At 75.1% G+C, this 57,671-nt stretch carries 41 protein-coding genes; 20 read left to right on the forward strand and 21 right to left on the reverse strand.

Translation table 11 applies throughout. The annotated features are described in order from the left end of the window. The 10 genes from IF43_RS0104610 to IF43_RS0104655 all read left to right on the forward strand — a co-directional run. Positions 1 to 1,281: non-ribosomal peptide synthetase (locus IF43_RS0104610; RefSeq protein ID WP_158939155.1), on the forward strand; the 1,281-nt coding region annotated here is incomplete at its 5' end. A gap of 158 nt (positions 1,282 to 1,439) precedes the next feature. After that, positions 1,440 to 8,660 carry a non-ribosomal peptide synthetase gene (locus tag IF43_RS0104615; protein ID WP_051794670.1) on the forward strand — a complete coding sequence of 2,407 codons (7,221 nt, stop codon included), beginning with the start codon at positions 1,440 to 1,442 and terminating at the stop codon, positions 8,658 to 8,660. A gap of 100 nt (positions 8,661 to 8,760) precedes the next feature. After that, positions 8,761 to 9,861 (forward strand): guanitoxin biosynthesis L-enduracididine beta-hydroxylase GntD, encoded by a 1,101-nt coding sequence (gene gntD, locus IF43_RS0104620; protein ID WP_051794673.1) that lies wholly within the window; start codon positions 8,761 to 8,763, stop codon positions 9,859 to 9,861. A gap of 5 nt (positions 9,862 to 9,866) precedes the next feature. Continuing rightward, positions 9,867 to 11,111: a capreomycidine synthase gene (gene vioD, locus IF43_RS36050; RefSeq protein ID WP_051794675.1), complete on the forward strand. Its 1,245-nt coding sequence runs from the start codon at positions 9,867 to 9,869 to the stop codon at positions 11,109 to 11,111. Positions 11,112 to 11,156: 45 nt separating this feature from the next. After that, positions 11,157 to 12,389, forward strand: coding sequence for a helix-turn-helix domain-containing protein (locus IF43_RS0104630; protein ID WP_030194174.1), 1,233 nt, complete (start codon positions 11,157 to 11,159; stop codon positions 12,387 to 12,389). A gap of 167 nt (positions 12,390 to 12,556) precedes the next feature. Further along, a complete protein-coding gene (locus IF43_RS0104635) occupies positions 12,557 to 12,763 on the forward strand; it encodes an MbtH family protein (protein ID WP_030194176.1) in 207 nt (68 codons plus the stop codon). A 54-nt stretch (positions 12,764 to 12,817) separates the two neighbouring features. After that, positions 12,818 to 13,882 (forward strand): 3,5-dihydroxyphenylacetyl-CoA synthase DpgA, encoded by a 1,065-nt coding sequence (gene dpgA / locus IF43_RS0104640; RefSeq protein WP_107048395.1) that lies wholly within the window; start codon positions 12,818 to 12,820, stop codon positions 13,880 to 13,882. A gap of 38 nt (positions 13,883 to 13,920) precedes the next feature. Further along, positions 13,921 to 14,598 carry an enoyl-CoA-hydratase DpgB gene (gene dpgB, locus IF43_RS0104645; protein ID WP_030194181.1) on the forward strand — a complete coding sequence of 226 codons (678 nt, stop codon included), beginning with the start codon at positions 13,921 to 13,923 and terminating at the stop codon, positions 14,596 to 14,598. Positions 14,599 to 14,675: 77 nt separating this feature from the next. Further along, positions 14,676 to 16,034 carry a (3,5-dihydroxyphenyl)acetyl-CoA 1,2-dioxygenase DpgC gene (dpgC, locus tag IF43_RS0104650; protein ID WP_030194183.1) on the forward strand — a complete coding sequence of 453 codons (1,359 nt, stop codon included), beginning with the start codon at positions 14,676 to 14,678 and terminating at the stop codon, positions 16,032 to 16,034. 28 nt (positions 16,035 to 16,062) lie between these two features. Next, positions 16,063 to 17,394: a PLP-dependent aminotransferase family protein gene (locus IF43_RS0104655; RefSeq protein ID WP_030194186.1), complete on the forward strand. Its 1,332-nt coding sequence runs from the start codon at positions 16,063 to 16,065 to the stop codon at positions 17,392 to 17,394. 105 nt (positions 17,395 to 17,499) lie between these two features. On the opposite strand, the gene IF43_RS0104660 is transcribed toward IF43_RS0104655, so the two are convergent. Continuing rightward, complete coding sequence (locus IF43_RS0104660; protein ID WP_030194188.1) at positions 17,500 to 18,294, reverse strand: hypothetical protein; 795 nt, start codon at positions 18,292 to 18,294, stop codon at positions 17,500 to 17,502. A 444-nt stretch (positions 18,295 to 18,738) separates the two neighbouring features. Here IF43_RS0104660 and IF43_RS0104665 point away from each other — a divergent pair, with 444 nt between their 5' ends. Both IF43_RS0104665 and IF43_RS0104670 read left to right on the forward strand, forming a co-directional pair. Further along, positions 18,739 to 21,636 (forward strand): AAA family ATPase, encoded by a 2,898-nt coding sequence (locus tag IF43_RS0104665; protein WP_051794677.1) that lies wholly within the window; start codon positions 18,739 to 18,741, stop codon positions 21,634 to 21,636. A gap of 337 nt (positions 21,637 to 21,973) precedes the next feature. Then, positions 21,974 to 23,737, forward strand: a complete 1,764-nt coding sequence (locus IF43_RS0104670) for an ABC transporter ATP-binding protein (protein WP_234331946.1) — start codon at positions 21,974 to 21,976, stop codon at positions 23,735 to 23,737. A 131-nt stretch (positions 23,738 to 23,868) separates the two neighbouring features. Here IF43_RS0104670 and IF43_RS0104675 read toward each other — a convergent pair whose 3' ends face one another. Continuing rightward, positions 23,869 to 24,786: an AAA family ATPase gene (locus tag IF43_RS0104675; protein ID WP_234331947.1), complete on the reverse strand. Its 918-nt coding sequence runs from the start codon at positions 24,784 to 24,786 to the stop codon at positions 23,869 to 23,871. Between the two features lie 5 nt (positions 24,787 to 24,791). Next, a complete protein-coding gene (locus IF43_RS0104680; RefSeq protein ID WP_030194198.1) occupies positions 24,792 to 26,009 on the reverse strand; it encodes an RNA ligase in 1,218 nt (405 codons plus the stop codon). A gap of 217 nt (positions 26,010 to 26,226) precedes the next feature. On the opposite strand from IF43_RS0104680, the gene IF43_RS0104685 reads away from it, so the two are divergent. Further along, positions 26,227 to 26,640 carry a rodlin gene (locus tag IF43_RS0104685; RefSeq protein WP_030194201.1) on the forward strand — a complete coding sequence of 138 codons (414 nt, stop codon included), beginning with the start codon at positions 26,227 to 26,229 and terminating at the stop codon, positions 26,638 to 26,640. Positions 26,641 to 26,713: 73 nt separating this feature from the next. Here IF43_RS0104685 and IF43_RS0104690 read toward each other — a convergent pair whose 3' ends face one another. Then, positions 26,714 to 27,805, reverse strand: coding sequence for a PHP domain-containing protein (locus IF43_RS0104690; protein ID WP_030194204.1), 1,092 nt, complete (start codon positions 27,803 to 27,805; stop codon positions 26,714 to 26,716). Positions 27,806 to 27,928: 123 nt separating this feature from the next. On the opposite strand from IF43_RS0104690, the gene IF43_RS0104695 reads away from it, so the two are divergent. The 5 genes from IF43_RS0104695 (at position 27,929) to IF43_RS0104720 (ending at position 35,179) form a co-directional block, all read left to right on the forward strand. Then, positions 27,929 to 28,363 (forward strand): ester cyclase, encoded by a 435-nt coding sequence (locus IF43_RS0104695; protein WP_030194207.1) that lies wholly within the window; start codon positions 27,929 to 27,931, stop codon positions 28,361 to 28,363. A gap of 98 nt (positions 28,364 to 28,461) precedes the next feature. Continuing rightward, entirely contained in the window at positions 28,462 to 29,781 is a 1,320-nt protein-coding gene (locus IF43_RS0104700) for a CapA family protein (RefSeq protein ID WP_078909916.1), read from the forward strand. A 461-nt stretch (positions 29,782 to 30,242) separates the two neighbouring features. Beyond that, positions 30,243 to 33,839, forward strand: a complete 3,597-nt coding sequence (locus IF43_RS0104710) for a WD40 repeat domain-containing protein (protein ID WP_158939159.1) — start codon at positions 30,243 to 30,245, stop codon at positions 33,837 to 33,839. A gap of 133 nt (positions 33,840 to 33,972) precedes the next feature. After that, on the forward strand, positions 33,973 to 34,539 hold the full coding sequence (locus IF43_RS0104715; RefSeq protein WP_030194216.1) for a hypothetical protein: 567 nt from the start codon (positions 33,973 to 33,975) through the stop codon (positions 34,537 to 34,539). 13 nt (positions 34,540 to 34,552) lie between these two features. Continuing rightward, positions 34,553 to 35,179 carry a hypothetical protein gene (locus tag IF43_RS0104720; protein ID WP_051794679.1) on the forward strand — a complete coding sequence of 209 codons (627 nt, stop codon included), beginning with the start codon at positions 34,553 to 34,555 and terminating at the stop codon, positions 35,177 to 35,179. A 115-nt stretch (positions 35,180 to 35,294) separates the two neighbouring features. On the opposite strand, the gene IF43_RS0104725 is transcribed toward IF43_RS0104720, so the two are convergent. From IF43_RS0104725 to IF43_RS0104765, 9 genes are all read right to left on the reverse strand, one after another. Continuing rightward, positions 35,295 to 37,670 (reverse strand): immune inhibitor A domain-containing protein, encoded by a 2,376-nt coding sequence (locus tag IF43_RS0104725; protein WP_234331948.1) that lies wholly within the window; start codon positions 37,668 to 37,670, stop codon positions 35,295 to 35,297. A gap of 198 nt (positions 37,671 to 37,868) precedes the next feature. Further along, positions 37,869 to 39,776 (reverse strand): complex I subunit 5 family protein, encoded by a 1,908-nt coding sequence (locus tag IF43_RS0104730; RefSeq protein ID WP_051794729.1) that lies wholly within the window; start codon positions 39,774 to 39,776, stop codon positions 37,869 to 37,871. Positions 39,777 to 39,820: 44 nt separating this feature from the next. Beyond that, positions 39,821 to 40,165 (reverse strand): NADH-quinone oxidoreductase subunit K, encoded by a 345-nt coding sequence (locus IF43_RS0104735; RefSeq protein ID WP_030194228.1) that lies wholly within the window; start codon positions 40,163 to 40,165, stop codon positions 39,821 to 39,823. Next, positions 40,162 to 40,890 (reverse strand): MnhB domain-containing protein, encoded by a 729-nt coding sequence (locus IF43_RS0104740; RefSeq protein WP_030194230.1) that lies wholly within the window; start codon positions 40,888 to 40,890, stop codon positions 40,162 to 40,164. The genes IF43_RS0104735 and IF43_RS0104740 overlap by 4 nt, the downstream gene beginning before the upstream one ends. Beyond that, complete coding sequence (locus tag IF43_RS0104745) at positions 40,887 to 41,180, reverse strand: DUF4040 domain-containing protein (RefSeq protein ID WP_030194231.1); 294 nt, start codon at positions 41,178 to 41,180, stop codon at positions 40,887 to 40,889. Before IF43_RS0104745 ends, IF43_RS0104740 begins: the two co-directional genes overlap by 4 nt. Beyond that, positions 41,177 to 41,485: a monovalent cation/H(+) antiporter subunit G gene (locus tag IF43_RS0104750; RefSeq protein WP_030194233.1), complete on the reverse strand. Its 309-nt coding sequence runs from the start codon at positions 41,483 to 41,485 to the stop codon at positions 41,177 to 41,179. The genes IF43_RS0104745 and IF43_RS0104750 overlap by 4 nt, the downstream gene beginning before the upstream one ends. Then, positions 41,482 to 41,913, reverse strand: a complete 432-nt coding sequence (locus IF43_RS41425; protein ID WP_051794683.1) for an MrpF/PhaF family protein — start codon at positions 41,911 to 41,913, stop codon at positions 41,482 to 41,484. Before IF43_RS41425 ends, IF43_RS0104750 begins: the two co-directional genes overlap by 4 nt. Further along, positions 41,910 to 42,371 (reverse strand): hypothetical protein, encoded by a 462-nt coding sequence (locus IF43_RS41430; protein ID WP_030194237.1) that lies wholly within the window; start codon positions 42,369 to 42,371, stop codon positions 41,910 to 41,912. The genes IF43_RS41425 and IF43_RS41430 overlap by 4 nt, the downstream gene beginning before the upstream one ends. A gap of 73 nt (positions 42,372 to 42,444) precedes the next feature. After that, positions 42,445 to 42,939: a DUF6328 family protein gene (locus IF43_RS0104765; protein ID WP_030194239.1), complete on the reverse strand. Its 495-nt coding sequence runs from the start codon at positions 42,937 to 42,939 to the stop codon at positions 42,445 to 42,447. A 241-nt stretch (positions 42,940 to 43,180) separates the two neighbouring features. Between IF43_RS0104765 and IF43_RS0104770 the strand changes: the two genes are divergently transcribed. Continuing rightward, positions 43,181 to 44,959: a glycoside hydrolase family 15 protein gene (locus tag IF43_RS0104770; RefSeq protein WP_030194241.1), complete on the forward strand. Its 1,779-nt coding sequence runs from the start codon at positions 43,181 to 43,183 to the stop codon at positions 44,957 to 44,959. 84 nt (positions 44,960 to 45,043) lie between these two features. Here IF43_RS0104770 and IF43_RS0104775 read toward each other — a convergent pair whose 3' ends face one another. The 6 genes from IF43_RS0104775 to IF43_RS0104800 all read right to left on the reverse strand — a co-directional run bounded on the left by IF43_RS0104775 (position 45,044) and on the right by IF43_RS0104800 (position 54,042). Then, positions 45,044 to 46,048, reverse strand: coding sequence for a SigB/SigF/SigG family RNA polymerase sigma factor (locus tag IF43_RS0104775; RefSeq protein ID WP_078909919.1), 1,005 nt, complete (start codon positions 46,046 to 46,048; stop codon positions 45,044 to 45,046). Between the two features lie 199 nt (positions 46,049 to 46,247). Beyond that, a complete protein-coding gene (locus IF43_RS0104780) occupies positions 46,248 to 47,951 on the reverse strand; it encodes a molybdopterin-dependent oxidoreductase (protein WP_051794685.1) in 1,704 nt (567 codons plus the stop codon). A 5-nt stretch (positions 47,952 to 47,956) separates the two neighbouring features. Continuing rightward, positions 47,957 to 50,221 (reverse strand): alpha-N-acetylglucosaminidase, encoded by a 2,265-nt coding sequence (locus IF43_RS0104785; RefSeq protein WP_037887389.1) that lies wholly within the window; start codon positions 50,219 to 50,221, stop codon positions 47,957 to 47,959. Between the two features lie 13 nt (positions 50,222 to 50,234). Then, positions 50,235 to 51,935 (reverse strand): alpha-galactosidase, encoded by a 1,701-nt coding sequence (locus tag IF43_RS0104790; protein ID WP_051794687.1) that lies wholly within the window; start codon positions 51,933 to 51,935, stop codon positions 50,235 to 50,237. A 241-nt stretch (positions 51,936 to 52,176) separates the two neighbouring features. Beyond that, entirely contained in the window at positions 52,177 to 52,710 is a 534-nt protein-coding gene (cpt, locus tag IF43_RS0104795) for a chloramphenicol phosphotransferase CPT (protein WP_030194252.1), read from the reverse strand. Positions 52,711 to 52,854: 144 nt separating this feature from the next. Further along, positions 52,855 to 54,042, reverse strand: coding sequence for an RNA polymerase subunit sigma-70 (locus IF43_RS0104800; protein ID WP_324605085.1), 1,188 nt, complete (start codon positions 54,040 to 54,042; stop codon positions 52,855 to 52,857). Here IF43_RS0104800 and IF43_RS0104805 point away from each other — a divergent pair. Next, positions 53,987 to 54,934: a threonine/serine dehydratase gene (locus tag IF43_RS0104805; RefSeq protein ID WP_030194256.1), complete on the forward strand. Its 948-nt coding sequence runs from the start codon at positions 53,987 to 53,989 to the stop codon at positions 54,932 to 54,934. The genes IF43_RS0104800 and IF43_RS0104805 overlap by 56 nt on opposite strands. Positions 54,935 to 54,956: 22 nt before the next feature. Here IF43_RS0104805 and IF43_RS0104810 read toward each other — a convergent pair whose 3' ends face one another. Both IF43_RS0104810 and IF43_RS42345 read right to left on the reverse strand, forming a co-directional pair. Next, entirely contained in the window at positions 54,957 to 55,418 is a 462-nt protein-coding gene (locus IF43_RS0104810) for a universal stress protein (RefSeq protein ID WP_030194259.1), read from the reverse strand. 72 nt (positions 55,419 to 55,490) lie between these two features. Beyond that, positions 55,491 to 56,843: an ABC transporter substrate-binding protein gene (locus IF43_RS42345; protein ID WP_078909921.1), complete on the reverse strand. Its 1,353-nt coding sequence runs from the start codon at positions 56,841 to 56,843 to the stop codon at positions 55,491 to 55,493. Between the last annotated feature and the right edge of the window lie 828 nt (positions 56,844 to 57,671).

The following is a 57,671-nucleotide window of genomic DNA, read 5'->3' on the forward strand; positions in this document are numbered from 1 at the left end:
GCCTCGACGTACGAGCTGTGGGTGCCGCTGCTCAACGGCGGCTGCATCGTGGTCGCCCCGCCGGGACGGCTCGACACCGCGACGTACGCCCGCCTCATCGGCGAGTACCGGGTGACCGGCGCCGTGATCACGACCTCGCTGTTCAACCTGCTCGCGGAGGAGATCCCGGAGGCCCTGGGCCGCCTGCAGCGGATCGTGACGGGCGGCGAGGCCGCCTCGCCCCACGCCCTGCGCCGGGCCCTGACCCACAACCCGGCGCTCAAGCTCATGAACGTGTGCGGGCCCACCGAGTGCACCGTCCTCGCCTCCTGGACCGAGGTGACCCCCGAGGCGCTGGCCGGGGCCACCGTGCCGATCGGCCGCCCCCGGGACAACACCCGGCTGCTCGTCCTGGACCCGTACCTCCAACCGGTTCCGGTCGGCGTCACCGGCGAGCTGTACGTCGCCGGCAGCGGCGTGTCCCGCGGCTACCTGAACCGGCCCGGGATGACGGCCGAGAAGTTCCCGGCGAACCCGTACGGGGCGCCGGGGGAGCGGATGTACCGGACCGGCGACCTGGTCCGCTGGACCCCGGACGGCGAACTGGACTTCGTCTCCCGGGCCGACGGCCAGGTCAAGATCCGCGGCTTCCGCATCGAACTCGGAGAGATCGACGCCGCGCTGGCCGCCGACCCGACCCTCGCCCGGGCCGCCGTCATCGCCCGCGAGGACAGACCCGGGGAGAAGCGCCTGGTCGGCTACGCCGTCCCGGCCCCCGGCGCCCGCCCCGACCCGGACGCCCTGCTCCGCCGACTGGCCGCCGCCCTGCCCGAGTACATGGTGCCCGCGGCCGTCGTCCTGCTCGACGCCCTGCCGCTCACGCCCAACGGCAAGCTCGACCGCGAGGCGCTGCCCGCCCCGGAGGCCAGGGCCGCGGGCTCCGGCGCCGACGGCCCGCGCACCCCGCAGGAGGAGATCCTGTGCGGCCTCTTCGCCGACGCCCTCGGCCTGGACGCGGTGGGCGTGCACGACAACTTCTTCCACCTCGGCGGCCACTCCCTGCTCGCCATCCGACTGGCCAACCGCGTCCGCGCCGTGTTCGGCGTGGAGCTGGCGGTCGGCGCCGTCTTCGAGGCACCGACGGTCGAGGCCGTCGCGGCCCTGCTGGCCGCCGGCCCGGACCCGGCGGCCGCCCGGGACGCCTCGGACGCGGCCGCCCCGAGACCCGTCGACGGCGCGCCGGGGACTCCCCGGCGCACCCCGAGACCGCGCCCGGTCCTGCGGCCGCGGGACCGGGGCTGAGCGGCCCCGACCCGGCCGGTGGCCGCACGCCACCGTCCCCGACCACCACCCCCATCCCACCGTCCGCGCCCACCAACCGCACCCCACCGTCCCCGTCCCCGTCCCCGTCCGCGCCCCCGACCCGCTCCCGAGGCCACCTTCCCCAGGAGACAGATCCGATGACGGTCCCGCTTTCCTACGCCCAGCAGCGGCTGTGGTTCCTCCACCGGCTCGAAGGCCCGAGCCCCACCTACAACCTGCCCCTGGCGCTGCGGCTGACCGGCGATCTGGACCGCGAGGCCCTCGAAGCCGCGCTCGACGACGTCGTCGGCCGGCACGAGGTCCTGCGCACCCTGTACCGGGAGGCGGACGACGGACCCGCCCAGGTGATCCTCGACCCCGGCGCGGCCCGACCCGCGACCCTCCGGACCGAGGTGGCCGGGGAGGCCGAGCTGGCCACCGCCCTGGCGGGGGCCGCCGGGCACTGCTTCGACCTCGCCACCGAACTCCCCTTCAAGCCCTGGCTGTTCGCGCTCGGGCCGCAGGAGCACGTCCTGCTGCTGCTCATGCACCACATCGCCGCCGACGGCTGGTCGATGGGCCCGCTGGCCCGCGACCTCGCCGGCGCGTACGCGGCCCGCCGGGAGGGCCGCGCGCCCGACTGGCAGCCGCTGCCCGTCCAGTACGCCGACTACGCGCTGTGGCAGCGCGAGCTGCTCGGCGACGAGGACGACCCCGACAGCCTCGCCACCGCCCAACTCGCCCACTGGCGCGAGGCACTGGCCGGTCTGCCCGAGGAACTGGCCCTGCCCACCGACCGGCCGCGCCCGCCGGTGTTCGGCCACCGCGGCGGGACCGTCACGTTCGAGGTGGCGGCCGAGCCCCACCGCCAGCTCCTCGCCCTCGGACGGCAGACCGGGGCCACCCTGGCCATGGCCCTCCAGGCCGTGGTGGCCGTCCTGCTGACCCGGCTCGGGGCCGGCACCGACGTCCCGCTCGGCACCGCGGTCGCCGGCCGCACCGACGAGGCCCTCGACGACCTCGTCGGCTTCTTCGCCAACACCCTCGTCATCCGGGCCGACACCGCCGGCGACCCCACCTTCCGCGGGCTGCTCGGCCAGGTCCGGGACACCGCCGTGGCGGCCCTCGACCACCAGGACCTGCCCTTCGACCGGCTGGTCGAGGCGCTCAACCCGGCCCGCTCCCTCTCCCGGCACCCGCTGTTCCAGACGATGGTCGCGGTACGCGGCGACCAGCTCGCCGACTTCGCCTTCGGGGACCTGCGCGTCGACGCCGTGGACATCCCCTCCCGCATCGCGCAGTTCGACCTGTCCGTCACCTTCGACGAGAAGTACGCCGCGGACGGCACGCCCGCCGGCCTCGCGGGGTCCCTCGAGTACAGCACCGACCTGTGGGACGAGGACTCCGCCCGGGCCGTCGCCCGGCGGCTGGCCGCCCTGTGCGCCGCGCTCGCCGCCGAGCCCGACACCGCGGTCAGCCGCGCCGACCTGCTCAGCGAGGCGGAGCGCACCGGCATCCTGCGCGACGGCCACGGACCCGCCGCCGACCACGCCCCCACGACCGTCACCGACCTGTTCCGCGCCCAGGCCCGGCGCACCCCGGACGCGGTGGCCGTGGCCTTCGGCGGCACCACCGTCGACTACCGCGAACTCGACGCGCGGGCCGAGGCCCTGGCCCGCCGCCTGCTCGCCCACGGGGTGGCGCCGGAGGCCCGCATCGCCGTCCTCCAGGAGCGCTCCGCCGACCTGGTCGTGTCCCTCCTCGCCGTGCTCAAGGCCGGCGCGGTCTACGCGCCGCTGGACGTCCGCGCCCCCGCCGGCCGGATGGCGGCCGTACTCGCCGACACCGGTGCGCCGCTGCTGCTCACCGACCGGGCCATGCGCGACCACGAGTTCGTCACCGCGCTGCCCGCCGGGTTCCCGGTCCTCGTCGTCGACGAGCCCGCCGGCCCGGACGGGTCCGCCGCGGCGGACGGCACCCCCGGCCCGTACGACGCCACCGCCGCACCGCTGCCCGAGGTCCACCCCGAGCAGCTCGCCTACGTGATGTACACCTCCGGATCCACCGGCACGCCCAAGGGCATCGGCATCACCCACCACGACGTGGCCGCCTTCGCCCTGGACCACTGCTGGCGCGGCACCGAGCACCGGATCCTCCTGCACGCCCCGGTCGCCTTCGACGCCTCCACGTACGAGCTGTGGGTGCCGCTGCTGACCGGCGGCCGCGTCGTCGTCGCCCCGCCCGGCGACCTCGACACCCACCGCCTCGCCGGCATCGTCCGCGACCAGGAGCTCACCAGCGTCCTGCTGACCGCCGGCCTCTTCCGGGTCGTCGCCGAGGAGGACCCGGAGGTGTTCGCGGGCCTGGACGAGGTGCTCACCGGCGGCGACGTGATCCCGCTCCATGCGGTGCGCCGGGTCCTCGACAGCTGCCCCGGCACTGCGGTCAGGGCCACCTACGGACCCACCGAGACCACCCTGTTCGCCACCCAGGTCGTGCTCGGGCCGCACGACGAGCTCGACCGCACCGTGCCCATGGGCCGCCCGATGGACGGCATGCGTACCTACGTCCTGGACGCCGCCCTGGAACTCGTACCGCCCGGTGTCACCGGCGAGCTGTACGTGGCGGGTGCCGGCCTGGCCCGCGGCTACCTCCGCCGCGCGGGCCTGACCTCCGCCCGGTTCGTGGCCGACCCCTACGGCCCGCCCGGCTCCCGCATGTACCGCACCGGCGACCTGGTCCGCCTCACCCGGGACGGCCTGCTGGACTTCGTCGGCCGGGCCGACGAGCAGGTCAAGATCCGCGGCTTCCGCGTCGAGCCCGGCGAGATCGAGGCGGTCCTCGCCGCCCCCGCCGACCTGGCCCAGACCGCGGTCGTGGTCCGCGAGGACACCCCCGGCGACAAGCGCCTCGTGGCGTACGTCGTCCCCGCGCCCGGCACCGCCGCCCCCGAGCCGGAGGCGCTGCGCGAGCGGGCCGCCGCCGCGCTGCCCGACTACATGGTCCCCGACGCCGTCGTCCTCCTGGAGGCACTGCCGCTCACCCCGAACGGCAAGCTCGACCGGCGCGCCCTGCCCGCGCCGGGCTCCGGCACCACCGGTACCGCGCGGGCCCCGCGGACCCCGCGCGAACGCGTCCTGTGCGAGATCTTCGAGGAGGTGCTGGGGCGTTCCCCGGTCGGCATCGACGACCGGTTCTTCGACCTCGGCGGCCACTCCCTGCTCGGCATCCGCGTGATCAGCCGGATCCGGCACGCGCTGGGCGCAGAACTCGGCATCCGCGACCTCTTCGAGGCACCCACCGTCGCCGCCCTCGCGGCCCGCAGCGAGCAGGCGTCCGCCACCGGCGCGGCCCGGCCGCTGGCGGCGCGCACCCGCCGCCCCGAGGGGCTCCCGCTCTCCCACGCCCAGCAGCGGCTGTGGTTCCTGCACCGCCTCGAAGGCCCCAGCGCCGTCTACAACCTGCCCCTCATGCTGCGGCTGACCGGCCCGCTCGACCGCCCGGCCCTGGAAGCGGCACTGGCGGACGTCGTCGGCCGCCACGAGGTCCTGCGCACCGTGCTGCGCGAGGTCGACGGCGAACCCCGCCAGATCATCCTGGAGACCGCGCACATCGGCACGGTCTTCCGCCGGGTCTCCCCGGACGCCCTGAAGGAAGAGGCGGAACGCGCCGCCGGCCGGCCCTTCGACCTCGCCGCCGACCTGCCGCTGCGCGCCTGGCTGTTCGGCCTCGGCCCCGAGGAGCACGCCCTGCTGCTGGTGCTCCACCATATCGCCGCCGACGGCTGGTCGATGGGCCCGCTGGCCCGCGACCTCGCCACCGCCTACGCCGCCCGCCGGGAGGGCCGTACGCCCGACTGGACCCCGCTGCCCGTCCAGTACGCCGACTACGCCGTCTGGCAGCGCGAGCTGCTCGGCGACGAGCGGGACCCGGACAGCGTGGCCGGCCGCCAACTCTCCTACTGGCGCGAGGCGCTCGCCGGCGCCCCCGAGGAACTCGAGCTGCCCACCGACCGCCCCCGCCCGGCCGTGCCCAGCCACCGCGGCGACTCGGTGCCGCTGGAGGTCTCCGCGGACACCCACAAGCGGCTCCTCGCCCTGGCCCGGGACAACCAGGCCACCCTCTTCATGGCGGTCCAGGCCGCCCTCGCCGCGCTGCTGACCCGGATCGGGGCCGGCACCGACATCACCATCGGCTCCGCCGTCGCCGGCCGCGGCGACGAGGCCCTCGACGACCTGGTCGGCTTCTTCGTCAACTCGGTGGTGCTGCGCACCGACACCTCGGGCGCCCCCTCCTTCCGGGAGCTGCTGCACCGGGTCCGGGACACCGACCTGGCCGCGTACGCCCACCAGGACCTGCCCTTCGACCGCCTGGTCGAGGCCCTCAACCCGGCCCGGTCGCTGTCGCGCAACCCGCTCTTCCAGACCACCCTCATCCTGCACAACCAGAACGCCGAGGCCCCCATGGCCGGGCTGGACGTGCGGCACGAGGCGGTCGGGGCGTACGTCGCCCAGTTCGACCTGCAGTTCCACCTCGACGAGCGCTACGACGCGGACGGCTCGGCCGCCGGCCTCCAGGGCGGCATCATGTACAGCACCGACCTGTTCGACCGGGAGACCGCGCGGGCGCTCGCCGACCGGCTGGTCCGCTTCCTCGACGTCGTCACCGAGGACCCCGGACTGCCCGTCACCGCGGCCGACGTGCTCTCGGACCAGGAGCGCGAGCTGGTGCTGCGGACCTGGAGCGGGCCCCGCAGGGCGGTGCCCGACCGGTCGCTCGCCCGCCTCTTCGAGGCCGTGGCGGCCGAGCACCCCGACGCGCCGGCCGTCCGTGCGGACGGCACGACCCTGACGTACGAGGAACTCGACGTCCGCGCCAACCGCCTCGCGCACCGGCTGGCGGCGCTCGGCACCGGCCCCGAGCGGACCGTGGCCACCCTGCTGGAGCGCTCGCCCGCGGTGGTGGTCGCGACCCTGGCCGTGGTCAAGGCGGGCGGCACGTACGCACCGCTGTCCGCCGGCTACCCCCTCGACCGGCTCACCTACGTCATGGCCGGCACCCGGGCCGCCGTCCTCGTGGTCGACGCCGCCACCCGCGACCACGAACTCGTCGCGCAGGCCCGCCGGGAGGGCACCCGGATCGTCGACCTGACCGACCCGTCCCTGGACGCCGAGCCGGCCACCGCCCCCGACGTCGCCGTCCACCCCGACCAACTCGCCTACGTCATCTACACCTCCGGCTCGACCGGCGCGCCCAAGGGCGTGGCCGTCACCCAGCGCAACGTCGCCGACCTCGCGGCCGACGGCTGCTGGCACGGCGGCGCTCAGCAGCGGGTGCTCATGCACGCCCCGCACGCCTTCGACGCCTCGACGTACGAGCTGTGGGTGCCGCTGCTCACCGGCGGCACGGTCGTGGTCGCGCCCGAAGGGTCCCTGGACACCCGGGAGTACGCCCGGGTCATCGCCGAACACGGCGTGACCTCCGCCCTGTTCACCCCCGTGCTGTTCAACCTCATGACCGAGGAGGAGCCCGGCGCCCTCGCGACCATGCGGCAGGTGTGGACGGGCGGCGACAACGTGCCCGTCAGCGCCGTGCAGCGGGCGGTCGACCGCTGCCCCGACACCGAGATCGTGGCCACCTACGGGCCGACCGAGACCTCGGTGATCTGCTCCTGGTTCCCCATGCGCGCCCCGCACCGCGTCGGCCGCTCCGTACCCATCGGCCGCGCCATGGACAACACCCGCCTGTACGTGCTCGACGAGCGGCTCGCCCCGGTGCCGCCGGGCGTCCCGGGCGAGCTGTACATCGGGGGACCGGGCCTGGCCCGCGGCTACCTCGGCCGGCCCGACCTGACCGCGGGTCGGTTCGTCGCCGACCCGTTCACCGACGAGCCGGGCGCCCGGATGTACCGCAGCGGCGACATCGTCAAGTGGGCCGGCGACGGCCTCCTCGACTTCGTCGGCCGGGCCGACGGCCAGGTCAAGGTCCGCGGCTTCCGCATCGAACTCGGCGAGGTCGAGGCGGCCCTGGCGAAGGACCCGGCGCTCGTCCAGGTCGCGGCCGTGGTCCGCGAGGACCGCCCCGGCGACCGGCGCCTGACCGGCTACCTCGTCCCCGCCCAGGGCACCGCGGTGGACACCGCGGCGATCCGGGAGTCCCTGGCGGCCGCGCTGCCCGAGTACATGATCCCCTCGGCGTTCGTCGTGCTCGACGCCCTGCCGCAGACCCCCAACGGCAAGCTCGACCGCAAGGCGCTGCCCGCGCCCACCGCGGCCGGCCCGGCCGCCGGCCGGGAGCCGCGCACGCCCACCGAGCGGCTGCTGTGCGGACTGTTCGCCGCCGTCCTGGGCCTCGAACGGGTCGGCGTCGACGACAACTTCTTCGACCTCGGCGGCCACTCGCTGCTCGCCACCCGGCTGGTCAACCGCATCCGGGACGCCCTCGACGCGGACCTGGCGGTCGGCACCCTGTTCGCCGCCCCCACGGTGGCCGCGCTCGCCGCCGCCGTCGGCGCGGGCACGGCGGCCGCCGCCCCCGGGAGCGAGGGGGACGGCGCGCTGGAGACCGTACTGCCGCTGCGGCCGTCCGGCGCCGGCACGCCGCTGTTCTGCATCCACCCCGGCGGGGGGATGGGCTGGTGCTACGCCGGACTCACCCGCTTCGTCGACCCCGACACCCCCGTCTACGCGTTCCAGTCCCGCGGCCTGGCCCGGCCCGTCACCCTGCCCGACAGCGTGCCGGAGATCGCCGCCGACTACCTGGCGGAGATCCGCCGCATCCAGCCGCACGGCCCGTACCGGCTGCTCGGCTGGTCCTTCGGCGGCGCGGTCGCCCACGCCATCGCCACCGACCTGCAGGACGCCGGCGAGGAGGTGGCCCTGCTGGCCCTCCTCGACGCCTATCCCGGCGGCTCCAACGGCGAGTACGAGGTGATGGACGCCCGGGACGTGCTGCGGCTCGCGTTCGACGGCGTCGACGTCCTCGAAGGCACCGCCGACGAGGACGGCACGGTGACGCCCGCCCGCGTCCTGGAGCTCCTACGTGCCCACGACAGCATCCTGTCCGGACTCGACGAACGGGCCGTGGCCGCACTGATGGAGGTCACGGTCAACAACGTCCGCCTGATGAAGGAGTTCGCCCCGCGCCGGTACGACGGCCCGGCCGTCCTCTTCCAGGCCGGACGCGAGCGCCACCTCTCCCCGGAGACGGCGGCCGCCCTGTGGACACCCTGGGTCGGCGCGCTGGAGCACCACGTCGTGGACTCCGGCCACGCCGACATGACCCGGCCCGGGGCCCTCTCGGAGATCGCCCCCGTCCTCGTGCGCCACCTCGCCGGGGCCGCCGGCGCGGACCCGGTCCCGCCCGCCGCCGGTGGGTGAGCCCGGGCCCGACCGTCCCGCCCCGCCGCCGGGCCCCGGCCCGCGCACCGCAGCCGTCCGACCACACCCGCACGCCACCAACCGACCGGAGGCACCACCCATGTCCCGCCGGGAACCCACCACCGCCCCCGACACCGGGGGCACCGACCGCGCCTCCGCCACCGACGCGCAGCCGGCCGGCCCGCCCGGGGCCCACCGGTACCGCCTGAGCCCGGCCGAGTCGGCCCAGGCGCACGCCCTCGCGAGCGCCCTGGCCGACGAGTACGGCCGGGTCGACCACCCGGCCTTCCTCGCCGACGTCTCCGTCATCGCCCACGACCTGCCCCGCGGCCTGCGCCTGGCCGTCAACCGGGCCCGCCTCGACGACCGCAAGCACGGCCTGGTGGTCTCCGGCAACCCGGTGGACCAGGACGTGCTCGGCCCGACCCCGTCCCGCTGGCAGGAGGCCGACACCGGCGCGAGCCGGGCCCACAGCTTCCTGATCATGCTGTACGGCTCGCTCCTGGGCGAGGTCATCGCCTGGGCCACCCAGCAGGACGGACGCCTGGTCACCGACGTCGTCCCCACCCCGGGGATGGAGGAGAGCCTGGTCAGCTCCAGCAGCAGCAAGGAGCTGGGCTGGCACACCGAGGACGCCTTCTCCCCGTACCGCGCCGACTACGTGGGACTGCTGTGCCTGCGCAGCCCCGAGCTGACCGCCACCACCCTGGGCCACCTCGACCCGGCGGCGATGCCCGCCGAGGTGATGGAGGTGCTGAACCAGCCCCGCTTCCACATCGTCCCGGACGCGTCCCACGACGCGCTCCTCAACTCCGCCGCGGCCGCCGACGGGCGCGCCGAAGCCTTCCGCCGCCTCGACGAGGTGCGCCGCCGGCCCCCGCTGATACCGCTGGTCACCGGCCACCCCGACGCGCCGGTGCTGCGCATCGACAGCGACTACGTGGCCCCCGGGGACGGGGACGAGGCCGCCGCGTACGCGCTGAAATGGCTGGTCGACCACCTCGACGGACACCTCTACGACTTCCCGCTGGCCCCCGGCGACATGGGCTTCATCGACAATCGGAACGTGGTCCACGGCCGCCGTCCCTTCCGCCCGCGCTACGACGGGACCGACCGCTGGCTCAAGCGGATCAACGTCGTCGTCGACTTCCGGCGCACCCGCCCGGGCCGCGCGGACACCGCCACCCGAGTGATCGGCTGAAGCCCATGACCTTCTCCGCGCCGGACCCCCGGCCCACCACCCCCGACCGGCCCACCGCCCCTGCCCTCCCGGCCCTCGGCGACATCGAGCCGGCGCTGCTGGAGGACTGGTTCCGCACCCGCTACTTCGACGCCCGCACCGACATCTCCAGCTCCGGTGCGCAGAACTACACGCTGGGCCGGCTGCGCGCCGTCCTCGGTATCGAGTCCGGCGAGCTCGACGCGCTGATGTTCCGCGACAGCCCCTCGCTCGGCTGCGACCCGCTGCGCGAGGCGGTCGCCGCCCGCTACGCCCCCGGACGGACCGAGCGGGTGATGATCACGCACGGCTCGACCGAGGCCATCTTCCTGGCGCTCTCGGCGATCGTCCGCCCGGGCGACGAGGTCGTGGTCCTGCGGCCGGTGTACCAGTCGCTGTCGTCGGTGGCCGCCGCCCTCGGCGCCACGCTCAGGGTCTGGGAGCTGCGCCCGGAGGACGGGTTCGTCCCGGACGTCTCCCGGTTGCGGGAGCTGACCGGGCCGCGCACGCGGGCCGTGGTCGTGAACTTCCCGCACAACCCGACCGGCACCATGCCGGACGAGGACGGCTACCGGGAGCTGCTGTCCCACGTGGACTCCCTGGGCTGCTACCTGCTCTGGGACGCGGCCTTCGCCGACCTCGCGTACGACCGCGACCCGCTTCCGGACCCGTCGGCCGTCCTCGACCGCTGCGTCTCCTTCGGCACGCTGTCCAAGTCCTACGGCCTGCCGGGGCTGCGCATCGGCTGGTGCCTGGCACCGCCGGAGGTGCTGACGGCGATGGTGCGGCTGCGCGACTACGTGAGCATCAGCACCTCGCCGCTCAACGAGCTGATCGCCACCCGCGTCCTGCAGCGGGCCGACCGCGTCCTGCGGCCGCTGCGCGAACAGGCCGTCCGCAACCGGGCGTTGCTCACCGCATGGGCGGCGGAGCACCCCGGGCTGGTGGACCTGCCGGTGCCGCGGGGCGGGGTCAGCGCGTTCCCGCTGTTCCCCGGCGTGCCCGACATGACGGCGGTGTGCGAGCGGCTGCTCGCCGAGGACGGCGTCCTGGTCGTCCCGGGAGCCTGCTTCGGGCACCCCGGACGGCTGCGCATCGGCTTCGGCGGGCCCACCGACGAGCTCCGGGACGGGCTCGACGCCGTCGTCCGGGCCGTGGAGAAGACCCTGGCCGAGTCGCCCGATCGGGGCACTGCGACGGGCGGGGCGGTGCCCGGAACCCCCATGACATAGGCTGTCGGCCGCGATGACAGCTGCGGCACGGAAAGCGGCGAGACGATGAACTACCTGGCGCAGCCGGCGTTCGGCCAGCTGGTGGCACGGCTTCGGCGTGAGAAGGGCCTCTCCCAGGCGGACATCGCCGGCGACGGGGTCTCCTCCAGCTACGTCTCGCGCCTGGAGTCGGGGCACCGCGCACCGACGGCCCAGGCCGTCCGGCACCTCTCGGCGCGCCTCGACGTCCCCGAGGACACCTTCCTGGCCCGCTCGCCGCAGCTGGTCCCCGTCCTGCTGGCCGAAGGGGTGGCCGCCCTGGAGGACGGCCGGACGGCGGCGGCGGTGACCGCGCTGACCGCCGCGGCCGAGGAGGCCGGGGACGTCGCCCCCGAGTCGCTGTGGCAGGTGCTGTGGCACCTGGCCCGGGCCCACGAGCGGCGGGGCGAGCAGGCCGAGCGGCAGCGGGCGCTCGACGGGCTGCTCGCCGTGGCCGAGACCCTCGACTCGCCGGCCCTGCGGCTGAAGGCGCTGGTCCAGCTGGCCGGGCGGGCGCACGAGGCCGGCGACACCGACGCGGCGCTCGGGCTCGCCGAGCGCGCGCACGCGCTCCACGGGCGCCATCCGCGGCTCCCCGGCGCCGACGGGGCCCGGGCCCTGCTGGTGCTCGCCGCGGCCGAGGCCGAGGCGGGCCGGCTCTCCGACGCCCAGCGCCACGTCGAACTGGCCCTGGAGGTACCGGCGGAGGAGCTCGGACCGCTGCGTGCCGAAGTACTGGCCGCCGCCGCCTCGGTGGCCGTCCGGCAGGGCGCCGCGGAGCGGGGGCTGGCCCTGCTCGAGGAGGCGCTGTCCGGCACGGACCGCAAGGACGGCCCGCTGCTGTGGGGCCGGCTGCGGCTCGCCGCGGTCCCGCTGGCGCTGCGCGTCCACGGGACGGCCGCGCCGCACGCCGAGGAGTGGTGCCGGGAGGCCGCCAGCGTGGTCGAGCTGCTCGGTGAGCCGCTGGACGACGTACGGCTGACGGCCGTGCGCGCGCAACTGGCCTTCCACCGGGGCGAGCCGGCGGAGGCGGCCCGGCTGGCCGCCCGGGTGCTGGCCGACCCGGGGCCGCTGCCCGCGCAGGAGCGCACGCGGACCGAGATCCTGCTGCACCAGGCGGAGATCGGGCTGGGCCGGGCCGACGAGGCCGTGACCGCGCTGCGTGCGGTCGCCGAGCGGCTGCAGGCCGCCTCGAGCATCGACCTCGCGGCCGAGGCGTGGAAGGCCCTGGCCGAGGCCCTGGTGCGCGCCCAGCACTGACCCGGCGTCGCAGCCGTACCCCCTCAGCGGACCACCCTGTCATTAATCTTGACAATATTTGTCAAGCTCTCTTGACTGTATTTGACAGGCTGCCTAGTGTGACGTTCGACGTCAGGTGTGCCGTCATCCCCCACCACTCATCCGCGAACCCCAACTGGAGGGCGGACGTGTCCAATCCGTTCGAGGACGACTCGGCCGAGTACAAGGTTCTGATCAACGGAGAGGGCCAGCATTCGCTCTGGCCGGCCTTCGCCGCGGTGCCGGCGGGCTGGACGGTGGCCCTCGACGACGCACCCCGGCAGACCTGCCTGGCGTACGTGGAGGAGCACTGGACCGACCTGCGGCCGCTCAGCCTCGTCGCCGCGATGTCCTGACCACCGTCCTGACGCCTGCTTTCCGGCAGAGAAGGCACCGAGGTGCGCAGCGTGATGAGTGAGGCACTGAATCCGCCGCCGCCCCGGCTGACGGGGCTCGGTACGGCCAATCCGGCGACCAGTTACTCGCAGGAGGACGTCCTGCGGATCTTCGGGATCACCGATCCCCGGGTCGTCTCCCTCTTCCTCAACAGTCATATAGAGCGGCGGTACCTCCACCTGCCGCCGCTCGACGCGAACGGCGTGCCGCGGATCGAGACCCAGGGCGAGCTGCTGCGCAAGCACCGCGCCGACGGGATCGAACTCGCCGCCCACGCCCTGGAGTCCTGCCTCAAGGACATGGGGGCCGACCCGGCGGACATCGGCCACCTGTGCTGTGTCACGTCCACCGGGCTGCTCACCCCCGGGTTCAGCGCCCTGCTCATCCAGGAGCTGGGCCTGCCGGTCACCTGCGGCCGGCTCGACGTGGTCGGCATGGGCTGCAACGCCGGACTGAACGGCCTCAACGTCTCGGCGGCCTGGGCCAGTCGCAACCCCGGCCGGCTCGCCGTCATGATCTGCGTGGAGGCCTGCTCCGCCGCCTACGTCTTCGACGGCACCCTGCGCACGGCCGTGGTCAACGGGCTGTTCGGCGACGGTGCCGCGGCCGTCGGACTGATGGCCGGCGGCCCCGCCCAGGGCCCGGAGGTCCTCAGGTTCACCAGCCGGATCATCCCGGAGGCGATCGAGGCCATGCGCTACGACTGGGACGAGGACCACGGCAAGTTCAGCTTCTACATCGACCGGGACGTGCCCTACGTCGTCGGCGCCCACGCCGAGGAGGCGGTCGGGAACCTGCTGCGGGGCACGGGGCTGCGGCGCAGCGACATCTCCCAGTGGATCGTGCACTCCGGCGGCAAGAAGGTCATCGACGCCGTCAAGATCAACCTGGGCCTCGCCGCCCACGACCTGCGGCACACCTCCTCGGTGCTCAGGGACTACGGAAACCTCTCCAGCGGTTCGTTCCTCTTCTCCCTCCAGCGGCTCACCGCCGAGGACGTCACCCGGCCCGGCGACCACGGCGTACTGATGACCATGGGGCCGGGGTCCACCATCGAGACGGCGCTCCTCAAGTGGTAGCTCCTTCCCTCCCAGCGTCAGGACGGGCGAGACAACTGATGGACATAGACCCGGACACCGACTTCACGGTCGGGTTCCACAGCGCCGAGCCGCTCGACTCCGCCGCGGTCCGGAAGCTGACCGAGATCTGCGACCGCGTGGAGGACGCCGGCACCGGCGACGTCCTCCTCGTCCGCCTGCACGGCGGACCGCCGGCCGACGGGGCCCGGACCGGGCCCCGGGTGCCCGACGTCCACCTCGTCAACAAGTGGGAGCGGGCCGTGCGCCGGATGGAGCGGCTGCCGGTGGCCACGGTGGCGCTGGCCACCGGCGAGTGCGCCGGACTCGCCGCCGAGGTCCTGCTGGCGACGGACCACCGGGTGGCCGGCCCGGACCTCGTGCTCCGGCTGCCCACCTCCGACGGGGTCACCTGGCCGGGCATGGCGCTGTTCCGGCTGGCGCACCAGGTCGGCGTCCACCGGGCCCGCGCGGCGGCCCTGTTCGGCGCGCCGACCACGGCCGCGAAGGCGCTCGCCCTCGGGCTCGTCGACGAGGTCGCCGACGACCCGGACCAGGCCCTGGCCGCGGCCGTGAAGGCGTTCCAGGGCGCGCGGGCGGCGGACGTCGCCGTCCGCCGGCGGTTGCTCATGGACGCGGCCACCACCAGCTTCGAGGACGCGCTCGGCTCGCACCTGGCCGCGTGCGACCGCGCCCTGCGCCCCGCCGGACAGGGCTGAACCGTCCGGCCGGGCGGCGCCCGACCGCCCGGCCGCGCGGAGCCACCCCACCCACCGCGACCGGACAGGGACCCCGCATGCCACGAACCACCGCGCCCGAGCCCTCCGACCTCCCCGCCCCGCCCGACACCACCGGCGACTTCACCGCTGACGCGGCCCGGGTCGGCGCGTACCTCCGGGAGGCGGGCGAGCGCACGGCCGGACTGCCGCCCCGCCGGGAGCGCTCCCCCGAGCAGCAGGAGCGGGTGGAGGGGGTCCGCAGCGCCGCCCGCACCGCCCGGCTGGCCTTCGTCCGCGAGCACGGCGGGCGGCTCCACGACGCCCTCACCGACGGCGGGCGCACCCCCCTCGGGCTGCGCGAACTCGCCTTCGGCGCTGCCGACTTCCTCCCGGGACTGGTCCCGACCGCCGAGACCGTGGCGGCGGAGCGGCGGTGCACCCAGCCCGAGAAGGAGGGCCACGAGGTCGACCAGGGCATCCTCTTCTGGGGCCTGCTGCGCGCCCCGGAGGCCGGCCGGCGGATCCTGGACGCCATGCGCCGCCCCATGCCCCGGTCGCTGGGCGCGCTCGCGGAGTTCCGCCGCACCGGCACCGCCGCCCTCGGCACCGTCACCGTCGAACGCCGCGACGGGATCGGCCACGTCACCGTGCACAACCTCGACTGCCTCAACGCCGAGGACGACGCCCTCGCCGACGACTTCGAAACCGCCGTCGACCTCGTCCTGCTCGACGACGGGGTCCGGGCGGGCGTGGTCCGCGGGGCCCCCATGACCCACACCCGCTACGCCGGCCGGCGGGTCTTCAGCTCCGGCATCAACCTGACCCGGCTGTACAACGGCCAGATCTCCTTCGTCGACTTCCTGCTCCGCCGCGAGGTCGGCTACATCCACAAGATCCTGCGCGGCCTGAGCGGCGTACCCGGCGAGCCCGCCGGACCCTTCGCCGGCGGCGGCTGGGAGAAGCCCTGGCTCGCCGCCGTCGACACCTTCGCCATCGGCGGCGGCATGCAACTGCTGCTGGTCTTCGACCAGGTCGTCGCCGAGAACGACGCCTACTTCAGCCTGCCCGCCGTCCAGGAGGGCATCGTCCCGGGGGCCGCGAACTTCCGGCTCGGCCGCGTCCTCGGCCACCGCCGCGCCCGCCAGGTGATCCTCGGCGGGAGGAAGATCCGCGCGGCCGACCCCGACGGGCTGCTCCTCGCCGACGACGTGGTCGAGCCCGAGCAGATGGACAAGGCCGTACGGTCCGCCGCCGAGGCCCTGGACAACCCCTCGGTCACCGCCAACCGCAGGATGCTCAACCTCGCGGACGAGCCGGAGGACGGCTTCCGCCGGTACATGGCCGAGTTCTCCCTGGAGCAGTCCCGGCGGCTGTACAGCGCCGACGTGATGGACAACCTGGAGCGGACCTGGATCAGCCGCTCCCGCCGCAGCTGATCCCGCGACAGACGTGGAGGGTGGAGGAATGGCCGATCGACCGGCGCTGCTCGCCGAACCGGTACGGGAGCTCGACCGCCGCGAGCTCCACGCATCCGTCAGCGATCCCGTGATGGAATCGGTGACGCTGCTGACCGACGTGATGTCCCAGTACCCCGACGCGGTCTCGTTCGCGCCGGGGGCCCCGCACGAGAGCTTCTTCGAGGGCGTGGACGTCGCCCGGCACATCGAGAGCTACGTCGCCTACCTGTGCCGGGAGCGCGGGATGTCCCCGGCCCGGGCCCGGCGCCGGATCCTCCAGTACGGATCCACCCCCGGCCTGATCAACGAACTGGTCGCGGGCGTCCTGCGGACCGACGAGGGCATCGACGTGCCGCCCGAGGCCGTGGTGGTGACCGTCGGCTGCCAGGAGGCCATCTTCATCGCCCTGCGGGCCCTGCACGCCACCCCCGACGACGTCCTGCTGGTCGCCGACCCCTGCTACGTCGGTGCGGTCGGCGCCGCCCGCCTGCTCGGCCTCGACATCCGGCCGGTGGAGCAGCGGCCGGACGGCTCCGTGCTGCCCGACCTCGTCCGCGTCTGCCGGGAGGTGCGCGCCGAGGGCAGGCGGCCCCGGGCCCTGTACCTCGTACCGGACTTCTCCAACCCCTCCGGCAGCCGGATGGCCCTGCCCGACCGGCACGCGCTGCTCGCCGCCGCGGCCGAGGAGGACCTGCTCGTCCTGGAGGACAACCCGTACGGGTTCACCGCGGCCCCGGAGACCAAGCTGCCCACCCTCAAGGCGCTGGACCGCGGGGGCCGGGTGGTCCACCTCGGCACGTTCGCCAAGGTCTGCATCCCCGGGGTCCGCGTCGGGTACGCGGTCGCCGACCAGACCGTACGCGGCCCCGACGGACGCACCCGGCTGCTCGCCGCCGAGCTGGCGGCCGTCAAGAGCATGGTCACCGTGAACACCTCGCCGGTCGGCCAGGCCGTGATCGGCGGCATGCTGGTCGAGGCCGGCGGGACGCTGCGGGCGATGGTCGAGGAGAAGTCGGCCTTCTACCGGCGCAACCTGCGGCTGCTCCTCGACGCCCTCGACAGCGCCTTCCCCGAGGACCTCAGGGCCCGGACGGGGATCCGCTGGGACGCCCCCGAGGGGGGCTTCTTCCTCGTCATGACGCTGCCCTTCGAGGTGGACGACGCCGTACTGGAGGAGTCCGCACGGGACTTCGGCGTCCTGTGGACCCCCATGAGCCACTTCTTCGTCGGGGGCAAGGGCGGTGCGCGGCAGATCCGGCTGTCCCTCAGCTACCTGGACGACGACGAGATCGAGGAGGGCGTCCGCCGCCTCGCCGCCTTCGTCGCCGCCCGGACGTAGGCCGCCTCCTGCGGATCTCGCCGGTGGCCCGGGACCGGGCCGGGCGCCCGGGCGGAACCCTCCGCCCGGGCGCCTCGCCGTGGCGCCCGTTCCCGCCGGGCGGGTTCAGAGCAGGGCGAGCGGTTCCCGTTCGGCCACGCCGGCCCCCCGGCCCACCGGGGTCCCACCGTCCAGCGGCGCCCCCTCGTCCAGCAGGGCCGCCTCGTCCACCGGTGACGCGCCGTCGGCTCTCCTGCGCCCCGTCAGCACGCCTCCCGGCCGTACGCCCGGGCGCAGCACCGGCTCCCCGGCGCGCAGCGCGCTGCTGATCCGGTGCTCGTCCACCTCGCGCCCGTCGAGCAGGGCCGGCAGCACGAGGGCCGCCAGCCCGCTGTCCGGGACGTCGACCGGGCAACTGGTGCGCCCCGGATCGGCGGCGATCACGGCCTCCGGACGGCTGCCGAAGACCATCGTGAACCCCCCTGTGTTGACGACGAGTTGGGCCTGCGTACGGCCCCCGACGACCAGCCGGCCGGCGTCGTCGCCGTGGTGGCCCTGGACCCGCCCCGAGACCGCCAGGTCGCCGGCCACGACGAACCGGGGACGTCCGGAGAGCAGCAGGTTGCGGGCCCGCAGGTCGCCCGTGACCAGGAAGAGGCCGCTGCCGGCCTCGTCCCACCAGTCGACGTCCCCCTCGACGGTGAGGTCACCGTCGACCACGACGTCGTAGGGCAGCGCGGCGGACGCGGGATCGGGTGCCAGGTCCCCCAGGACGGATAAGTTCCCCCGATGGAGCCGGACTTGGCGTCCCCTGGTGAAGCCGGGGTGGGGCGTCCCGAGGGTGGCCGACGGGCCGTGCCGCTCCAGGGCCTCCTCCACCGGCACCACGTCCCACGTGGAGGTCAGGCGCTCGAAAGACATGTTCCCTCACCTTCTGAGTTCCGGACCGTCCGGGTGCGGTCGGACCGACCGCCGGGGCCGGGCGGGTGGTTGATGCGCGTAGACGGACCGCAGGCACATGCGTTCACGCTGGGAAGGGGACCCTTTCGGACGGGGCGGGGCGCACCGCCGGCCAGGCGCGGCAGGGGCCGACGGGCCGTTGGCCGGGAACGTGCGTCCGGGGGACATGCGGTGAAGCAGGGGTGTCGAAGCCGTGGACTCGGTGTCAGTGTCGACTCCGTTCGCGTAATGGCACATCAGCTGCCCCGAACTCGAACTACCCTGCAACACGAGCCCGTTCCGGACATCGGTAGAACTACGTAATCACGTCGATGGCCAGGGCCGGGCCGTAGCATGTGCAGCGTTGGTGGCCGACCGCGGGCAACGGGGGCGAGCGTCTGCCGCTGCGACCGGGGGGAGCGTCTTGTGTTCGCCGTTCAGTTACCGGAGTCCTGCTGCCCGCTCGCGGGCAGAGAGGCCGAATCCGAGCGCTTCGCCGAGGCGTTGGACGCCCTCCCGCGCGGGCGCGGCACCGTCGTGGAGATCGCCGGGGATCCGGGCATCGGCAAGTCCCTTCTGCTGACCCTGCTGGCGCGGCTCTCCGAGGACCGCGGGGTCCAGGTGGCCCGGGCGTCCGGCACGCGCTGGCCCACCACCCCGTACCAGGTGTTCGAGGAGGCCCTCGGGGACCGGCCGGAGGCGTGGCCCTTCCCGACCCACCGTTCCCCCGGCGCGCCCCTCCTGCGGGCCATCCGCCGACAGCTCGCCGACTGGGTCGCCGCCAAGGGCCCCTGCGCCCTGCTGCTGGACGACGTACAGCTGCTGGACGAGGAGTCGCTGGCCCTCGTCGTGCACCTCGTACGCACCCCCGTGCCCGGCCCGTTCGTCCTCGCCGTCGCCCACCGCCCCCGCCAGACCCCCGCGGTACTGCGGGACGCCCTCGACAGCGGCGTCCGGGCCGGCACCGTCACCCGACTCAGACCCGAGCCGCTGGACCGCGCCGCCGTGGCCGCGCTCCTCGGCCACTGGCACCCGGATACCGGCGCCACGGCCTGCCCCGCCGCCCCCTCCCCGCTCGCCCCCCGCCGCGACGACCCCGCCGAGCACGCCGACGCCCTCCACCAGGCCAGTGCCGGCAACCCCCGCGGCGCCCGGATCCTCCTGGCGGCCGGCTGGCAGCCCGACGCGTGGCCCGACCAGATCGGCCCGGACCGGGACGGACTCCTGCGCGAGGGCGCCGCCCTCATCACCGAACTCGACGCCCTCACGCCCGACGCGGCCCTGGCCGCGGCCGGAGCCGCCGTCCTCGGCGACCGGTTCAGCCCCGAAGAGGTCGCCGAGGTCTCCGGCCTCGGCACCCCCCGCACCCTGCACGCCCTCGACGAGCTCAGCCGCGCCGACCTGGTCCGCCCCCTCGGCCGCGGCGGCCGGTTCGCCTTCCGCTCCCGCGTCCTCGGCCACGTCGCCCACGAGCACGCCGACCCCTCCTTCCGGCTCCTCGCCCACCGGCGCGCCCTCGACCTGCTCACCACCCGCGACGCCTGCGCCGCCGCCCGCGCCCGGCACGCGGAGCACCTCGTGGGCACGGACAGCCCCACCGCGGTTTCCGTCCTCGCCGAGGGCGCGGCCGAGGTGGTCGGCGAGGCCCCGGCCACCGCCGCCCGCTGGCTCGGCCTCGCGCTGCAGTACCTGCCCGGCTCCGACCTCGTCCAGCCGGCCCGGGCCACCCTCGGCATCGCCCACTGCAAGGCCCTCACCGCCGCCGGCCGCCCCGACGAGGCCCACGGCCTCGCCCACCGGCTGCTCGCCGCGGCCCCCCACCTGCCCACGGACCTCAGACTGCGCGCGCACGCGGCCTGCGCCGACGTCGAGCGCCAGCTCGGGCGCTACGACGAGGCGGAGGCGGTCGCCCGCGCCGCCCTCGACCCGCTGACCCGCCCGCTGCCCCCCGGCGCGGTCGAACTCGCCTTCCAGTACGGCCTCGTGCACCTGCTGCGCGGCGGCTACGGGCAGGTGCGCGACCTGGTGCGGGAGGCGCTGCGGAACGCCGCCGGCGCCGACGAGGCCACCGGCCGCCGGATCCGCTTCCTCGCCGGATGCGGCGACGCCCACCTCGGCCTCGTCTCCTCGGCCCTGGCCGACGCCGCCGAATGCTCCCGGCAGGTCGACGCCCTGCCCGACGCCGTGGCCGCCGGCTCCCCGGAACTGCTCACGCTCCTCGGCTGCGCCGAACTGTGCGTGGAGCGCTTCGCCGACGCCCGCCGTCACCTGCACCGGGGCCTGGCCGTCACGGTCGGGGGCGCCCGGCGGTTCGTCGTACCGCGCCACCAGCTGTGGCTGTCGGTCCTCGACCAGTGGACCGGCCGGCTCTCCCGCGCCGAGCACTGGGCCCGCGAGGCCGAGCGGTACGCCAGGTCCCGGGGATCCGAGAAGCTCGCCGGGCTCGCCGCCATCACCCGGGCCGGCGCCCTGATGTGGGCCCGGGGCCGGCGCGACGCCGCCGAGGCCGTCGCCCTCGCCGAGCACGGCGCCTGCGCCGTCGAGACCCGCGCCGGCCGCCGGGACGGCCTCGTGGCAGGAATGCTCGCCCAGGTACGGCTGCTGAACGGAGACGCCCCCGGCTGCCAGCGCACCCTCCTGGAGGGCGGCGGCGGCGAACAGCTGCCCCTGTTCCTACCGCCGCTTCGCCCCTGGCTGCTCGCCATGCTGGCGGTCGCAGCCCTGTACTGCCGCGACACCGGCGGAGCCCGCCGCTTCGCCACGGACGCCGAACTGGCCGCGGACCTCATGGGGTTACCCGCCCAGCGCGCCTACGCCCACCGGGCCCGCGGCATCCTGCACGCCTCGGACGGAGCGCACGACCTCGCGCTCCCGCTGTTCAAGAGCTCGGCGGACGCCTTCCGGGAGGCCGGGATGCCCGTCCAGCACGCCTGGACCCTGGTGACCGGCGCCCGCTCCGCCGCCGAGACCATCGGCCCGGCCACCGCACTGGAGTGGCTCGGGGCCGCCGCGGCCGTGTCCCGGGGCTGCGGGGCGCTGCGGGTGCGCGACGAGGCCGTCCGGGTCCAGAAGGAGCTCGCCTCGCTGGGAGCGGTCACCGGCAGCCCGGACGGCCGCGAGGTGATGATGCTGCTCACCGAACGCGAGCGCGAGATCGCCCGGCTGGCCGCCGCCGGGAAGCGGTCCCGGGAGATCGCGATGGAACTCTTCCTCAGCACCCGGACGGTCGACGCCCACCTGTCCCGGATCTACCGCAAGCTGGACATCTCCTCCCGCGCCGCCCTGGCCAGCTGCTTCCTGCAGGCGGGCCCCAACCACTTCTGACCCGTCCGACCGCGGCCGGGGGACCGACGCCGGGGCGGCCACGGGACCGACGCCAGTGCGGCCCGGGACGGACGCGGTGCGGCCACGGGACCGCCGCCCGCCGGGAAAACGCTTGGACGGCCCGGACGGGCGTGCGCGACACTGCGCTGTTCCGGATTTCGGGTCCAATGACAGGGTTGGAATGGAATCGCCTGAAACACCTGACTCGCCTGCTTCAACCGAATCACCTCACTCACCCGCACCGCGCGACGGGGGGCCGGGCAAGGGCCCCGTCCTCCTCGCGCTGCGCCACTACGGACGACAACTGGTCCGGCTGCGCCGGCTGACCGTACCCGCCATGCTGCTCCCGGCACTGGGCAACATCGGCATCAACTACCTCGCACCGCTCATCGTCGCCAAGCTCGTCGGCCGGATCTCCGGGGGCACCCCTCCCGGCGTCGGCCCCCTGCTCCCGTACGTCCTCGGCTTCGCCGGCGTCCTGCTGCTCGCGGAGGCGCTGTGGCGGGCCGGGCTGCACTGCCTGAACCGCCTCGACGCCCTCGGCATCGAGAACCTGTACGTGATCGGCATGGACGAACTGTTCGCCAAGGACGCCGCGTTCTTCCACGACAACTTCGCCGGCTCCCTCACCAAGCGGGTCCTGAGCTTCGCCTCCCGCTTCGAGGAGGTCGTCGACACCCTCACCTTCTCGGTCGTCGGCAGCCTCGTACCCCTCCTGTTCGGCTCGGTGGTGCTCTGGCACTACGAACCGCTGCTCGTCGTCGGGCTGTTGTCGATGATCGCGTTCACCGCGCTCTGCGTGGCGCCGCTGATCCGCCGCCGCCAGGCCCTGGTCGACCAGCGAGAGGAAGCCATCGCGCGGGTCTCGGGCCACGTGGCCGACAGCCTCGCGAACATGGAGACGGTGCGGGCGTTCGCCGCCGAGGAGCGAGAGGCCGCCGAACACCGCTCCCGGGTCGCGGAATCGCGCCGGCTCACCCTGCGCTCCTGGGACTACGGCAACCTGCGCATCGACACCGTCGTCGCGCCGCTGTCGGTCCTGACCAACGCCGTGGGCCTGCTGCTGGCCGTCGTGCTGGCGGGGGAGGGCCGCGGGGTGGAGGCGGTCGTCGTGGCCTTCACGTACTACAGCAACGCCACCCGGATCATGTTCGAGTTCAACCAGATCTACCGGCGCCTGGAGAGCTCGTTGACGGAGGCCGCACAGTTCACGGAACTGCTGCTGACCCCGCCCACCGTGCTCGACCCCGAGGAGCCCGAGCCGCTGCCGGCCCGGTCCGCCGCCGACGTGCGCTTCGAGCGGGTGACGTTCGCCCACGCCGGCGCGGAGCCCCTCTTCGAGGGCCTCGACCTGACGGTGCCCAGCGGCGCGCGGATCGGCCTCGTCGGCCGCTCGGGCGGCGGCAAGACCACGCTCACCCGGCTGCTGCTGCGGATGACCGACGTGGACGCCGGGCGGATCCTCGTCGGCGGCCGCGACATCAGCCGGCTGAGCCAGGCCGACCTGCGCGGTCGGATCGCGTACGTGCCCCAGGACCCGGCGATGTTCCACCGCACCCTGCGCGACAACATCGCCTTCGCCCGGCCGGGAGCCACCGACGCCGAGATCCGCCGCGCGGCCGAGGCGGCGCACGTGACCGAGTTCGCCGACGCCCTGCCGGACGGTTTCGACACCATGGTGGGCGAGCGCGGCGTCAAGCTGTCCGGCGGCCAGCGCCAGCGGGTTGCCCTCGCCCGGGCGATCCTGCGCGACGCGCCGATCCTGCTGCTCGACGAGGCCACCAGCGCCCTGGACTCCGAGAGCGAGATCCTCGTCCAGGACGCCCTGTGGCGGCTCATGGAGGGGCGCACCGCCCTCGTGGTCGCCCACCGGCTGAGCACGGTCGCCTCCATGGACCGGCTCGTCGTCCTCGACCGCGGCCGGATCCTCGAGCAGGGCACGCACCACGAGCTGCTGGCGGCGCAGGGCGCGTACGCGCGGCTGTGGCAGCACCAGTCGGGCGGGTTCCTCGCCGACGCGGAGGATCCCGCGGGCCCGACGCCGGACCCGGACCCGGGCCCGGACCCCGCCGGCGTCCGGGGGCGGGCCGGGTTGTCCTGAGGCGGGGTGGGCCCGGGCCCCGCTCCCGCGAGCGGGGCCCGGGCCCCCTGACTGCGTCAGGAGGAGTGCCGCGTGAGGATGGCCGGGTCGGAGAGGCCGGGGGTGCCGCCGCCAGGGGCCGCCCGTCCGCGTCAGAAGTTGCCGTAGTTGACCTGCCAGGTCGGCAGGCCCATACGGCGCCACACCGCCACCACGCGGTCCCGGTCGTCGAGCGAGACGCGCACCGCGTAGCGGTGGCGGACGTGCCGGTCGAACAGCTCGGTCTTCACCACGTCGTCGCTGCGGCCGTCGTCGGCGGCCCGCATCCACAGCTCGTCGTACGGCACCCCGTGACGCTCCAGCCAGGCTTCGGTGACGGCCCGGTGGTCCTCGCTGCGACCCGACAGCAGCACGATCGTGTCGCCGTCCGCGCGCCGGAACGAGTGCAGGGCCTGCCGCACCGAGACGTTGACCAGGTCCTCGTCGCAGCGCGTGAAGTCGTACGGGCCGCGGTCCCCGCGCAGCGCGAGCGTGCCGTCGATGTCGCACAGCACAGCCGCGGGCAGGGACGGGTCCGCGACGTACGGGGTCACGCCCGGGCGGGCGTTGAACCACTCGGCGGTGAGCCGCCAGCCACCGCGCCGTGCCTTGGCGTGCTTGTCGGCGAGGATGCGGATGATCTCCTCGCCGACCGCCCGCTCGCGAGCGGCGTCACGGCGCACGCACTCCTCGACGGGCACGCCGGTGAAGTCGTGCACGACGAACTCCGCGTCCAGCCCGTTGACCGCCGCCTTCAACCGCCTGGGGATGTGCGGGGTCAGGTGCGTGTTGTCGACGACCACGTCGAAGCCGCCCTCGACGGCCGCGCGGACCGCCGCGTCCTGCACGGCGAGCACGGTCTGCTCGTGCGCGTTCGAGCGGTTCCGCTCGGGTGCGGGGACGTCGAGCATGGCCCGCAGGTCGTCGAGGTTCACGCGGCGCATCCGGCCGCCCGACTCGGCCTGCAGGGCCCGTGCGGCCGTGGTCTTGCCCGAGGCGGGCAGCCCCGTCATCACGTGTACGTGGGGCACGGAAATCAGTTCTCCTCGTCGTTCTTGAAGGGGTCGGCGGCCGCCGGCCGGATCCGACGCCACGTCAGCAGCTCGGTGGAGCGGCCGTCCAGGCGCTGGAACACGGCCGCCCGCACGTCCCGGTCCGGCAGTTCGCGTACGGCGCGCGCGAATGCGCCCCGGTCGTCGGCCAGATGGGCGAGCGAGGCGTACGCCTCGTCGATGGCCCGCTCGCGCTCCGCGAAGGACTTCTCCAGCCCCTCGATCAGCCCGCGCACCCACGCGTCGAACTCGTCCGGCACCTGCTCGAGCAGCGCGTCCAGCGGACGGCCGCCCTGCGAGCGCAGGCCCGACAGCTCGGACAGCGGCAGGCCCAGTCCCTGGGCCAGGCGCTTGGCCGACACGCCGGCGAACCGCTGGATGCCGTGGCCGCGCCAGACGTCCCGCTCGGTGACGCCGGTCAGCACCTTGTGCAGGCGTACGTACTCGGCGAGCTTGGCCTTCGCGCGCACCCCCGAGGCGAACCGCAGCACGAACCCCTCGGCGTCCATGCCGGTGGCCCGCCCGCCGCCGGGCAGCGTGTTCGACCCGGTCAGCCGCAGCAGCTCCGCCAGCGGCATCGCCGGCCACGCCCGCACCACGGACCCGATCCCGTCCCACCCGGTGGCGGCCTCCGCCAGCGGCACCTCGGTGCCGTCCCCGCCGAAAGCGGCCAGCAGCACCAGGTCCCGCCGCTGCCCGTAGTCCACGACGATGCGGTTCTCCGGGTAAAGGATCTCCGCCAGGTACGTCACCCCCGGCACCAGCGCCGAGGTGTCGGCGCCGTCCAGCCGGCGCTGCGCCCAGCGGGCCTGCTCGCTGACGAAGGAGCCCTTGGACGCCACCCGCCAGCGGTCCGCGTAGTGGAAGACCACCGCCAGGCTGCCGTCGAGCTTGTCGTACACCTCGAACGGCTCGTCGGGCAGGGCGGGCGCGTACGGCTGCCCCGACTCGTGCTCGCCGACGTTGAAGAACTTCGGCAGCGGCAGGGCGACGACCTCACCCGTGACGTCGTCGGCCACCAGGCCGCGGCACCGGACGGTGATCCGGTTCCAGACGCGCTCGTACTGGCACACCCGCGTGTACGTGTAGATCGACAGTGGCAGCTCGGGGTGCGCCTTGCGCGTGACGTGCCCGGCGTCGATCGCCGTGGCGAGCTCGTCCGGCGGCAGCAGATCGTGGAGAGTCAGGCGGTCCTGGCTCATGGGGTCCCTCCCTCGGGTGATGCGCCATCCTCCCGTGCGGGTGCGATCCAGGGGAAACGAATAAGCGCAGGCCACGGGTGGGGACGCGGTCCCGGCCCGGGCGGTTCCCACCGGTTTCGCCGGGCTGAGCGGGTGAAGGAGCGCAACCGCGGCGGGGCCGCTTCGTTGGGCACGGCGCCCCTCGAAAGGGCCCCGTTCGAGAAGGAAGACCCCTACAATGCTCAAGAAGATCATGCTCACCGCTGCTGCCACCGCCGCCGTGGTCGGCGCCGGCGCCGCCGTCGCCGCCCCGGCCATGGCCATCGGCAACGACGACGGCATCAACACCGTCAACGGCAACGGTGCCCAGCAGATCTACGGCAACGGCAAGACCGAGGGCGTCATGAGCCCGCAGGCCAGCCTCGTCCAGGGCACCGCGAACAAGCTCTGCCTCGGTGTCCCCGCCAAGGTCAACGCGCAGTCCGTGCTCGCGATCATCGCCAACGTCGGCGTCCAGGACATCCCGGTGCTCTCCGCGCCGCAGGTCCAGCAGTGCGCCGAGAGCTCGACGCAGGCCAAGGGCGACGAGCCGCTCTCGCACATCGCGGACAACATCCCGGTCCTGTCGGGCAACGGCGCCACCAACAGCTGACGTCCGCAGCCGGTCGGGGGCCGCGGTGCGCGAGGGCGCGCCGCGGCCCCCGACCGTGGGCCGCCGCGTTCCGTCATCCCGTGGCCGCGGCCTCGGGAACGCGGCCCTCCCGGGTCCAGGCCAGCAGCTGCTCCGCCGACCACGCCGTGACCACCCGGTCCACCGGCACCCCGCACTCGGCGGCCCGCGCACAGCCCAGGACCTGCCAGTCCAACTGACCCGGCGCATGCGCGTCGGTGTCGATCGCGAACAGCGTCCCCGCCGCCACCGCCTCCCGCAGCAGCCGCCGCGGCGGGTCCAGCCGCTCCGGGCGGCTGTTGACCTCCACCGCGGTGCCGGACTCCGCGCACGCCGCGAACACCTCCGCCGCGTCGAACTCCGACTCCGGACGGCCCCGACCGGTCACCAGCCGCCCCGTGCAGTGCCCCAGCACGTTCGCCCGCGGGTGCCGCACCGCGGCCACCATCCGCCGGGTCATGGCCCGCCGCTCCATCCGCAGCTTCGAGTGCACGGACACCACGACCAGGTCGAGGCGGTCCAGCAGCTCCGGCTCCTGGTCGAGCGAGCCGTCCTCCAGGATGTCGCACTCGATGCCGGTCAGCAGCCGGAACGGGGCCCACGTGGTGTTCAGCCGCTCCACCACGTCGAGTTGCTCGCGCAGCCGGTCGGGGGACAGCCCCCGCGCCACCGTGAGGCGCGGCGAATGATCCGTCAGGACCGCCCACTCGTGGCCCAGTTCGGCGGCCGTCACGGCCATCTCCTCGATCGTGGCGCCGCCGTCCGACCACTCGGAGTGCACGTGGCAGTCGCCGCGCAGCGCCCCGCGCAGCGCCAGCGCCCCGGGCGACGCGACCCGGCCCAGCCGCCCGTCCACCCCGCCCGCGGCCTCGTGCTCCGCCACCGCCGTCTCCGTGGCCTCCCGCTCCAGCCGCTCCAGATAGGCGGGAACCTGCCCGGCCAGGGCCTCTGTGATGACCCCGGCCGTCTTCGGCCCGATGCCCTTGACCGCCTCCAGCGTGCCCTCCGCCGCGCGCCGCTCGGCCTCGCCCGGCGCCATGGCGGCCACCTGCGCGGCGGCCGTACGGAAGGCCCGTATCCGGTACGAGGGCGCCAGGGCGCGCTCCAGCAGGAACGCGATGCGCCGCAGCGCGGCCACCGGATCCATGGGCGCCTCCCGAACCCCCCACCCCAGGATGGACCGCCCCCGAGCCGCCCGCGACCTGGGAGGACGCGCCACGGCGTGGGAAAATGGGGAGGTCACCCGGGTGCGCAACCAGGGAGGTGGATCATGGGACAGGCCCGCGAGGTCATGGACCGGCTCACCGCGGCGCTCACCACGACCAGGGACCTCAAGGCCGTCGCCGCGTGCTTCGCGGAGGACGCCTGCGCGGTCACCCCGGACATGGGTGTGCTGCGGGGGAGGGACGAGGTCGTCGAGTACTTCCGGCAGGTCATGGACGCGATGCCGAACGCGACGTACGAGGCCGTGCGCCGGCACGAGACCGCCGACACCGCCATCGACGAGGGCTTCTACCGGGGCCGGAACACGGGACCGCTGGAGCTGCCCTCCGGCGAGCTGCTGCCGGCCACCCACAGGGAGGTGCGGATACGGGGCGTCGACTTCGCCACCGTCGCCGACGGCCTGATCACCGAGTACCGGCTGTACTTCGACCAGTTGGAGTTCCTGGAGCAGCTCGGGCTGCTGCCCGAACCGCCCGACTGACGCCGGCCTTCCCCGACCGCCGGCGCCGGGGGAACGGACGTGCGAGAGTGGGCGCGCGTACGGGCGCACGGACACCGGCGGACCACGGGGGGCACGGCATGGCGGGCGGGACGGACGGCACGGGCGACAGCCGGACCGACGACGACGGCGCCGGCCCCGGGCACCCCGGCCCCGGCCACGGCCGGGCCCGGCTCCTGGTGGGCGCGGCAGCCGGCCTGGCCCTGCTCGGCGGTGGCGCCCTCCTCGCGGCCGCACTGCTCGGCGGCCACCAGGCCCGCACGGCCCAGAGCCTGCGTCCGGACGCCGGCGCGTCCACGCACCCCGGGGGATCCGCCGACAAGGGGACCGCGGCCCGGCCCGGAGCCGGTCACCGCCGCTTCACGCTCGTCGCCACCGGCGACATCATCCCGTACCCCTCGATCATCCAGCAGGCCCGGGACGACGCCGGCGGCCGCGGATACGACTTCCGCCGGATCCTCGCCGGCGTGCGGCCCGTCGTGCACGGCGCCGACCTGGCGATATGCCACCACGAGATACCGTACGGACCGCCCGGCGGACCGTTCACCGGCTACCCCCTCTTCCAGGCCCCGCAGCAACTCGCACGGGCCGTCAAGGACACCGGCTACGCCTCCTGCTCGACCGCCTCCAACCACACCCTCGACGCCGGCTTCCAAGGGCTCGCCCGCACCCTCGACCAGCTCGACCTGGCCGGCGTCCGGCACACCGGATCCGCCCGCACCGCCGCCGAATCCCGCCGCCCCGCCCTGCTGACCGCCGGCGGCGCCACCGTCGCCCAGCTCTCGTACACCTACGGCACCAACGGGATCCCGCTCCCCGACGGCAAGCCCTGGGCCGTCAACGTCATCGACGCCGACCGGATCCTCGCCGACGCGCGGGCCGCCCGGCGGGCCGGGGCCTCGGTGGTCGTCCTCAGCGTGCACTGGGGCACGGAGTGGCAGACCGCCCCCGACGAGCAGCAGCGCGAGCTGGCCCGGCGCCTCACCGCCGCCCGCACCGGCGGCCTGCCCGACCTCGACCTGATCATCGGCACCCACAACCACGTCCCCCAGCCGTACGAGAAGGTCAACGGCACCTGGGTGGTCTACGGCATGGGAGACCAGGTCGCCAGCTTCTACGAGGCCGACAAGCGGCGCGGCAACGAGTCCTCCATCCCCCGCTTCACCTTCCAGCCGTCCGCGGCCCACCCCGGGCGCTTCGACGTCGTCAAGGCCGAGTACCTCACCCAGTACTCCGACATGCGCGGCACCTTCCGGGTGGTGTGCACCTCCTGCGCGGCGACCACCTCCACCGCCGCGCCAGCCGACCGCCGGGAGTACGCGGCCGTGGACGCCCGGGTCACCGACGCCGTGCTGTCCCGCGGGGCCGGCGGACAGGGGCTGCTCCGGGCCACCCGGTAGGGGGTCCGGGCCATCCGGTAGGGGCATGGCCACCAGTATCACCCTCACGTCCGCCGACCTCCGGGTCCGCGTCGACCCAGCCTTCCCCCGCGTCCTCGACTACACCCGGCGCGCCACCGGCCAGGCCCTGTACGGCAACGAGGACCCGCTGGGCACCGTGCTCGAACGGCACCGCCTACACCCCCGCCGTGGCCTCCACGGTGACGGAGACGCCGTGGACTTCGGTCTCCGCCCCTCGGCCATACGTTCGCGTCGGACGCCCGTTCGTCTCGGAGGTCCGTCGTCTCAGCTCGGTAAAGCCCCAGCACCGTACGGACCACTCGGCGAGAATCCAGTTCCCGCGGACCGGGAGGGCGACGGCCCGAGACCGGGCGGGTGGCAGCTACAGCAGGAGTCCGCCCGGCGAACGGGCGGGGTGGGGGGCAGAGTTGATGCGGCGGGGGCCGGTTTTCACCAGGTACGTGCTGTGGTCGCTGGCCGCCGTCATGGCGGCCTCGGCGGCATGGATGTTGTGGGCGGGCAGCGGCCCGAGTTCCGACTTCGCGACGATCGGGGCCTGGTTCCTGGGCATCGCGGCGCTCATGCTGCCGCTGGTCGAGCGGCTGCTGCATCCGGAGCCCGTCCCGGCCCCGGAACCGGCGGACGAGGCCGACGACCTGGCCCGCACCGTCGAAGGGCAGTGGCGGGAGGAGGCCCGGGCCCGCAGCCTGCGGGAACCCCGGGTGGTGCCGCTGACGTGGTCCGCGACGCGCCGGGACGTCGCCGACAGCCCGCAGGCGGTGTTCGGTGGTAACGGGGCCGGACGGATCGCGCGGGTCACCACCGAGGGAAGGCTGGACGGCGGCTTCGACGCGGCAGTCACAGCCCTCGGCGCGGAGTTCGGGCGCATCCCCAGCGGGCGGCTGGTGGTGCTCGGCGAGCCGGGCGCCGGGAAGACCGTGCTCGCGATGCTGCTGACCCTGGGCCTGCTCGGACGCCGCGAGCCCGGCGACCCGGTGCCGGTCCTGCTGTCGGTGGGCGGGTGGGACCCGGTGAACCGGTCGCTGGACGGCTGGGTGGTCGACACCCTGGCCGCCACCTACTACGCCGGGCGTCCCGAGATCCCGCGCCGGCTGCTGGAGCGCGGCCTGCTCCTGCCCGTCCTCGACGGTCTCGACGAGATCCCCGAGTCGGCGCGGCGCAACGCGGTGCGGGTCGTCAACCGGTTCACCGGGGAAGACCGGCCCGTGGTGGTGACCTGCCGGTCGGCCGAGTACGAGGATGTGATCGCCGGCGGATCTCCGGTGCTGCACCGCGCGCCCGTGGTGGAGGTACGCCCTGTCGAGGTCGAGGACACCGTGTCCTACCTGCAGAGTGTGGACTGGCCGGACGGCACTTCCTGGGACCGGGTCGTGCACCACCTGCGCACGGAGTCCGACACCGCACTTCACCAAGCGCTGCGAACACCGCTGATGATCTCGCTGGCCCGCATGGTGTACGGGCGGTGCGGCGGGGATCCGGCCGAACTGCTCGATCCCGTACGCTTCCACTCCCGGCACGTGATCGAGGACCACCTCTCCGCCCGGGTGATCGACGCCGCGTACGCACCGGACCGGCTGCCGTCCGGAGAACCGGTCGGCCCTTCCGACCCGGCCGGATTCCCGAACGCCGGAAGGCCGTTGACGCCACCTGGTGCCATTGGAGCACCGGCGCAGGTGGGTCCCGCGGCTCCACCGCGCAACGCAGCGGCCCGCGGGCCGGATTGGGACGCCGAGACGGCCCGGCGCCTCCTGACCTACCTGGCCCAGTACCTGCACAGCCACGGCGAACGCGAGCTGGCCTGGTGGCGGATGTCGGGTCGGCTGCTCCCCATGTGGGCCGTGCCGGCCGGGGCGCTTGCCCTCGGCATGGCCATGGCGGGCATCGCGGCGGTCGGGTCCGGCGTGGCCGAGGACCCGGAGCTGCTGCCCGCGCTCGGGATCGGCGGCCTGCTCGTCGGGATCGGCACGGCGGTGGTGGCCGTCGCCCTGCTCGCCGCTCCCCAACGACCGCCCAGGCGCTTGTCCTGGGGCCGGGCCGGGTCGCTGCGGCGGCTGCGCGGCGGATTCCTCAAGGGCTTCGCGCTCACGATGGTCCTGACGGTCCCGCTGCCGGCCACGTTCGCCCTGATCCTTGCGGTCGACGAACAGCCGCTCTCCGTCTACCTGAACTACGCCGATCTGGTCGGCGGCTGCACGGCCTTCGGCTGTGTGGTGGGGCTGGGCCTGGCAACCCGCCACTGGCTCGATTCGCCGCCCCGCGCCGCGGCCCAGGCGACGCCGGACCTGTCCCTCGCGGAGGACCGGAGGGCTTCGGCCGTCGGCGCGGGGAGTGCTGGGCTCGTCGTGGCTCTGCTGGCGTGGCCCTTGGTCCTGATGGGTGTCCTGGCCGGACGGATCGGCGGGCTGTCCCTCAGCGGCTGGCCGGGGTGGCCCGACCACTACGACCCGGCGGGCATTGCGCGCTCGCTGTTCGGAGGTGTCTACGACCTCTCCACGGGCTTGGGGGACGTCAGCGCCAAGTTTGTCCTGCTCTTCTTCCTCTTGCCCCTGGTCCTGGGTGCCGTCTTCGCCGTCTCCGCGCTCATGACGAGGGCGTATCCCCGATTCCTGCTCATGCTCGTCTACCTGGCGCTCCAGGGCAGGCTGCCCCTGCGGTTCATGGCGTTCCTACGCGACGCGCGCAACCGCGGTCTGCTGCGGCAGTCGGGAGACGCGTACCAGTTTCGCCACGTTCGGCTGCAGGAGTACCTGGTATCCGGCGCGACGGTGCCGGACGGACCGCAGACCACCTCCCGCAGCACCGGTCTCGATGCAGCGCGCAGCCGGATCGGGAGCCGCGGCCGGGCGGTGGCGCTCGCCTGTGCGCTGCTGGCGGTGGTGGGGCTGGCGACGCCATTTGCAGGTCGCCCGAAGGACACGTCCAGCGCTGTACTCGGCGGATTCGGCGACGCAGTCGAACGCGTCGTGTTCGACCCGGACGGCCGGACCCTGGCCACCGTGCAAGGCGGCACGCTGTGGGAACTCATGGGCCGCGGCACGACGTACGTTGAGGTGTGGAGCCTCGACGACGGACACCGCGTCGCACGCATGGAGTGCTCCGGCAAGCTCGACGACGTGGTCTTCGCGGGCAAAGGGCGCGTTCTCGTCACCAAGGGGCGGACGGGACCCATTGAGGGTCCACGGCGTTACGTCCAGCTGTGGGACTCCGGCTCCGGAGCTGCGCTGAGCAGACCTCTCGGAGGGGATCAGGCCAGTTATGCAGGAGTGGGCGCGGACGGCCGGGTGAGCCTGCTGGTCATCGGGAGGGACGGCGGTGGTGTGATGGTGCGCAGCATGGTGGACGGGCACACCAGCCACTTGACCGGGCCGAGTGCGCGGGGGGTTGAGTCCGCCGTCCTCAGCCCCGACGGACGCTTCGTGGCCACCATGAACCAGAACTCGGTGATGCAGCTGTGGCGGGTGTCCGACGGCCGCCCGATCGGTGGTGCCGGGTCCGTCCACGAAGCCGACGCCTCCTTCAGCGCCGACTCGCGCGTAGTGGCGGTGGTCACGGCGGACAGGAAGAGCGTGGAGGTACGGGGCACCGTCGACGGCCGGATCAAAGGCATCTTGAGCAACGGTGATGCCAGCGTGAGCAGTGTCCTGCTCAATGCGGACGGGAGCAAGGCCGCGACCTACAGCTACTCCGACCTCCAGCTGTGGGACACGGCCACCGGCCGCAGGATCGGCGGGCCGCTTGCCGGCACGGATCCCGACCGGTCGACCACCGGCTACGAGGCCGTGGCGCGCTTCAGCCCGGACGGGCGCACGCTCGCGACGACGGTGGGCCGCGAGCTGCAGCAGGTCCGACTGTGGAGCACCGCGGACGGACAGCCCATCGGCCCGGCCCGCTCGGGTCACGTCAAACGGATCAAGGACATCGCGTTCAGCCCCGACGGGCTCACACTCGCCACGGCATCGGAGGACGAGACCGTACGGCTGTGGAGGCTGGACACGCTGGGGCTCCGGGACCGGGCGGGCCTGCTCGGCAACGGGTGATGGTGGGCGAGCGCCGCGCCCGACTCAAGGGTGCCGCCTCCCCCGCGCCCCCGGCGGCTCGGCCCGGGTTTGCCGCCCGGTACCAGGGGCAGCAGCGGATTTCCAGAGCGGACGCGAGCCCCGGGAGGCACTGATGTCCACCGGCACACTGATCGCCGTCATCGTCGCGGTCGTCGTCGTGCTGATCATCGTGGCGGCGGCGGTCGGGATGCTCGTGCGGCGCCGCCGCCTCCGGCGCGACTTCGGGGACGAGTACGACCGCGTGGTCGAGGAGCAGGGCGGCCGGGCGGCCGCCGACAGCGAACTGCGCCAGCGGCAGCGGCGACACGACGAGCTGGAGCTGAGGGAACTGAGCCCGGAGGTCCGGCAGCGGTACGCCGACGAGTGGCGCGGAGTCCAGGAGCGCTTCGTGGACCGCCCCGAGGGCGCGGTCGGCGAGGCCGACACCCTGGTCATCCGGCTCATGCGCGAACGCGGCTATCCCACGGACGGGTACGAGCAGCAGGTCCAGGACCTTTCCGTGGAGCACAGCCGCACGCTCCAGCACTACCGCACCGCCCACGCCGTGAACCAGCGCAGTCAGGGCGGCGGCGCGACGACGGAGGAGCTGCGCGGCGCCATGGTGCACTACCGCGCGCTCTTCGACGACCTGCTCGGCAGCGGCGCCACCGGCGGCGCATCGCTCCGCGACCGCGAATGACGAGGTGAACCCCATGGCACCCGTGGACCCCATAGCGCACGACGACGACATGCCCGGCCGAGGCCGGCAGCAGTGGACCACCGAGGACCCGGCCCGCGCCGACGCGGGGGACCGCGCGGCCGTCTACCCGGGCGAGGCCACCAGGGACGTGGACCGACGGGACGACGACGTGGACCGCCGGGATCAGGCCGATGCCCGGGACCCGGCTCGGCGGGAGGAGCGCGCCCCGGCGGACGCGACCACGGACGACGGCGGACCCGCGCCCGGCACCGGGGCCGGCACGACGGAGGACATCGCCGAAGGCGGGGCCGGCCGCGGCGACGCCGACGGCGGGCGAAGCGGCGCGGGCGGCGGGGGTGCCGCGGCCGACGAGCAACCCCTGCTCGAAGCGGGGCAGGCGGCCGAGTTCAGGGACCGATGGAGCACCATCCAGGCCGGCTTCGTGGACGACCCCCGCGACTCCGTCCGCGAGGCGGACGAACTGGTGGCCGCCCTGATGCGGACCCTCGCCGGTACCTTCGCCGACCGCAAGCAGCAGCTGGAGGGGCAGTGGCGCCAGGACGGGGAGCCGGCCACCGAGGACCTCCGGATGGCCTTGCGCCAGTACCGCTCGTTCTTCAACCGGTTGCTCGCCACCTGAGCCTCAGACCCTCCACCCGAGCCCACGGACCGCGGTCGCGAACAAGGACGGCCGGCCCCCGCCGGGGCCGGCCGTCCGCTGCTCCTCCTCCCGCCTCGCTACGTCGCGCGCCGCGCTACTTCGACCCGGACGGACTGACCTGCACCGTGGTGCGGGCGCCGCCCGACGCCTCCTTGAGGACCGCGATGCGGGTGCCGGTGTCCGGGACCTTCACGCCCACCTGCGGCAGGTCGGGGTTCCAGTACGCGCCGGTGTGGTCGTCGAAGGCCGCTACGCCCGGCCGCTCCGCGACGAGCAGCGGCACGCCGTTGCGGTGCAGCACCACCTCCGCCGACGGCTGGAGCGAGAACGTGGCGTCGAAGGTCTGCGCCCGCGCGTTCACTAGCGTGCCGTCGCCGAAGCGCAGCGCCTCGGGACGCGCGTCCACGGGCAGGAGCATGCCCGAACCCGGGTGCGCCTTCGTCGTGTTGTCGCTGTACGCGGTGTCCCACAGCCACACCAGCACGCCCGGCTGGTACGGGTAGAACTCCACCGTGTCCTTGCGCACCGGGTCCGAGCCCCAGCCGAAGTTGTACGGCCCGGTCTTCAGGTACGCCCCGTAGCCGACGTAGCGCCGGTTCTCCACCAGGTAGGCGCGCGGGTGCTCGGCGATGCCCGTACGGCCCTGCGTGCGCGACCACTTGACCGCCGTCCAGCCGTTCGCGCCCTGCTCCGCGCCGTCGCGCAGCAGCTCCCGGCCGTCGGCCCCCGAGGTGATGCGGATGTCGTCGAAGGTGACGCCCTTGCCGTGGGTGTTGGAGTCGGAGGTCACCCGCAGCCGGAGCTGCACGCCCTGGCCGGCGAACTCCGCGAGGGGTACCCCGAGTTCCTGCCAGCCGCCGGACGTCCCCGAGACCCCGCGGGCCGGTACGGGAGACCCGCCGACCGTTCCCGGCAGCGCCCGCCAGGTGCCGCCGCCGTCCGTGGAGGCCTCCACCGTCAGGAAGTCGTAGTCCTGCTCGATGTCGTACCAGACCCGGGCGTCGAGCCGGGCGCCCTCGGCCGGCACCTGCACCGTACGCGTCAGGGTGTTGTCCATGAAGTCGCCGGTACCGCTCCACCACTGGCTGCCGCCCTCGTACGGGTCGGTCAGGTCGGTGGAGTCCACCGAGGGCGGCAGGTGCACCAGCAGGGCCTGCGGGTCCTCGGTGTTGTAGCCGGAGACGCCCAGCACCGCCCGGGTGCGCCGACCCGCGTCCGCCTCGGTGTAGTCCAGCCAGCCCAGCTGCAGCTTGCTCCACGCGTCGAGGTCGCCCGGAACGTCGCCCGTGGTGTTGCGGCCCTTGCCGAGGTACGAGGCCGAGGACATCAGCGACCAGAAGTTGACGCTGTTGTCCCCGTCCGAGCTGTACATGTCCGGCAGGCCCAGGTCGTGCCCGAACTCGTGCGCGAACAGGCCGACTCCGCTGTTCTCTCCGCCGGTGAGGTAGTCGCCGGCCCAGATGCCGGAGTCCCCGACCTGGGTGCCGCCCGCCTTGTTGCCCTCGGGGCCGGCGGTGCCGGCCTGGTTCCAGTACGCGAACCATCGGTGCGCCCACACGGCGTCCTTGCCCTGCGCGCCGCCGCCCCAGGTCTGGTCCTTGCCGGCGTGCACGACGACCAGGTGGTCGAGGTAGCCGTCGGGCTCGTTGAAGTCGCCGTCGTGGTCGACGTCGTAGCGGTCCCACACGTCGTACTGGGCGAGCTCGGCCCTGATGTCGGCGGGGGTGCGGCCCTTGGCGCGCTCGCCGTGGTACCAGGCGTTCGTGGCGTCCTTGATCAGGTCCCAGTTGGTGCGGCACTGGCCGGGCTCGGAGCAGTTGTCCGTACCGTAGCGGGCCTCGTTCCACGGCAGCCGCACCCAGTCGGAGACCTGGCCGTCCAGGTCGTAGCGGCCGGAGGACTGCAGCCGGTAGTAGTTGCGCAGGCTCACCGCGCCGGGTTCGGCGGAGAAGAACTGGCGCTGGTAGTAGGCGCGGTCGAAGTCCTTGCGCCACACGGTGTGGTTGTCGGCCTTGGCCGGCTTGTCGATCGTGTTGTGGCGCGGGCCCGGCGTACCGCCGAAGCGCGGCTTGCCCTCGAACTCGGTGGTGGTGTCCACCTGGTCGCCGAACTCGGCCAGGATCACGAAGATCTTGTCCTTGCGCTCCTGCGCCAGCTCGACGTACCGCTTGCCCACCTTGACGGTCGGCGGGAGACCGCCGGTCGCGGCGGGCCGCAGGGCCCCCGCGGCGACCCTCTCCAGGGCCTGGCGGCGCAGGGCCTGCCGCTGGAGCTCCTGAGGCGCCGGCGGCGGGGCGTCGGTGCGGACGGCGGTGGCCTTGCCGCTCGCCGGGAAGACGGCGGGGGAGGCCTGGGCGGCACCGGGCCGAGGTGCGGCGAGGGCGGGTGTGGCGAGCGTGGGTGCGGCGAGCGCGGGTGCGGTGAGCAGCGCCAGGGATATCGCCGCCCCTGCCGCGAACAGTCTGCGCAACGTACGCGTCCTTTCGGGGAAGTTGGCCATGGGCTCGGGCCGGTCGACGGGCCGGCCGTGCGAAACGGCCGACCGGCCGGGTACGGGCCTGGGCGGGCAGTAATATTTCACATGTGACAGGTCATGCCTAGGTGTAGGTACGCATGAAACCGGACGGATTCCCGGCAGGGGGGCTCCACCGGCCCGTACCGCCCGTCGTCACCGCGTCGCGAGTCCGAACGTCCCCATGAGCAGCGCCACTCCGGCGGCGAGCCAGGTCGCGTAGTCGCCGATGTGGCCCGAGTGCAGCCGCCGCAGCGGTACGACCACCCGCCGGGACAGCGCCGCCAGACCGGCCCGCACGCGGCGGGCCGGGGCGCCCGGGAGCTCCGGGCCCCACAGCGCGGCGGCCGCCAGACCGGCGGCCAAGGCCGCCGAGAGCAGCCCCAGCAGCACCCCCGACCTCGTCCAGCCGCTCTCCGGCAACGCCTTCGTGGCCGCCTCGGCGGCCACGGCCCCGCCCGCCCCCGCGCCCGCGTCGACGGAGCTCGCGTCGGCGGACCCCCCGGGGGAGCCCGCACCGTTCGCGTCGTCCGTACCACCCGCCGCGACCGCGCGGGCGTACCCCGCGCCGTCCGTGAACTGCGCCGCGCCCGCGGCCAGGGAGCGGCCCACCCCCGGCAGCACGCCCACCGCGAGGGAGCCCGCCAGCAGCAGTGCCGGCACCGCGAGCATGACCCCCGGGACCCGCCGCTGCGGATCGCGGACCTCCGGCTCCTCCCCGAAGCCCGCGGTCTCCGGCCCCGGCCGCCGCTCCGGCGGCCGGGGTCCCGCCCCGACGAACACCCGTGCCCCGGCCCGCAGTACCGCACCCCCCGTCACCGCCGACACCACCACGAACACCACCACGAGCCAACCCGCCCACTGCCCGGCCGCGTGCTCGGCCAGCGCCTTGCCCAGCCCTGTCCCGAAGGGCGGCAGCCCCGCGACCGCCAGGCCGCCGAGCCCGAACAGCACCCCGGCGAACGGCAGGTCGCGCCCCCGCCCGTACAGCCCGTGCTCGTCCACCGAGCCGTGCTGGTCCAGCAGGACGCCCACCAGCGCGAACAGGGCCGCCTTGGCCGCCGCGTGCCCGGCCGCGTACACCGCCGTGCCGGCGGCCGCCCCGGCTTCCAGCAGGGCCACCCCCACCAGGAACAGCCCCACGTGTGCCACCGTCGAGAAGGCCAGCAGCCGCTTCAGGTGCCGCTGCTGCCAGCACAGCACCGCCCCCACCAGCGCCGTCAGCACGCCCAGTGCGACGAACGCGGCCGTGTACGCCTCCTGCGGGATCCCGCCCGGACCCGCGAACACCGCCCCGTAGGTGCGGGCCAGCCCGTACACCCCCAGCTCGACCATCACGCCCGACAGCAGCATGCACACCGGCGTCGGCGCCATCGCGTGGGCGTCCGGCAGCCAGAAGTGGAACGGCACCGCCGCCCCCTTGACGAGCAGCCCCGCGGCGAGCAGCGCGAACGCCGCCACCACCAGCGCGTCCGGCTCGCGCCCCGCCAGCGCCGCCCCGATCCGTGCGAACGCCAGCTCCCCGGTGCGCGCGTACAGCAGCCCGGTCCCCAGCAGCACGCAGTATCCCGCGAGCGACCCGGTCAGCGCGAAGGCCAGCGCCCCCTGGAGGGGCCGCGGGTCCTCCACCCGGAAGCCGGTCAGCGCGTACGCCGCGACACCCATCAGCTCGAAGAACACGAAGGCGTCGAACAGGTCTCCGGTCAGCACGAAGCCGCACATCCCCGCCTCGAACAGCAGGATCAGCGCGGGGAACGCCCCCGGCTGGCCGGTGCGCGGCTCGTCGAAGTACCGCCAGGCGTACCCGAGCGCCGCCGGCACCAGCACCCCGGCGAGCAGGGCCAGACCCACGCCGATCCGGTCCGTCGCCAGGACGACGCCCACCTCCCGCCCGGGCACGGGCTCCCACCCGCCGACCCAGGCGACCGCCCGCCCCTCGCCGGTACGCACCCACAGGGCGGCGAGCACGGCCAGTTCACCGGCCGCGCAGCCGAGGGCCAGGGCGTCCGCCGCCACGCGCGGCAGCCACCGCCCGGCCACGGCCAGTACCACCGCGCCCAGCATCGGCAGGGCCACCGCGGCCGGCAGCAGCACCTCCGTCCGGGCGGTCAACCCCGCAGTCCCGTCAGGGCGTCGGGATCGACCGTGCCGTGCCGTTTGGCGAGCTGGAGCACCAGCGCCAGCAGCAGGGCGGTCACCGCCGCCCCGACCACCACGTCGGTCAGCGTCAGCGCCTGCGCCACCGGGTCCACCACCACCCGGTCCGGCGGGATGTCGGTGAAGTACGGGGCGGTGCCGCCCTTCCGGTAGCCCACCGCGAGCAGCAGGACGTAGGTCCCGGACTGGACCACCGTCAGGCACCCGACGGCCTGCACGGCGTGACGGCTCGTCACGATCCCGTGGAGTCCGGCGAGCACCAGCCAGCCGGCCGCCAGGTACGGCAGTACGGTCATGCGGGTTCGATCTCCACTGCCTGGTCGATGAAGGAGGCCAGCAGCACGACGACGGCGGAGCCGACCTCCAGGCCCACGGCCGCGTTCAGCAGCGGCACGAGGCCACCGGAGGCGAGCTCCCCGAGCGTGCCCGGGTCCAGGACGTTCTCCAGGTACGCCGCCCCGCGGACGACGCCCAGGAGGCCGAGGGCGGCGAACGCCCCCGCCCCGACCGCGTCCGCGACGTCCAGCACGGCCCGCGGGCGCACCCGCTTCAGCACCCGGTAGTCCGCCGCCAGGTACGCGACGTGCAGGCCGGAGGCGACCACGACGCCGCCCTGGAAGCCGCCGCCGGGGGTGAGCTGCCCGTGCGCGATCACGTACAGGCCCGTCACCACCGCGACCGGGAGCAGCACGGTGCCCGCCGCCCGGACCGGCGGCAGCACGGATCCGGGCCGCGGGGCGCGGGCCTCCTCGTCGCGGGCCCGGCGCAGCAGCACCACGGCGCCGAGCACGGCGGTGAACAGGGTGAACTCCTCGCCGAGGGTGTCGAAGGCGCGCTGGTCGAAGTTGACGGCGGACACGGTGTTCGCGGTGCGGCGGTCGAGCGCCGCGGCCACCGCCCGGTCCGCGTACGGGTGCCGGTCCCCGCCGAAGCCGGGCAGGTCGAGGCAGGCGGCCGCCCAGCCGGCCGCGATCAGCAGGGCCGCGACCAGGAACAGCCGGATCCGGGCGGCCCGGCTCACCGCTCGCCCCCTCCGCCGTCATGCCCGCCCCCGTCCTCGGCCGGCCTGTCCGCGGTGGCGCGGCGGACCGCCCGTACGGTCAGCAGGATCAACAGCGGCGTCATCACGCTCCCCACCGCCAGCTGGGACAGCGCCACGTCGGGGGCCTGGACGAGGGTGAACAGGAGGGCGAGCAGCAGCCCCAGCACCCCCAGGACGACGGCCTGGCGAACCGGCTCACGGGTGAGCACGGCGGCGGTGCCCGTGGCCGCGACCAGCAGGACGGCGAGCAGGACGAGGGCCTCGGTCACGGCGGTGCGTCCCGTTCCAGCCGCCCCTCCGCCTGCGCGGTGACGCGGCCGACGGCCATCGTCGTCAGGCTGCCGCCGCCCACCACCAGCAGGGCCAGCAGCAGGAGTTTCACCGCCTGCCGACCGGGCCCCGCGGCCACCGCCAGGGCCAGCGCGATCAGCGGCAGCCCGAGCGAGGCGGCAGGGGAGAGGGCGTGCAGCCGGGCGTACGGGCGGGACAGCACGGCCAGCGACAGCGCCGACAGCAGCACCACCGAGACCCCGGCCCCGGCCAGCACCCCCGCGCACACCGCCCGGGGCGTCACGCCCGACCACCCCCGCCGCGCGACCGCCGGGCAGGTCCGCCGGACCCGTCCGCCCCGTCCGACCTGCCCGCCCCGTCAGGCCCGCTCGACCCGCTCGACCCGTCCGACCCATCCGATTTGTCCCTTCCGGGTCCGGACCCGCCCCCCGTGCGGGACGCGGCCCGGGCGGGGCCGGCCTCCGGGACCGCCAGGAACCGGGCGAAGACCAGGACCCCCACCGGCCCCAGCACCGCCAGGACCAGGGCCGGATCGAGGTAGGAGTCCCGGCCGTACGCCTGGGTGAGGAGCAGCAGCACGGCCGTGACCACCGTCCCGGCGAAGGCCAGCCCGGCCAGCCGCCCGGCCGGCGGCCCCTGGCACGCCGTCCACACCGCGACCGGCAGCGCGAGCGCCGTCAGCGCGGCCGCCCCGAGCAGCCAGCCGTTCACGACCGCCGCCCGTCCGTGAGGGCGTCCGCGAGCACCCCGGGCGGACCGGGCAAGGTGTGCACGAGCACGAACCGGCCCCGCCCCAGCCCGACCGCGTAGGCCCCCGGCGTGGCCGACAGCAGGGTGCAGGCCCACGCGGCACCCGTGCCGCGGCCCAGCTCCAGCGTCTGGAAGCGGCCGCGCACCTGTCGTCCGCGCAGCGCGCGCAGGGTCAGCGAGGCCAACCGGCCGGTGTCCGCGACCAGCGCCACGGGCCAGACCAGCACCGCGTGCAGGGCGCGCGCCCCGCCGCCCGAGCCGGCCCCGGAAGCCCGGCGCACCGCCCGCGCCCCGAACGCGGCCGGAACCGCGGCGCCGGCCGCGACCGTCCACTCCAGCCAGGACAGCGGACCCGTCAGGAACACCTGCAGCACCACCGCGAGGACCCACCACACGAAGAGCTCCGCCGCACCTGCCACCCCGCCGCCCTCCCGCGCTCCGACCCGCCCGATCCGGGAACGCGACCGGTCTACCGCTCGTGCCCCGCCAGGGCTACGAGGCGCGCCGCCCGCCGCTGCGGAGCAACAGGACCGGGAACACCAGCCAGCACAGCGTGAACCACAGCGTGATCAGGGAAGTGACCAGCCAGGCCAGCCAGTTGTCGGTGGCCACCAGCAGCAGGAGCAGCACCGACAGGTTGACCGCCAGGGCGAGCAGGATCACCCCCACCGACACCAGTCGGCCCACCGCGTCCACGAGTTCGGGCTTGAGGTGCCGGCCGGCCAGCAGCCGGTGGTAGGCCACCGGCGCGATCAGGGTGCCGGTCGCGAGCGCCCCGAGGGCGACCGCGACCACGTACAGCATCTCCACGGGGCGCGAGAGCGACTGGAAGCGGGGCGTGAAGGCGACGCTCAGCAGGAAGCCGAACAGGATCTGCGCCCCGGTCTGGGCCACCCGGACTTCCTGCAGCGTCTCGTTCCACCGCCGGTCCGCCCGCTCGGCCGCGGTCTCGTTCCGCTCGGGGTCGCCCGTCCGCTCTGCGGTCATGCGCCACCTCCTCCGACCCCGCCTCCGGCACTTCCCCGGGATCGGCGCGGGCAAACCGGCGCGCCGCCGCCCCCTCCAACGGGACCGGTCCCAACCTGAACGGGCCGGTTGCGACCCGAGCGCCCGGCTCCGACCGGACCGTACCGGACCGGCCCGGCCGGACCGCGCAACACGTCCGCAGCCACCGGAAACGGCCCTCCGCGCGGTGCTTCGCACCCCCGCCACCGGGTAGGCGCGGAGCGTGAACGACGGCTGGCACGGCCACACCCCCTACCCTCTGCGCGAGTACGCGCTGATCGCCGACGGCGAGCGCGGCGCGCTGATCGACCCGGGCGGCGCCGTCGTCTGGATGTGCGCCCCCCGCTGGCACAGCGACGCCGTGTTCTCCGAGCTGATCGGCGGCAGCGGCGGCTTCGAGGTGTGCCCCGAGAACCCGTGGCGGCTCGCCGGCGGCGAGTACGTCGACGGCGCCCTCATCCGGGTCAGCCGCTGGACGCTCAACGACGGCACCGTCGAGTGCCGCGACGCCCTGGCCGTCCCCGCCGACCCGCACCGGGCGGTGCTGCTGCGCCGCATCCGGGCCGTCGACGGGCCCGCGCTGGTGCGCGTACGGCTGTCCGCGCGCGCCGCCTTCGGCGCCCGGCCGATGACGGCCCTGCACCGGGACCGGGGCGGGTGGCACGGCCGCATCGGCCCGCTCCGGCTCAGCCTGTGGGGCCTGGCCGACGCCGCGTACGACGAGGGGGAGGCGACCCTCACCGCCCGGCTCCCGCTGACCGCGGGCGACGAGCACGACCTGGTCCTGGAGATCGCCGACGGCCCGGCCGCCCGCAACCGCACCACCCACCAGCCCGCCGCCCTCCAGGCCGCCCGGCTGTGGCAGCAGACCGAGGAGCGGTGGGCCGCGGCGGTCCCCGACTGCTCCGACCTCACCGCCTCCCGCGACGCCCGCCAGGCGTACGCCGTCCTCACCGGTCTGACCGCCGGCGGCGGCGCGATGGTGGCCGCCGCCACCACGTCCCTGCCGGAGCGCGCCGGGTCCTCCCGCGCCTACGACTACCGCTACGCGTGGATCCGCGACCAGTGCTACGCGGGTAGCGCCGTCGCCGCGCACGGCCCGCACCGCCTCCTCGACGACGCCGTCCGCTTCGTGACGGCCCGGGTCCTCGAGGACGGCCCGGTGCTGCGTCCCGCGTACCGCGTCGACGGCCGGCCCGTACCCGGCGAGCGGACCCTGACCCTGGCCGGCTACCCCGGCGCCAGCGACCGGGTCGGCAACCGGGCCGGCCACCAGTTCCAGCTCGACACCTTCGGCGAGGTCCTCGAACTCCTCGCCGCGGCGGCCCGTCGGGACCGCCTCGACGCCGACGGCGTACGGGCCGCCCGGGTGGCGGTCTCCGCGCTGGAGGCGAACTGGCAGCGTCCCGACACGGGGATCTGGGAGCTGCGGCCCGCCTGGTGGACGCACTCGCGCCTGGCCGCGGTCTCCGGGCTGCGCGCGGCTGCCCGGTCCATCGCGGACCCGCCGTCGGCCTATGCGTGGTCCGAGCTCGCCGACTCGATCCTGCACGAGACCCGGCGCACCTGCCTCCACCGCTCCGGCCGCTGGCAGCGCAGCCGTGAGGACCCCCGGGTCGACGCGTCACTGCTGCGGCCCCTGTCGAACGGCGCCTGGCCGGCCTCCGACCCGACCCTGGCCGCCACCCGGTCGGCAGTGGAACGGGAGCTCACCCAGGACGGGTTCGTGTACCGCTACGACGGCACCGGGCCCGACGACGGCGAAGGGGCGTTCCTGCTGTGCGGGTTCTTCATGTCCGCGGCCTGCCTGGCGGAGGGGCGACCGGTGGCCGCGGCCCGCTGGTTCGAGCGCACCCGGTCCGCGTACGGCCCGCCGGGGCTGTTCGCGGAGGAGTACGACGTACGGCAGCGGCAGCTGCGCGGGAACCTGCCGCAGGCCTTCGTGCACGCGCTGCTGCTGGAGAACGCGGTCCGCCTGACCGCCGCGGGCCGGGAGCCGTAGGCGGGGGAGCTGTAGGGCCGCGGGAGGCGGGGGAGCTGTAGGGCCCCGGGCCCGGCGGCCGTAGGCGGGCCAGGAGCTGTGGCCCTACGCGTCCAGGCCCGCGCGCAGGGTGCCGAGGATGCGCGTCAGCAGGCGGGAGACCTGCATCTGCGAGACGCCGATCCGGTCCCCGATCTCGGCCTGGGTCAGCTCGTCGACGTACCGCAGGGACAGGATGCGCCGGTCGCGCTCGGAGAGCCGGGCGACCAGCGGCTGCAGTGCGGTGAGCAGCTCGATCCGCTCGAAGGACGGGTCCGTGGTGCCGAGGGAGCGGGTGACGCGGTTGCCGGTCTCGCTGTCGTCGAAGACGACGTCGAGGGAGCGGGACGTGAAGCCGTTGGCGGCGCGCCGGCCCTCGGCGACCTCGGCCTCGCTGATCCCGAGGGCCTCGGCCAGGTCGGCGGTGGTCGGCTCGTGGTCCAGTTGCTGGGTCAGGTCGTCGGTGGCGCGGGCGAGTTCCAACCGGAGCTCCTGGAGCCGCCGGGGCACCCGCACCGACCAGCCGGTGTCACGGAAGAACCGTTTCATCTCGCCGAGGATCGTGGGCATGGCGAACGAGGCGAACTCCACCTCGCGGTCCGGGTCGAACCGGTTGATGGCCTTGATCAGCCCGATGACACCGACCTGGATGATGTCGTCCATCGGCTCCCGCACCCCGCGGAAGCGCCGCGCGGCGTGCTTGACGAGGCTGATGTTGAGCTCCACCAGGGCGTTGCGCAGGTACGAGTACGCGACGCTGCCCTCCTCCGCCTCCCGCAGCAGCACGAACAGGCGCGTCGACACCGCCCGGGCCCGGGCGCACGTCACGGTGCGGGGGTCGGGGAGCTCGGGCAGGCCCGTCAGCCCGGGCGGGGCGGGCGGCAGCGGGTGGCCCGACCGGCGGCCCGGGGCCGTGCGCGTCTGCGGGTCCGTCCGCCGGGGCGGGTCCGATCGCCGGGGCGGGTCCGACCGGTGGGGCGGGCGCGGCCGGCGGGGCGGGTCCGGACGGTCCGGGGTCCGCGCGGCGGACGACCTGGCGGCCGTCCCGGTCGCGGTTGCGGTCCTGGTCATGGGCTTTCCCATCGGCAGGCGACAAGAACCCGCGCCTACCCGTCCTCGGCCGCCCCACACGTCGGCTGCCGAACCCACCGTCGCCCGACTCCGGTGCGCGTGCGCACCGCCGCGGACCGTGTCGGCCCGGGCCCCCCGCCACGGTGACCCCGGCCTCGCTCCACGACGGCCCCCGGCTCGTTCCACGGAGACCCCGGGCTCATTCCACCGTGACCTCGATCTGGTGGTAGCCCGTCGCCCCGTCCGGCAGCACCGGCCGCCGCTCGGCGGTCTGGACGGCTCCGGAGCGGTCGGTGGCCCGTACCTCCAGCCGGTGCCGGCCCGGCTCGGCCCGCCACGTCCAGACCCACTGCCGCCACGTGTCGACGGTGTCCTGCGCCGACAGCCGCGCCGGCCGCCAGGGGCCGTCGTCCACCCGCACCTCCACGGCCGCGATGCCGGTGTGCTGCGCCCAGGCGACCCCCGCCACCGCCACCGGGCCCGCCCGGACCGTCGTGAACCCGCGCGGGGTGTCGATCCGCGACTCCGTCTTCACCGGGGCCCGGTCGGCCCAGCCGCGCTGGACCCAGTAGGCGTCGTACGCGTCGAACGTCGTCAGCCGCAGCTCCGCGAGCCACTTGCACGCCGACACGTACCCGTACAGCCCCGGGACCACCATGCGCACCGGGAAGCCGTGGGCGAAGGGCAGCGGTTCGCCGTTCATGCCGATCGCCAGCAGCGCGTCGCGGCCGTCCATGACCGTCTCGACGGGCGTGCCGATCGTCATGCCGTCCACCGAGCGGGCCACCAGCTGGTCCGCGGGGCCGCCCCGGGACGGCGGCCGGACCCCGGCCTCGCGCAGCAGGTCCGCCAGCCGTACGCCCAGCCAGCGGGCGTTGCCCACGAGGTCGCCGCCGACCTCGTTGGACACGCAGGCCAGGGTGATGTCCCGCTCGACGATCTCGCGGGCGAGCAGGTCCTCGTAACGCAGGGTCAGCGGCCGTGCGACCCCGTCCCCGTGGATCCGCAGCGACCAGTCCTTCGAGCTGAGGCGGGGCACCACCAGGGCGGTGTCCACCCGGTAGAAGGAGGGGTTGGACGTGAAGAACGGCGGCAGGCCCGGCACCTTCAGGTCCACCCCGGCCGGCAGTCGCGGGGCCGGTGAGGCGGGCGGCGGCAACCGGAGGGCGTCCCGGTCGGCGGCCCGCCGGGCCGCCCCCGAGGCGCCGATGGCCCGTCCCACCAGCCACGCCAGCCCGGACACGGCGACGGAGGCCCCGGCCGTCCGCAGGAACCGCCGCCGGTCCGGAACACCCGCACCACCGCCTCTGCCTGCCGCACCCCGACCGCCTGCCGCACCGCCTCTGCCTGCCGCACCCCGACCGCCGGCCGCACCACCACCACCACCACCACCGCCGCCTGCCGCGCCGCCCCCGCGTCCGGCAGCGGGACGCGGCCCCGCACCCGCCCCGGTCAGGGCACCGGACAGCACCCAGAGCACCGCCGAAGCCACCACCCCCGCGAGCGCCGACGGCAGTGCGTCCACCGCCGAGGCGTCCGGCCGGCCCGCCGCGGCGACCGCCCCGACCAGCCCGAACGCCAGGGCGATCGCGCACCCCAGCCGGCGGTCCCGGACCGCGACCAGGCCGGTGGCCGCCGCGAAGGCGGCCAGCAGCACCAGGATCCCGAGCTGGAGCACGAACTTGTCCGAGGTGCCGAAGACCCGGACCGCCCACTCCTTCACCGGCGTGGGGGTGAGGTCGATCACCGCCCCGCCCACCGCCGCGACCGGTACGGACTGCGGGCGCACGGCCGCGGCCAGCAGCTCGGCGACGCCCAGCGCCGCGAACCCGGCGACCAGTCCGGCCAGCGCCCCGAGACCCCGGGGCGCGTCCGGCCCGCCGTCCTGCCGATCGTCCGCCACGGTGTTCAGTGAAGCGCCTCGGCCACCGACATGGCCAGCGCGTAGGGATCCCCGCTCGGCCGGGTCGGATGGGAGCTGGTCCGCTTCGCCCAGGAGTCCTCGAGGGCGAACCAGTCGACGTCCTGCGGCACGGTCCCGTCCACGAGCGCCTTGTCCAGCGAGGCGAAGTACGCCTTCCAGCGGGCGGCGTAGAACTCCTCCAGCATTCCCGACCACTCGCGGTTGGCGTAGTCGTGCAGGAATCCGGCCTCACTGGTGCCGTGGCTGCCCCAGGTGCTCAGCAGCGACCGGGCGTCGTACTCGAAGCGGTCCTTCTCCGCCGGGTCCGCGCCCCACGAGCGGGCCGCCGCCAGCCACGTGCCGAGCAGGAAGTGCGGGTCGGAGCCGGTGACGGCCGAGAGCATCCGCTCGTCCTCCTGCCACTGCCCGACGAGCTCCCGGAACCGGGCCAGGTCCTTCGCCTCGTACGCCGTCTTGATCTGCGGCAGCAGGACGCGGGAGCGGTTCGCCAGCGCCTGCCGGGCGGTGTCCACCAGGTCGAAGCGGTACGCCGACGAGCCCCGCAGCGCCGGGTCCACGGCCAGCAGCGCCTTGAGCGCCCGCTCCACCGACTCCGCCGGGTAGCGCATCGTCCGCGGACTCCACCAGCCCGCACTGCCCACCGCCAGGCTCGGGCGCGCCGTGAACAGGCTGTCCTGCGACTCCGACCAGTACCCCGAGGGGGTGCTGTACGGCCCGGTGCGCAGCGCCTCCCAGGCCGCCGCGGCCTGCGCGTCCGTCCCGCCGTACCGGCTGCGCGCCCAGTCGGCGAACCACGCCTTCTGGTCCACCGGGCCGGGTTCCCAGGCCAGGTCGGTGAAGAGGTCGAAGGCGGCGGGGTTGGTGCCGGTGGACTCGGGGATGTACGCGATGCCGCGCAGCGAGCTGCCCGACTTCGTGCGCCACTCCTCGAACCGGCTCAGCCACACCGACGTGTTGGCGCCCACCGTGGTGTGGCCGCCGAAGTTGTAGATCGTGCCGAAGGCGTACGGCGCACCGCCCCAGCGGGTCTCGCGGTCCAGCTTGTTGTAGCGGTCGGACAGCCCGTCCAGGATCAGCAGCTTCGAGGTGTCCACCCCGGCCAGCAGGTCCTTCGTCGGGTCGTCCTGCCAGCCCAGCACCGCCCAGAGCGCGCCGGGATGGGAGGCCTGCAGGGCCGCCTGCACCGCCCCGGCCGCGGCCCTGACGTCCACGGTGCCGATCGACCCGCCCTCGTGCAGCGGGCTCATCCGGTACATCCCGGAGTCCCCGAACGCGGCCCGCTGCTCGGTGTAGTAGTCGGTGGCGAGCTCGGCGAAGACCGGGCCGGCCGGGTCCAGCCAGTCGGGCCGGTCGAAGCCCGCCCAGTCGCCCTGCGGGACGGTCTTGGCACCGGGGTTGCGGTCGGCGAAGCCGGGCGGGACCGTGCCGAAGTAGCCCGGCAGCACCGGGGTCATGCCCAGGGCCCGCAGCTGTCCGGTGACCCGCCGGCCCAGCTCCGCGCGTTCGGCCAGCAGCCGCTCGGTGACCGGGCCGCCGAAAGCGCTGAGGTTCTGCAGCAGCCACCAGCCCTGGTGGGCGGCGCCGGGGATCCAGGTGCGCAGCTCGGCGGCGGAGTACCCGTACCGCTGGAGCGCCTTGTAGTACGGGTACTCGGCGCCGACCTGCACGAAGACCTCGTTGATGCCGTGCAGGGCGAGCAGGTCGATCTGCCGCCGGTGGTCGGCGAAGGTGCGGTACGGGCCCGAGTAGCCGTCGTCGGTGTCGTTGAGGGCGTACCGGTGCGGGACCTGCGCGGAGCGGGTGACGGCGGTCGGGACCCCGGGCAGCACGCGGGGGAGCCGGCCGAGGCTGTCGCCCGGCCAGCCGATGTCGACGTGGGCGACGTGCTGGAGGTACCAGCCGACCCCGGTGAGCTGGGTGGCCGGGGTGGTGCCCCGGACGGTGATCCGGCCCGCCCGGCCGGACACGGTGAACCAGTCCTTGCCGTCGGCCCCGCGGGCGGCGGGCGCGAGGGCGAACTGCTTGGCGGCCGCCCGGGGCAGCAGCCGCTCGAGTGCGGCCTCCGCGGCGGAGTCGTCGAAGACGGCGCTGCTGCCGGCCTTCGCCGGGGGGCCCACCGGGGCGGCCGCGGGGCCCACGGGGGCGTCCGCGGGGCCCGTCGGCGCGGCCGGCGCGGCCGCGGCGAGGCCGGCCAGCGGCAGGACGGCGAGCAGGGTGGTGGCGGCGAGGGTGGTGCGCGTCAGCCTCATGGGTGCCTCCGGGTCAGACGGGCAGGGCCCAGGCCTGGTTGACGAGGTGGTCGCCGCAGGCGCGCAGGCGCAGGGCGGCGGCTCCGGCCGGGGCCTCCAGGCACAGTCCGGAGGACTCGGCGGTCAGGGTGCCGTCGGGGCGGGCCCGCCAGAGCTGCCCGCCCTCCCGGTCGTGACGCGCGGCGCAGGCCGCGAGGGCCGCGCCCTCGCCGTCGGCCGTCAGGCAGCGGCCCTGCAGCCGCAGCGTCCGGTCCCGGGCCAGGACGAAGCGCTGGTCGGCCCCACCCGTGCAGGGCGCGAGCACGAGGGTGCCGGCGGTGCCGGTGTGGTCGCCGTCGGCGCACTGCGTGCCGGCGCCGGTGAGCTGCCCGGTCGGAACGGCCGCGAGGCAGCCGCGCGGGGTGAGCCGCCACACGGCGGTCCCGTGCGCGGGGACGGTGGCGGACAGCCGCGTACGGACCGTGGAGCGCTCGCCGGTCCACAGGTCCCGGGCGCGCACGGAGCACGAGGGCAGGCCGACGTCGGCCAGCGGCAGGGTGACGGCGCGGGCGGTGGCGGTGCGGTTGAGGACGGCCACGGCCCGGTCGCCGTTCGCCAGCGGCCGGGCGAGCACGTCCGTCGACCCGTCGGTGGCGACCACGGAGGCCTGCCGGCCGAGGGCGTCCTGGTCCAGCGCGATCAGGTCGTCGTTGCCGAGGGCGGCCAGGCCGGCGGGCGTGAGGGAGGGCACGTCGGAGGAGAGGATGAACGGGGCGGCCATCATGGCCCACAGCGCCACCTGGCTGCGCGACTCCTCGTCGGTGAGGCCGGGGGCACCGGCGATGAGGAAGTCGGGGTCGTTCCAGTTGCCGGGCCGGGCGTAGCGGCCGAGCCAGCGGTTGTAGCCGTAGTTCCCGAGGACGGACCCCCAGCGGGAGGTCGTGGGGGCGGCGGGCCTGTAGACCTGGATGTCGCGGCCCTCGCGCCACAGCTGTCCGGTGCCGCCCACCCAGCCGAGGACCGAGAACCAGTCGCGACTGCCCCACTCGCCGTTCTGGAAGTACGCCGGCGCCGACGCTGACAGCACCATGGGCCGGCCGCTCGCGCGGACGGCCCGGGCCACGGCCTCGTACGCCTCCCGGTACGCCGCCTCCTTCGTCTGCCCCGGGGCCACCCACACGTTGCAGCCGTCCATCTTGATGTAGTCCACCTCCCACGAGGCGAACTGCGCGACGTCGGCCTCGAAGTGGTCCGGTCCGCCGCCCTGGGGCCGGCCGCTGCCGGGGTAGCGCTCGCACGTGAGCGATCCGGTGTCCTCGTAGATGCCGAACCTCAGGCCCCTGGCGTGCAGGTACGCCCCCAGCCAGGCCATGCCGTGCGGGAACTTGGCCGTGTCGGTCACCAGCTCGCCGCGCGGGCCCCTGGTCTTCTCCATCCAGCAGTCGTCCACGGTGACCGTGTCGTAGCCCTTGGCGGCCAGGCCCGAGGACACCAGCGCGTCCGCGTTCGCGAGGACCTTGGCCTCGTCGATGTCGCACATGTGGTGCGCCCAGTTGTTCCAGCCCATCGGGGGGCGCAGGGCCAGTTCCGCGAGCGGCCCCGGTGCGGGGGCGGGAGCGGGCGCGGCGACGGTCCCCGCCGGCGCGGCGGTGGCGGTGGCGACGGGCGCGGACAGCGCGGCGAGCAGTGCGGCGGTGGCGAGGCCGCCGGAGAGCGCGCGCAGGCGGTGCGGCACGTGGACTCCTCGGAGTGGGGGCGTGCTGACGGTCTGTCGTGCGCTCAGTGCAGCCGGGGGCGATCAGGCATGTCAACGAAGATCCACAAATACAACCCCATGAGCTGGAATATCTCCTCCATCGGGTGTAAGCGACGGGGCCGTACCGGTGAACTCCGGCACGGCCCCGTCGATTTGTCGCACGATCAGACCGCCGCGGCGGCACTCGGGAGGAGGGCGGTCGGGAGGAGGGTCGGGACGGTCAGGCCGCGGTCCCGGTGACGTGCGCGGCGATGGTCCGGGCGCAGGCCATGGACTCCGTACGGGTCGTGTCGACCTCCAGGTCGTAGTCCACGCCCTCGTGCACCAGGTCGGCCTGCTGCGCGGCCATCCCCGGGGTCCGGTCCCCGCGCGCCACCTCACGCCCGGCGGCCACCGCGCCCGTGCACCGGACGCCGACCCACAGGACGTCGACGCCGTCGAGCGCCGCGCGCCAGCGCTGCTGCGACGCGGCCCCGCCGAGGAACACGTCGTCGACGATCACCCGGGCGCCGGCCCGGGCCATCGCCACGACGCCCTGCGTCCACGCCGCTTCCAGCGCCCGGAACCCGGCCCCCACGCTGACCCCGCCGTCCGCCCCGAAGGTGATCCCCGCGTCCGAGTCCCGCATGGCCGCGGGCAGCGCGTCCACGAACGAGTCGCACCCGAACGCCAGCCACGGCTCCGGCAGTACGGCCTGCAGGCACCGCACGATCCCGGACTTCCCCGCGCTGGAACCGCCGTTGAGAATGATCATCTGTGTAGGCACCGCGCCACCCTAGGCCCGCTGCGGGCGCGCCCAGAAGCGGTTTTCCCCGGCATGCCGTCCGCGACCTCCTCAGGAGCCCTCAGGCCGTCGGCGTCCTCAGGCCGTCGGGCCTCCTCTGGCCTTCGGGGGCCCTCAGCCGTCGAGGCGGTCGGGCAGGCCGAAGCGGGGGAAGAACCGGTCGGTGTCCAGGAACGTGCTGATCCCGGCGATCCGCTCGCCCGCGATGTCGAGCACGTGCAGGGCCCAGGGCACGTACCCCGTACCGTCGGCGCACGGACGGTACTGACCGTATGCGGGCGCGCCGTTGGCCAGGACCGGGACCAGCCGCGAGCCCCGGCAGCCGACGCCGGGCCCGGTGAACCAGCTCCGGACGGCATCCGGACCGCGCAGCCAGACGGGGTACGGCGTCAGCGACAGGGCGGCGTCCACGTGCAGGAGCATCGCGAGGGCGGCCATGTCGAAGCGCTCGAACGCCTCGGCGTACCGGGCGGCCAGCGCGAGCTGGACGTCGCAGGGCGGGGCCGGTGCCTCGGAGGGGGCGGGCGTCGCGGACGGGGTGCGGGCCGCCGACCGGGCCGCCGTCGCCGTCCGGGCCCGCTGGAGGGCGCTGTTCACGGAGGCCGTGGTGGTCCCCATGAGCTCTGCGACATCCCGGGCCGGCAGCAGGAGCACGTCGCGGAGCAGGAGCACCGCCCGCTGCCGCGGCGCCAGCCCCTGCAGTGCCGCCACGAAGGCCAGCCGCACTGATTCGCGCTCCAGCACCACGTCGGCCGGGTCCCGCTCGGGCCAGGGCTCGATCCAGACGTCGGAGGCGCGCGGTGCACCGGGTGCGTCACCGGGTGCGAGCGGCCCCGGTGCGGGTGCGGAGAGGTCCACCGGGCGGGCCCGGCGCCCGCGGCCGGCGAGCAGGTCGAGGCAGACGTTCGTGGCGATCCGGTACACCCACGTGCGCAATGACGACCGCCCCTCGAAGGCGGCGGAGCTCCGCCACGCGCGGACCATCGTCTCCTGGACCGCGTCGTCCGCGTCGAAGGGTGAGCCGAGCATGCCGTAGCAGTAGCGCGTGAGCTCCGGCCGGTGCCGCTCCAGTTCCTCGACCGCCGCGTCGGCCATCGTCCGTTCCCCCTGCTCGCGCCCGTTGCCGTGGCCGTTCGCCGCTCGTTGTCCTCCCGTCAGCATAGAGACCAAGATCCGGAACCGCGGTACGACGTATGATCCGGAACCCGGCGCGGAGCACGAACCCGCACCACACCAGGAGAGAGCCATGACCGAGACCCCCGGTCCGACGTACGCCGACGTCCGCGCCGCCGCCGACCGCATCGCCGGGCACGTGCGGCCCGTGACCGTCGCGCCCGCCGGGGACGACCTGTGGTTCGCCCTGGAGCAGCTGCAGCACACCGGGTCCTTCAAGGCGCGCGGCGCCCGCAACTTCATCGCCGCCCACCGCGAGGCCGCGACGCTCCCCGCCGCCGGCGTCACCATCGCCTCCGGCGGCAACGCCGGACTCGCCTGCGCCTGGGCGGCCCGCGGCGAGGGCGTGCCCGCCACCGTGTTCCTGCCGCGTACCGCGCCCCGCGTGAAGGTCGACAAGCTCCGGTCGTACGGCGCCGACGTCCGCCTCGCGGGCAACGAGTTCGCCGAGGCGCTGGCCGCCTGCCAGGAGTTCGCCGCGGACAGCGGCGCGCTCGTCAGCCACGCCTACGACAACCCGCTCGTCGCCGCCGGCGCCGGCACGCTCCTGGACGAGATCCGCGACCGGCTGCCGGGCCTGGACGCCGTCGTCCTGTCCGCGGGCGGCGGCGGTCTCTTCGCCGGCGTCGCCGCCGCCGCGTACGAGCACGGCGTACGGGTCGTCGTCGTGGAGCCCGAGGACTGCCGCGCCCTGAACGCCGCGCTGGAGGCGGGCCGGCCCGTGGACGTGCCGGTGGACTCGGTCGCCGCCGACGCGCTCGGCGCCCGCCGCGTGTCCTGGGCCGCCCTGCGCGCCGCGCAGCTCCCGGGCGCCACCTCGGTCCTGGTCCCCGACTCCGCCGTCGTCGAGGCCCGCCGCCGCATCTGGGAGGAGTACCGCCTCGTGGTCGAGCACGCGGCGGCCACCGCGTACGCCGCCGTCGCCGACAAGCACCAGGCGTACGGGGACCGGGTCGCCGTCGTGCTGTGCGGGGCGAACACGGACCCGTCCGACCTCGGCGTACGGATGCCGGGGGCCTGACGGCGCGGGGCCGGGAGCCCGTTCAGCCCCCGGCCGGCGGGCGCACCACGACCACCGAGCACTTGGCGTGCTGCACCACCTGCTGGCTCACGGAGCCCAGCATGGCGGCCTTGAAGCCGCCGTAGCCGCGCGTCCCGACCACCATCAGGTCCGCCTTCTCCGAGGCGTCGACCAGCACCCGGGCCGGCACGCCCTGCACCACCCTCTTCGACACCGGCGCCCCCGGCTCCGCCCCGACCGCGTCGCCGACCGCCTCCGCCAGCTCGCGGCGGGCGGCCTCCTCCGCCGTGAGCAGCTCGGTGTCCTCCTCGTCGAGTGCCGTGGCGGTCACGTCGAACGGGTTGCGCGACCACTGCCAGCTCAGCACCGCCTCCACCCGGCCGCCGACGGCCTTGGCCTGCTCCACGGCCCAGCGCAGGGCCTCCTTGGAGTGGCTGGAACCGTCCATGCCGACGACGATCACGGGTTCGGTGCGCTCGGTCACTGGAGTTCCTCCCGGTACATCCGATATGTCGCTCTCCCGTCCTGTATACACGGTGCACCACCTGCCGGACCCTCAGCTCCCGGGGCCGACCTGCAGGTACGGACCCAGGAAGCGGTATCCGCCGGGCTCGGCGCGGTACAGGTAGCTCCCCGACGCGGCGGACGGCCGGTGGCTGCCGGCCGCGAACTCCAGCCGCTTGGCGGCACCCTGGTACGACGTACGCAGCAACCGCTCCCCGAGCGCCCGCCGCAGCGCCACGACCCCGACCGGCACGCGCCCGACGGGGGCGGCGGCGTGGGCGCCGAAGGGGGCCCCCGGAGCGCCGGTCCGGTTCCCGGCCCGGGCGGACCGCGGGGCGTCGCGGCCGTCCGCGTCCGCCGGGACGGCACTCGCGCGCGCGGCCGCACCACCGCCGGGCACCTCCGCCAGGGCCGTGGCGGCCAGGCCCACGGCGTCGTACGCCTCCACCGCCCAGCGGCCCGGATCCTCGCCGTACTCCGCCCGGTGGGCCCGTACGAACTCCCTGGCCCCCGGACCGGCCAGGGCCAGCGGATCGGCGAACTGGGCGGCGAACACCCACCCCGTCCCGGCCGCCCCCGCGCCCCGCAGGAACCCGGGCTCCATCGCGTACTGGGCGGCCACCCGCGGCCCGCGGAACCCCTCCCGGCGCAGTGCCCGGGCCAGCAGTGCGGCCCGCTCGGGCGAGGTGCCCGTGTAGACGAGGCCCTGGGCGCGCGCCGCGACCGCGGCCCGGGCCGCCTCCTCGGCCCCGGTCGGCCCCGACCCGATCCGGTGGACCGTCATGCGGCCCTCGGCGGACGGCACGGCGCGCAGCCGCCGTTCCAGCGCCCAGGCGGGGGTGCCGCCGGTCCGGTCCTCCACCACCGCGGTGCGCCGCACCGCCCCGCCGGAGTCCAGGTAGTGGATCAGGGGGAGGGCGAGCAGGTCCCCGGCGGGGCGGGTGGGGCACACCAGCGGCAGTGCGTTCAGGTCCAGCGCGCCGGGGTCCGCGGACACCACCAGGAGCGGCACGCCGCCCTTCCCGTACACGTCGGCCACCTCCGCGACCGCCGCGTCCCAGCTGGGCCCGAGCACCGCCACCACCGACGGGTCCGCCACGAGGTCCGCGGCCACCCGCGCGGCGCGGGCCCGGTCGCCGGCGTCGTCGGCCGTCCGCAGCAGGAGTCGGAAGGCGGCGTCGGCGCGGGAGTTGTGGCGCTCCACCGCCAGCCGGGCGCCCCGCTCCTGGGCCCGGCCGACCGCGGCTCCGGGGCCGCCGAGGTCCGCGTGCAGGGCCAGGGTCCAGCTCGGCCGGGCGTGCCGACGCCCGTGCGGACCCGGACCGCCGGTCGACCACGGCCGGGTCATGGCCGCCCAGGTCCCGCCCGCGGCCGCCGCGGCGACCACCCCGCCCGCCGCCACCACCCACCGCCGGCTCCGCCCCGCCCCCGCCGGGCCTTCCCGCCGCCCTGCCGGCGGCCGGCCTTCCCGCTCCTCCGCGCGTGCCCGGCCCTCCCGCTCCTCCGCCCGTGCCCGGACTTCCCGCCGATCGGCCCGTGCCCGGCCTTCCCGCCCCTCCGCCCCAGCGGCCCCGCCGTCCCGGCCCTCCACTCGGGCCCCCTCCACTCCGGCCCGGCCTCCCCGCCCCGGTCCGGCCTCCGCGCCCGCCCCCGGGCGGGGGGACGCACCGCCCTCCTCCCTCCGTCGCCGTCGCCGGGGCTCCGCGTCCGTGCCGTCCTCGCGCGACCGCCGCGGCCCGGTGCCCTCGCCCTCGGTCGTCCACCGGGGGGGTCGCTCCCCGAGGCCCGCCCGCCCCGAACGCGGTGCGGCGTCCGCGTCGCCGTCGCGCCCCCGACGAGGAGCGGTTCCGGCCTCGCCGTCCCACCCCCGCCCGGCACCGGTGCCGGCGTCGCTCACGCGGTCCCGGGGCCACCGGTCTTGTCGTTCACTGTCGCGTTCCCGGTCCCACCGGTCTTGTGGTTCGCTGTCGCGTTCCCGGTCCCACCGGTCTTGTGGTTCGCTGTCGCGTTCCCGGTCCCACCGGTCTTGTGGCCGGCCGCGGTCCGCCCCGTGGCTACGCTGCCGCTCCGCGGCCGGCCCGGCGCCGTCCGTCCAGCCGGTTCCCCACCAGGTGTCCCGGTCCGTGCCGGTGTCGTCGTGTCCCCGTTCCGTCGTCCGTCCGGAGCCGTCCCGTCGGCCCCCTTCCCTCCAGGTGTACGTGTCTTCGGGGTCGTCGCCGTCCTGCCCCCACCA

The organism is Streptomyces sp. NRRL S-87, from assembly GCF_000719335.1.
Classification (GTDB): Bacteria; Actinomycetota; Actinomycetes; order Streptomycetales; family Streptomycetaceae; genus Streptomyces.

Coding starts and splice junctions, on each gene's coding strand:
- IF43_RS0104615 (WP_051794670.1), top strand. CDS start 1,440: ATGACGGTCCCGCTTTCCTACGCCCAGCAGCGGCTGTGGTTCCTCCAC.
- gntD (WP_051794673.1), top strand. CDS start 8,761: ATGTCCCGCCGGGAACCCACCACCGCCCCCGACACCGGGGGCACCGAC.
- vioD (WP_051794675.1), top strand. CDS start 9,867: ATGACCTTCTCCGCGCCGGACCCCCGGCCCACCACCCCCGACCGGCCC.
- IF43_RS0104630 (WP_030194174.1), top strand. CDS start 11,157: ATGAACTACCTGGCGCAGCCGGCGTTCGGCCAGCTGGTGGCACGGCTT.
- dpgA (WP_107048395.1), top strand. CDS start 12,818: ATGAGTGAGGCACTGAATCCGCCGCCGCCCCGGCTGACGGGGCTCGGT.
- dpgB (WP_030194181.1), top strand. CDS start 13,921: ATGGACATAGACCCGGACACCGACTTCACGGTCGGGTTCCACAGCGCC.
- dpgC (WP_030194183.1), top strand. CDS start 14,676: ATGCCACGAACCACCGCGCCCGAGCCCTCCGACCTCCCCGCCCCGCCC.
- IF43_RS0104655 (WP_030194186.1), top strand. CDS start 16,063: ATGGCCGATCGACCGGCGCTGCTCGCCGAACCGGTACGGGAGCTCGAC.
- IF43_RS0104660 (WP_030194188.1), bottom strand. CDS start 18,294: ATGTCTTTCGAGCGCCTGACCTCCACGTGGGACGTGGTGCCGGTGGAG.
- IF43_RS0104670 (WP_234331946.1), top strand. CDS start 21,974: ATGCTGCTCCCGGCACTGGGCAACATCGGCATCAACTACCTCGCACCG.
- IF43_RS0104680 (WP_030194198.1), bottom strand. CDS start 26,009: ATGAGCCAGGACCGCCTGACTCTCCACGATCTGCTGCCGCCGGACGAG.
- IF43_RS0104685 (WP_030194201.1), top strand. CDS start 26,227: ATGCTCAAGAAGATCATGCTCACCGCTGCTGCCACCGCCGCCGTGGTC.
- IF43_RS0104690 (WP_030194204.1), bottom strand. CDS start 27,805: ATGGATCCGGTGGCCGCGCTGCGGCGCATCGCGTTCCTGCTGGAGCGC.
- IF43_RS0104695 (WP_030194207.1), top strand. CDS start 27,929: ATGGGACAGGCCCGCGAGGTCATGGACCGGCTCACCGCGGCGCTCACC.
- IF43_RS0104700 (WP_078909916.1), top strand. CDS start 28,462: ATGGCGGGCGGGACGGACGGCACGGGCGACAGCCGGACCGACGACGAC.
- IF43_RS0104715 (WP_030194216.1), top strand. CDS start 33,973: ATGTCCACCGGCACACTGATCGCCGTCATCGTCGCGGTCGTCGTCGTG.
- IF43_RS0104720 (WP_051794679.1), top strand. CDS start 34,553: ATGGCACCCGTGGACCCCATAGCGCACGACGACGACATGCCCGGCCGA.
- IF43_RS0104730 (WP_051794729.1), bottom strand. CDS start 39,776: ATGCTGGGCGCGGTGGTACTGGCCGTGGCCGGGCGGTGGCTGCCGCGC.
- IF43_RS0104735 (WP_030194228.1), bottom strand. CDS start 40,165: ATGACCGTACTGCCGTACCTGGCGGCCGGCTGGCTGGTGCTCGCCGGA.
- IF43_RS0104765 (WP_030194239.1), bottom strand. CDS start 42,939: ATGACCGCAGAGCGGACGGGCGACCCCGAGCGGAACGAGACCGCGGCC.
- IF43_RS0104775 (WP_078909919.1), bottom strand. CDS start 46,048: ATGACCAGGACCGCAACCGCGACCGGGACGGCCGCCAGGTCGTCCGCC.
- IF43_RS0104785 (WP_037887389.1), bottom strand. CDS start 50,221: ATGAGGCTGACGCGCACCACCCTCGCCGCCACCACCCTGCTCGCCGTC.
- cpt (WP_030194252.1), bottom strand. CDS start 52,710: ATGATCATTCTCAACGGCGGTTCCAGCGCGGGGAAGTCCGGGATCGTG.
- IF43_RS0104805 (WP_030194256.1), top strand. CDS start 53,987: ATGACCGAGACCCCCGGTCCGACGTACGCCGACGTCCGCGCCGCCGCC.
- IF43_RS0104800 (WP_324605085.1), bottom strand. CDS start 54,042: ATGCGGTCGGCGGCGGCGCGGACGTCGGCGTACGTCGGACCGGGGGTC.